Here is a 57,671-nt window from a genome sequence, read left to right as displayed (position 1 = left end):
CACCGTGACGCGCGCGGGCAGCGGCAGAAGAGCGTGCAGCACCACGTCGTGCACCGGCACCGCGCCGCAGACCTCGCGCGCGGCCGCGTGGGCGAGGCGGGCGACCACCGTGACCGGCAGCACCGGGCGGCCGTTGCGATGCCAGGTGCCGGGGTCGAGACGCCACGGCGCGCCGGACAGGTCGTCCAGAGTGGTGCTCCACGCGTGGCCGTCGGGGGTCTCCACGTGCGCGCCCAGCAGCCGGTGCACGCCATCGGCCGGTGTCCCGGCGCGGCGGTGCGGCGGGACCCAGTGGCGCTCGTGCCGCCAGGGCGCGTGCGGGACGTCCACGACCCGCCCGGCCGTCCTCGGCGGTACGGCGGCGGCCACCGTCGCCACCTGGGCGTAGAACTCCTCGTCGGCCTCGCGGCGAAGCGAGTGGGTGACCAGCGCGCCGCCGCCGGTGAGGGTGTCGCGGAGGGCGGAGGTGAGGAGGGGGTGCGGGCTGATCTCGGTGAAGACGGTGAAGCCGTCTTCGGCGGCGGCGCGTACGGCCTGTGCCAGGCGCACCGGGCGGCGTACCCCGGCCGCCCAGTACGCGGCTTCGAAGACCGGCACCTCCCGGGGATCATCCAGGACCGTCGAGTAGTACGGCAGAGCCGGCTTACCCGGATCGATCCCGGCCAGTTCCTCCCTGATCAGCGGGAGCAGCGGCTTGACCTGCGGCGAATGGCCGGCGCCTTCGGCCGTCAGCGTCCTGGCCAGCCGGCCCGAGGCGGCGATCTTCCCGGCGAACTCCGCCACCCGGTCGGGGTCACCGGTGATCACGGTCTGGCGGGGCGAGGTGTGGACGGCGATGTGGAGGGTGTCCGGGATCTCGTCCGCCGCCGCCTCGACGATCGCCATCGCGCCGCCGCCGCCGAGTGTGCCCAGGAGCCGGGCGCGGCGGCAGATCACCCGGACGGCGTCATGCGGGCTCAGCCCTCCGGCCACCACAGCGGCGGCCACCTCGCCCATTGAGTGGCCGATCACGGCGGCGGGGCGGATGCCGTACGCCTGCCAGAGCCGGGCGAGGGCGAGCTGGGTGGCGAAGATCAGGGGCTGGGCCTGGGCGACGCCTTCGGGGGTGATCCACGGGTCTATGCCCGCTTCGGCTTTCAAGAGCGGGGCCAGTTCGTCGAGGGCCGCCCGGTATGTGGGTTCCGTGTCGTAGAGGTGGCGGCCCATGTCGCGCCACTGCCCGCCGTACCCGCTGAAGACCCATACGGGACCCGTGCGGACGGGAGGGAGGGCGGACGGACGGACGGTGCGCAGGCCCTCGGCGAGTTCGGCGGGGGTGGCGGCCACGACGGCCGTGGCGACTCGGCCTCTTCCGGCCCGCCTGGCCAGTGTGTGTGCCACGTCCCGCGACGCCCGGTCCTGGCAGGCCCAGTCGGCCAGCAGTTCGGCGTGGGCCTTCACGCGGTCCGCATCGATGTCGCTGATCGTGAACACGTGCTTCGCCGTGGCGGGCGCGAGGACGGTGGCGGGAGGGGCGGCGGTCAGGGCTATGTGGGCGTTGGTGCCGCCGAAGCCGAACGAGGACACCCCCGCCCGGGGCCGTGGCCAGGGGATGGGCTCGGTGACGACGGACAGGCGGTCCCACGGGATGTGCGGGTTCGGGGTCTCGAAGTGGATGCTGGGTGGAATGACGCCGTGGTGCAGCGCCAGGACGGTCTTGATGAGGCCGGTCACGCCCGCCGCCGCCTCCAGGTGGCCGAGGTTCGACTTGGCCGAGCCCAGCAGCACCCGTCCGTCGGGGAACGCGGCGGCCACGGCTCCGGCCTCGATCGGATCGCCCAGGTACGTGCCGGTTCCGTGGGCCTCGATGTAGGCGGGGTCGGGGAGACCCGCGTGCACCTGTCTGAGCAGCGACTCCTGCGCCTCCGGGTTGGGGGCGACCAGGCCGTTGGAGCGGCCGTCCTGGTTGACGCCGGTGCCGGTGATCACGGCCAGCACGCGGTCGCCGTCGCGCAGCGCGTCGGGGAGCCGTTTGAGCACCACGACGCCGCAGCCCTCCGCGCGTACCATCCCGTCGGCCGAGGCGTCGAAGGCGCGGCACCGGCCGGTGGGCGAGGTGCCTCCGCCCTGGTCGAAGGCCATGGTGATGATCGGTGACAGCAGCAGGTTGACGCCCGCCGCCACCGCCAGGTCGCTCTCGCCGGCGCGCAGGCTGCGTACCGCCAGGTGGGTCGCCACCAGCGAGGACGAGCAGGCGGTGTCCACGGCCAGCGAGGGTCCGCGCAGGTCGAGCAGGTAGGACAGGCGGTTCGCGGCGATGCTCAACGCCGCTCCGGTGGCCGTCCAGGCGTCGACCTTGGCGGGATCGGCGGTGGTCAGGTAGGCATACTCATTTCCGGAAATACCAACAAACGTCCCGGTACGGCTCCCGCGCAGGCTCCGCGGCGCGATCCCGGCGTGCTCCAACGCCTCCCAGGCCGTCTCCAGCAGCAACCGGTGCTGCGGATCCATGACAGCCGCCTCACCAGGCGCGATGCCGAAGAACGCGGCGTCGAACCCGGCCACGTCCGCCAGGAACCCGCCGTGCCGGGTCGTCCTGGCCAGCGCCTCCCCGGCCCCGGCCGAGCCGTCGTCGAACGGCGCCCAGCGCGAGCCTGGCACGGTCCCGACCGCGTCCCGCCCGTCCATGAGCAGCCGCCAGAACTCCTCCGGCCCGTGCGCGCCCGGCACCCGGCACCCGACTCCGACCACCGCGACCGGCTCGTCCGCCGCGCGAACCTGCCGCTCTGGTGAAGGAGGCTCGGACAGGGCGCGTACCAGCTGGTTCACGGTCGGGCTGGCCCAGACGAGGGTGGGGCTCAGGTCCCGGCCGAGCAGCTCCGACAGCTCTCCGGCCACCGCCACGGCGTCCCTGGACGACAGTCCGTACTCCTCCAGCGGCCGGTCCGGATCGACCTCCTCGCCGGCCAGCCGGGCCGCGAGCCGTTCAAGGAGAAAGCCACGGACGTCCACGTGCGCTCCCATGCTGCCGGGGTGATCGGCCAACCTACCCAGGAGGCCGGGGCCGGGGGCAGGCCCGTACCGAACATTCCTCCGGAGCGATTTGTCACGCGGGTGACAACTGGCGGGCCGATTCGTTGCCGCGGGTTCATAGCTGGGCGGCGCGCGGAGCCCTAGCCTCACCGGCGGAGGAACCCACCATGCGATCGCGCGCCCTGCTGGCCCTGGCCATCACGTTCACCCTCGCCGCCGGCGCCACGCCCGCGGTGGCCGATCCCGACTGGTCGATCGTGCCGGAGGGCGGGCCGACGAAGGCGCCGGCCGTACCGGAAGGCACGAAGCAGAGCGTGCCCTGGCAGAAGGCGCTGCCCGGCAGCGCCCGGGTGGTGCGCGAGCGGTGGCTCGGACCGCGCACGCTGGACATCCTCATCTCCTCGCCGTCGATCGGGCGGATGACGCCGGTACGCCTGCTGCTGCCCAAAGGCTGGTCGAAGTCGGCGAAGCGGACCTGGCCGGTGCTGTACCTGCTGCACGGCGGCGCCGACGACTACACCTCCTGGACCCGGATGACCGACGTCGCGGCGTTCACCGAGAACGTGGACGCGATCGTGGTCATGCCGGAGGCGGGACGGGCCGGAAACTACTCGGACTGGCACAACGGCGGCCGCGGCGGCACCCCGAAATGGGCCACCTTCCACACCTACGAGGTGCGCCGCCTGGTGGAGATCGGCTACCGCGGCGGCCCGCGGCGCGCCATCGCCGGCCTGTCCATGGGCGCCTACGGCGCGATGAAGTACGCGGCCCGCTACCCGGGGATGTTCCGCTTCGCCGGCTCCTACAGCGGCATCCTGGCCACCCGGCTCCCCGGCATCCCCGAGATCATCATGAACGCGCAGGCCAGCGAGAAGCAGAACCCGAAGGCCCTGTGGGGCGACCCGGTCAAGGACAAGAAGGTCTGGGCGATGAACGACCCGATCGCGCTGGCGCCGGGCCTGAAGGGCACCAGTCTGTACATCTCCAGCGGCACCACGAGCTTCCTCGGCCCGCTGGACCCGCCCGGCTCGCCCTGGCATCCGGCCCACCTGGGCGAGCCGATCTCGGCGTACACGGCCAAGGCGCTGTCGCGGCGGCTGAACGGGCTCGGCATCCGGCACACGCTCAACCTGTACTCCAACGGGACGCACACGTGGCCGTACTGGACGAGGGAGTTCAAGGCGTCGTTCCCGATGATCCTGGCCGCGCTCGGAATCGGGAAGGGCGGGGTCAAGGACGGCTGGCAGCTCTCCAGCGGTCGTTGACCCCGCCCGACGCCGCCCGGCTCCGGGCCGCGGCCGTACGGCGTCATCCCCTTTCAGGGATCACCCGGGCGGGACCATGCCGTTCTTGGCCACCGGGACGGCCAGCTGGGAGCGGCCGGTCAGCGTCGCCGTCTCGCCGGGCCACTGCCCGAGGACGGGGTTGAGGTGGCGCAGGTTCAACGTCACCGGCGCGGTGGTGGCCGCGTTGAGGTCGTACTTCTCCAGGTCCAGCCAGCGCACGATGTTCAGCGTCGCGTCCGGGATGACGTCGCCGCGCTTCTGCACGGGCACGCAGAGCTGGCGGGCGGCCAGGACCTGCACGTTCGCCGGCGGGATGTTGCTCAGCACCGGGTTGAGCTGCCTGAGGTTCAGCGTCTTGTTCATGACCGGGTTGGGGGTGAAGCCGTAGCACTCGAGGTCGATGTGGCGGATCACCGAAAGGACCTCGGCTGACGGGACCACGCCGTTCTTGGCCACGGGCACGCAGAGCTGTTGCGGCTGGTTCAGCACGACCTGCTTGCGCGGCTGGTCCTGCAGCACCGGGTTGAGGTGGTGGAGGACGATGCTCCTGTTGAGGGACGGGCCGGTGATCCGGTAGCAGGACAGGTCGACGAATCTGACGAAGTCGAGGACGCCGGGCGGCGGAATCACATTGTTTTTCGCGACCGGAACACATAATTGTTCGCGGGCGCCGACGGTGACCGTCTGAATGGGCAGGTCACCTAGTTGCGGATTGAGGTGCCTGAGCGTAAGGGTGGTTGCGGGCGGCTGATATGGGTTTGTTTTGAAGCAGTCCAGATCCAGGTTGGAGACGAAGGCCCGCGGCGTGGGCAGCACCAGCGCCGCGGCCGGCGGCACCACCAGAATCGCCGTCGCGCAGATCGCGAAGGCGACGGATAACCATCGTCGGACCATTGGGGTACCTCCTCGGTCGCGGGCCGTGCATTTGACGCCTTGACTTTCTGTCAGGCAATCGGGGAAGGCAAGGCCATTGTCCGCTCTTTGCCACCGAAAAGGGAAAAGAAAAAGCCCGCGCCGGGGGCGCGGGCTCATTCTGATGCGGTTCAGGCAGCGCGTACGTACACCGTGGAGAAGACCTCGGAGAGCTTCTTCAGGTCGGTGGCCTGGTCGACCTCGGGCGTCGCCGGGTCGTAGATCGTGGCCAGCCTGGCCTTGACCGCGTCGAGCTTCTTGAGCTGCTCCCACGCGGCGTTGTCGGCGAGTTTGTCACCCAGGACCCGGTTGACCGAGCCCTTGGCGTCCTGCCAGCGGGTCCAGAGGATGACGGTCTCGGCGGCGTCGGCCTGCAGCGGGGTGGCGACGCGGTCGGTGATCGTCTGCGTGGCCTGCTCGGTGGTCAGCCGGGAGGCGCCGGGACCGGTGAAGACGGCGTCCTCGGCGGCGATGTGCGCCCAGGAGTCCCAGGCGCGGGCCCGGACCTGGATCCACTGGTTGCGCTGGGCCTCGGCGGCGTCGATCCGCCAGGTGGTGTACTCGGTGGACAGGTGGCCGTTGTCCAGGGCGAGCTGGTCGACCAGGCCCGCCTTCAGCCAGGCGCCGATCTTGTCGGGGTCGAGCAGCGGGTACTTCTTGCCGATCTCCGTCTTGCAGGCCTCGTTCGCGCCGCAGCCCAGGGCCGGGACGACGGTGTGGATGGCCAGCTTCTTGCCGGGCACCGCCTGGCGCAGCGCGTGGGCGGCCTCGGTGACGAACTTGTCCATCTCCTCGGCGGTCTGCAGCGTCTTGTTGTAGCCGATCTGCGAGCTGAACCGCACGCCCACCACGCCGGGCTGGGCGGCCAGGGCGGCGACCTTCTTGGCGGCCTCGGCCAGCTTTCCGGCCTTCCAGTCGTCGGCGAGCTCGGCGTCGATCCACACCCGCATGCCGTCGGTGCGCGCGGTCTTGGCGCTCTGCCCGGCCGCGGTCTTCTCCGCGGCGGCGGCCTCGGTCGCGGAGACCTCGTCGGGGTCGATGTGGCACTTGCCGCCGTCGGGGCAGGCGTCCGGCGTGCCGCCGTCCTCGGCCCCGTCCACGTCGGGCGAGCCGACGTCGTGCATCTCGCCGTCGCCTTCGAGGTTGGGGTCGCAGGCGTTCTCGGCCTCGCTGCAGTCGACGCCGACCTCGCTGTTGGGCCCGGCGTTCTTCATGTTCTCGCCGTCGTTGTCCAGCCAGAACTTCGCGATGTCGGCGGCCTCCTCGGGCGTGGCCAGCCACGTGCACATGACGTAGGCGGGCGTGTCGCTCGACATGAGGTCGTTGCAGCTGCGGGGGTCGTCCGCCGACCAGGCGGGGATCCCGATGCCCAGCATCGACAGTGCGAGTCCGGTGACGATGAGCGGACGAAGTCGCATGGCACCTACTCTGGGAGGATCAAGGGGGCATGAAGCACACTACTGGGACGATCAGCTCTCTTCAATGAGATCCACAGCGTTCTTCACTCCGTCTTCAGTGCGCAGTAACCGCCCGATGTACTGGGATTTTTCCTCATATAGCGGCGCGGCCCGCAGCCGCGCGGCCAGTTCCCCCGCCACCAACCGCGAGATCGGCAACGGCGGCGGACCCGCGCCCAGCGCCGCCACCCGCAGCCCCCAGAACGGCTGATCGGAGAAGAACGGGCACACCACACTCGGCACCCCGGCCCGCAGCGCCGCACCCGTCGTCCCCGCCCCACCGTGGTGCACCACGGCCCGGACCCGCGCGAACAACGCCTCGTGCGCCACCTCCCCCACCGGCAGCACCTCCTCCGTCCGCTCCACCGGCACCCCCTGCACCACAGCCCGAACCCCCGCCAGCCGGAGCGCCACCCGAACCTGCTCGGCCGTCCGCACCGGATCACCCGGCACCATGCTCCCGAACCCCACGTAAACCGGCCGCGGCCCCGCCTCCAGAAACGCGGTCAGCTCATCCCCAAGCTCCCCGCCGCCCCGCGTCCAGTACCCGGTCTGCCGCACATGATCGGGCCAGCCCGCCGGACGCGGCACCACATGCCTGCTGAACCCACACAGAACCGGCACCTGATCCCGCCGATCGGCCGCGAACGGACTCCCCCGCAGCCTGCCCAGCCCGAGCGTTCGCGCCCGTAGCCGGTTCACCATCCCGCCGAGCACCAGCCAGCCGAGCCGCTCGACCAGGGCATAGCTGGCCCTGTTCCCAAGACGGCCCAGGGTCCGTGCGGGGATGAGCGGGTTCGGGAAGGCGGTCGTGGGGTGCCCTGGCTGGAAGTGCAGGATGTGGTACGGCATGCCGTACCGGTCGTGCAGATGCCTGCCGAAAGCGCCGAGGGCCGGAGCGAGCACCAGATCAGCTTTCCGGCAAGCCGCGTCCACCTCAGCCACAAGTGTCTCGGCCAGCGGCTCGACCACCTCCCTGAACCCCCGCACGAACCCCAGCGCCCCACTCTCCAACCAGGCCCGCCCCTCGGCGCTCCCGGCGATCGCCACCGGATCCACACTCAGCCCCGCGAACCCCACCCCGTCCCGGACCAGCGACGCATACCGCCGCGCCGCCACGACCACCACCTCATGCCCCCGCCCGGCCAGCCCATGAGCCAGCGCCACACAGGGCTGCGTGTCCCCCCGCGACCCCAAACCCAGCACCGCCACCCTCACGGCAGGCTCAACACACTGACCAGCGCCCCACCCAGCACCAGAGCGGCGGCGGCGAGCAACCCGACGGTGTACCCGGCGGCGAACGTCCCCACGGCGTGCACCACCCCGCCGACCCCCGCGATCCCGAACAGCCCGGAAACCTCCCGGCTCACACTGAACACCCCGCCCGCCACCCCTGCCCGCTCCTCAGGCACCGCCCCGAGCACCGCCGAACCCAACGGCATCGTCAACGCCGACCCCACCCCGATCGCGCAGACTGCGGGCAGCAGATCCACCCACCCATCCCCCGGCCCCAGAAAAGCCGCCACCACCATCCCGGCCGCCACCAGCACCAGACCCGCCGCGACGGTACGCCCCGCTCCCGCCCACCGCTCCACCCACGGCACCAGCGGCGCGACCGCCACGACCAGCAGGGCCAGCGGCATGAACGCCAGCCCGGAGGCCGACGGCGTGAACCCGAGCACGTCCTGCAGGAAGATCGCGGTGTAGAAGAACACCCCGTTCACCCCGAGCCCCCAGAGCACCTGCGCCACCACGCCGCCGCTGAAGCTCCGGACCCGGAACAGCGCCAGATCCACCATCGGCCGCACCGCCCGCCGCTCCACCACTACAAACGCCACCCCCGCCACCAGGCACGCAACCGCACCGACGACGATGGCCGGCCGGGCCCAGCCGTACTCGACCCCGTGGATCAGCACAAAGGTCCCCGCCCCCAGAAACACCCCCGAACACACCACCCCCGGCACATCCACCCCCACCCAAACCCGCCCCCAACCCCCACCCCCGAACCCACCCCTGACCCTGACGACCCCATCGCGGAGGCCGAAGCCAGAACGGAAGGCGGAATCCGAGCGGTACCCGGCGTGCGAGCGGGACCCGGAGTGCGGGCAGGACCCGGAGCGGGAGGCGGAGGGCGAGCGCGACCCGGAGCGGGGGTGGGAGGCCGAGTGGGAACGGGCTGCGGGTTGAGGGTCCAAGGGCAGAGTCACCAGCGCCAGCCCGATCACCGCAGCCCCCAACGGCACGTTGATCAGGAACACCCACCCCCAGTGCGCGTGCTCGCTCAGATACCCGCCGACCACCGGCCCGAGCGCCAGCGCCGCCGCCCCGGAGGCCATCCACACCGCGATCCCCGCCGACCGCCGCCGCTCCCCGACTCCCGCCAGCACAGCCAACGTGGCGGGCAGCACCATCGCCGCCCCCACCCCCTGCACCACCCGAGCCGCCACCAGCACCTCCACGGCCCCGGCCAACCCCGCGACCAGCGAAGCGGCGCTGAACACCGCCATCCCCGCCACCAGCACCCGTCGCCGCCCCCAGAGGTCCGCCAGCCGTCCCCCGGCAAGCATCAACCCGGCAAACGTGATCACATACCCCGTGGCCACCCACTCCATGGCCGCCAGCCGCGCCCCCAGTTCCCTCTGCATCGTGGGCACCGCGACCGTCACGACCGTGTTGTCCAGCGTCGTCACGAACCCCGCCAGCCCCACCACCCCGAACACCCCGGCCCAGGCCCCCTCCACCCGGGTGGCCGCGACCGTCACGACTCAACCTCCGCCCAAACCCACCCACCCGGCACAGCCCTGACCACCCTGGTACGGCCGGCCGTAACCTTGACCCACCCGATCTCCCCATCCTCGGCAGGCGCCGGAACCTCCCTCCGCGAGTAGGGCAACTTCCGCAACGGCCCACGCCCGGCCACCCGGGGGTTCACCACGTGCTGGGCCGGCGGCTCCGGCTCGTGCTCGGCCGCCACGGGCTCAGGGTCGGTATCGGCCCCGAACACCACCCGCCCACTCACCCCACCCTCGGCAGCCCGTTCACCCGGAGCGCTCTCCCAGTACCACCCGGGCCCGTCGGGATTGGGCCGGATAACCCGAGCCGACGCCGCATCACCCGTATCACCCGTATCACCCGTATCACCCGCGCTGCCCGCCGTACCAGAGTGCCGAACTCCACCACCGTCCCGACCCACCGACCCGGCGCCAAGAGCACGCGGCCGCGCCCCCTCAACCCCCACCACCGCTACGGCAGACCCACCGCTGATCGTGGTGTGGGGGTTGAGGAGGTGGGTGTGGAGGGAGTGGAGCCAGCGGGGCAGCCACCAGTTGGCCCCGCCCATGAGGCGCATCGTCGCCGGCACCAGTAACGCCCGTACCAAGGTGGCATCCACCACGATGGCCGCGAACATCCCCACGCCCAGCAGCTTCACGATCGTGATCCCGGCCGTGGAGAACGCCCCGATCACCACAAGAAGCAGCAGGGCAGCACTGGTGATGATCCCGCCGGTCTTCTCCAGTCCGAGGGCCACAGCGGCAGCGTTGTCCTGAGTGCGCAGCCACTCCGTACGCACTCTGGACAGCAGGAACACCTCGTAATCCATCGACAGCCCGAACACCACCGCCAGGATCAGCACGGTCACGGTCGCCTCGATGGTCCCGGTCGGGGTGAAGCCGAGCGCGCCGGCCAGGTGTCCGTCCTGGAAGGCCCAGACGATGACGCCGAAGGACGCGCCGATGGACAGGACGTTCATGAGCAGAGCTTTCAGGGGCAGCACCACGGAGCCGAACGCCATGAACAGCAGCACGAACGTCACTCCGCCCACGACCAGCGCCATCCACGGCAGGACGGCGGTGAGGCTGGCCATCAGGTCCATCTGCGCGGCGGTGGGTCCGCCCACGACGGCGGCGCGCATGTTGGGCTCGGGGGCCATGGACCTGATCAGGGTGACGATCTGCTGGGCGCGCGCGGACATGGGGTCGGCGTCATAGCGGACCGACAGGCGGACGGCGCCGTTGGCCTGGGAGACTCCGGCCAGGTCGACGCCGGTGACGCCGTCGAGGGCGTCGATGCGGTCGGCGAACGGCTTCGCGTCCAGCGGGCTGACGGGGGTGACGCCGGAGACGGGCGTGTAGCCATGGCCCACGGGTCCGGGGGCGGCGGGCTTTCCGGAGAAGTGGCGTTCGATGAGGACGTGCACGTCGATGGCGGCCATGGAGTTGCGCGCGAAGTCGCGGTCGACGGCCTCGGCGACCTGGCGGGACTCGGCGGCGGCGGGCAGGACGCGGTGGTCGACGTTGCCGAACTTCACGTGGGCGAACGGCAGCGCCAACGCCACCAGCACCGCCATCACCCCAACGAGATAAATACCCGGCTTTTTCATGACACTGGCTGCGATGCCCCGCCAGAAGGTGCCGTTTCCGGTGAAGACCGGGACCACCCGCACCGCGTCCACCCGCCGCCCCAGCACGCCCAGCACCGCGGGCAGCACCACGAGCGCCGACAACATGGCCACGAGCACCACCGCCGCCGCCCCGAGCCCGATCGAACGCAGGAACATCTGCGGGAACAGCAGCAGCCCCAGCAAGGACGTGGCCACGGTGAGCCCGGAGAACGCCACGGTCCGCCCGGCCGTGGCCATCGTTCGCACGACGGCCTGCTCGTTGGTGGCGCCCTGCCGTACCTCCTCCCTGAAGGCGCTCAGCACGAACAGCGAGTAGTCGATCGCCAGCCCCAGCCCGAGCATGGTGACGACGTTGAGCGAGAAGACGGAGACCTCGGTCACCTCGGTCAGCAGCCGCAGCAGAGCCAGCGCGCCGAGCACGGACAGCAGCCCGACCAGCAGCGGCAGCCCCGCGGCGACCAGGCTGCCGAAGACGATCACCAGCAGCACGAGCAGCACCGGCATCGAGATGGCCTCGGCCCTGGCCAGGTCGCGGCCGGTCTGGTCGTTGAGCTCCTTGACCAGGGGCACCGAGCCGCCCACCTTGACCTGGAGGTTCTCGACGGCGAGGCGGTCCTTGACCTCGGCGTAGGCGCGCTGCTTGGTCTGCGGGCCGCCGCGCAGGGTGATCAGCGCGTAGGTGGAATGCTCGTCCTTCGAGACCATCCGGGGGGAGGCGGTGGTCCAGTAGGTGGCGAGCTTGCGCACGTGGGCGGCGGGCAGGCGGCGCAGCGAGTCGTGCACCGCCTTCTTGAACCTCGGGTCGGCGACCTTGACCTTCGGATGCCGATAGAGGACGACCACGTCGGGCGAGTTGCCGCTGTACCAGACGTCGTTCCAGCGCGCGGCCGTGGTCGAGTCGGCCTTGGGGTCGTCGAACCCACCGTCCACCATCCGCCCGAACAGCTCCATGCCGAACGGCGCGGCCAGCACCGCCAGGGCGAGGCTCAGCACCAGCAGCGTCCACCTGCCGCGATAGACGATCCGCCCGGCCGACTCAAACAAAGGCGTCCTCCAGGTAGGCCTGAAGACAGGCCCGCCGCGCGATCTTCCCGCTGGACGTCCTCGGTACGGCTCCCGCCGCCGCCAGCACCACGTCGTGCACGGCCAGATCGTGCGTCCTGGCCACGGCGGCCCGCACGAGCCTGGCCACCTCGGACGGCTCCGCCTCCAGCCCCCGCCGGGACCGCTCGGCCACCACGACCACCCGCTCCCCCAACTCACCCGGCACCGCGAACGCCGCCACGTGGTCGCGCCGCACCGCCTCGCACGCCTCCTGAACGGTGGCCTCGATGTCCTGCGGGTAGTGGTTGCGCCCGTCGACGATGATCAGGTCCTTGATCCGCCCGGTCACGTAGAGCTCACCCTCGTGGATGACCCCGAGGTCGCCGGTGCGCAGCCAGCCCGACCCGAACACCTCGGCGCTGCGTTCGGGGTCGCGCCAGTAGGCACGGGCGACGTTCGGCCCCTGGACGCGGATCTCGCCGACGTGCCCGTCCGGGGCGTCCACGCGGACCCGTTGCCCGGTCGGGCGTCCGCAGGAGACGAGCGTGCTCTTGCCCCCCGACGTGTACGCCACCGCCCGCCCCTCCCCGAGCGCCTCCCGGTCGAACTCGGTGACCTTGGCGACCTCGTCACAGCCGACGGCCGAGACGAACACGGTGGCCTCGGCCAGGCCGTACGCGGGAGTGTGGGCCTGCGGCCGCAGCCCGCAGCGCGCGAACGCGGCGTGGAAGGCGGCGCCGGTGCCTGGCCTGACCGGTTCCGCGCCGTTGAGCATGACCCGCACCCCGGACAGGTCCAGCCCGTCCTTGTCGGCCTCGCTCACCCGCGCGGCGGTGTATTCGTAGGCGAAGTTGGGCCCGCCGGTGTAGACGTCGTGGAACTCGCTGAGCAGCCGCAGCCAGCGCACCGGGTGCATGACGAAGGCCACCGGGTCCATGAACGCCACCTGGTTGCCGCCGACGATGGGCAGCGCGATGGTGGCGATCAGCCCCATGTCGTGGAAGAGCGGCAGCCAGAGCGCGGCGACGGAGGTGCGCGGCGTGGCGTCGAAGGCCTCCCAGAGCTGCAGGGCGTTGGCCTCCACGTTGCCGTGGGTGATCTCCACGCCGGTGGGCTGCCGGGTGGAGCCGGAGGTGTACTGCAGGTAGGCCAGGTCGTCCGGGCCGAGCGCCGCCTCGTCCCACTCGTCGGCGAGCAGGTCGGAGACGGTGTCCACGGCGAGCACGGCCCCGCCGTCCACGAAGGCCCGCACACCGGGCAGCGCGGGCGTGGTCGTGAGCACGAGGGCGGGCTCGGCGTCGGTGTAGGCGCGGGCCAGCCGCTCGGCGTGGCCGGGCAGGTCGGGCGCGAACAACGGCACCGCGACGACCCCGGCGTAGAGAGTCCCGATCATGGCCACGACGTAGTCGAGCCCCTGGGGCGCGAGGATGGCCACCCGGTCACCGGGCCCGGCCAGCTCCCGCACGCGTACGGCCAGCGCGCGGGCCCTGCGGTCCACCTGCCGCCAGGTGAGCGTGTGCCATCCCCCGTCGCCCAGATAGTCGACGAAGGTGTAGGCGGGCGCGTCGGGAATCTCCCTGGCCCACCGGGCGACTCGCTGTATCAGCACGCTCACGATCCAGAAAATTACGGTAGATAGCACCGCGTTTCTTGCCAATCGCCTGCACATTCCAAAGCCGGTCTTGTTACCCGCCGACAGAAATGTCGCAGGCAGGCGGAACAATGGCGCGAGTGCAGAGCTTCCGCCAGGATCTCGGGCTTCTCCGGGATCACCGTTTCACCCTCCTGTTGTCGGCCAGGACCATCTCGGTCCTCGGCAGCGCCTTCGCGCCGGTGGCGCTGGCGTTCGGCGTGCTCGGGCTGCCGGGGGCCGACGCGTCCACGCTGTCGGTGGTGCTGACCGCCCAGTCGCTGCCGATGGTGCTGTTCATGCTGGTCGGCGGGGTGATCGCGGACCGCTTCCCCCGGCAGCTGGTCATGATGACCGGCGAGTGGGTCAATTGCGCCGCCTACGCCGCGCTGGCCGCGATGCTGTTCACCGGCTGGACTCCCCTGCCAGCGCTGGCCACCGCCGCCGCCCTCGGCGGGATCGCGATGGCTGTGCTCTTCCCCGCCCTCACCGGCATCATCCCCGAGGTCGTGCCCGCCGAACGGCTGCAGACCGGCAACGCCCTGCTCGGCCTGGGCGCCAACACCTCCCGCGTGGCCGGGGCGGTGCTCAGCGGCATCACCGTGACGCTGGTCGGCGGCGCCTGGGCGCTGGCGGTGAGCGGGCTGATGTTCGGCGTCTCCGGGCTGCTGATCCAGTTCCTCCGCCTGCCGCCGCACGTGCGTACCGGCGCCGCGCGGCCCTCGGTGCTGCGCGACCTGAAGGACGGGTGGACGGAGTTCAGATCCCGGCAGTGGCTGTGGGTGGTCGTCGCCCAGTTCTCCATCATGATCATGGCCTTGCAGGCGGCCCACGGGGTGCTGGGGCCGCTGCTGGCCAAGGAGCATCTCGGCGGCGCGGGCGCCTGGTCGGCCGTGCTCGCCGGGGAGGCCGTGGGCACGCTGGTCGGTGTGGTGGTGGCGTTGCGGCTGCGGCCCAAGCGGCCCATCCTGATCGCCACGCTGCTGTGCTTCCCTTCGGCGCTGCCGTACCTGCTGCTGGGGGTGGACGCGCCGCTGTGGGTGGTGGTGGCGGGGGCCTTCTTGCTCGGGATCTGCTTCGACGTGTTCGGCGTGCTGTGGCAGACCACGTTGCAGCGGGAGGTGCCGCCCGAGGCGCTGTCGCGGGTGAGTGCCTACGACGCGCTGGGGTCGTTGATGTTCGGGCCGCTCGGCTTGTTGCTGGCGGGCCGCCTGGCGGTCATGGTCGACGCGAGGTCGGCCATGCTGGTCTGCGCGGGCGTGGTCGTGGTGTCGACGGCCGCGGCCCTTCTCTCACCGGGTGTACGCAACCTGCGGGCGCCGGAGTTCCCCGCGAAGTAGTCGTTGGCGCTCCGCTGGAACATCAGCGTCACCGCCCCCAGTACCGCGGCCAGGTGGAGCACCCGGCTCGCGCCCATGGCGAGGCCGGCCGCGTCGGCCGAGTACAGCGCTGCGGACAGGCCGCCACCGGCCATGAAATACCGGATCGGCTCGATGACCAGCGAGATCGTGCCGAACACGCCCAGGGTCGCGGTCAGTGTGAGCCTGGCCCAGTTCTTGCCCCTGCGCAGGGCGAGCGCCAGGTAGATCGCGGCGGCGTAGATCGCCAGGCGCAGGCCTAGGCCCCCGGCGAGCTCGCCCACGCTCGCCTCGCCGCTGATGAGCAGGCCGCTGACGGCGATCGCGGTCTCGACGGCGCCGAGCGCGACCGCGGTGAGCCACAGGCCCGCGGCGGTGCGGACGGAGTGCGGAGCAGACATCTTCGTTCCTTCCCGAGTTCCTCCCCGAAGTGTCCGCCGCGCTCACCGTCCCGATCTGCCCCGCACTCCCCCGAAGCGCTGGTAGGGCTGGCCTTACCTGGACTCTCCGCTGGTCCGCAGGCCTCTGGTCGGCACCCGCTCGCCCAGTCCGAAGCGGGCGTCGGGGGCGTGCTCGCCGTCCAGGACCCCGGCCACGTACGCGGCCAGCGCCGGCGCGTGCTTGAACCCGTGCCCGGAGTCCCCGCCCAGCAGCCACACGCCAGGCGCGGTCTCGGCGATGATCCACTCCGCGTCGGGCGTGAGCGCGTACTGGCAGACCTGGCTGAACAGCACCGGCGCATCGGCCAGCGACGGGAACCTGCGTGCCAGATACGTCCTGGCCCGCTCCACGCCGGCGGCGTCCACGGTGCGCGGGCCGTGCTCCGGCTCGTACGGCTCGCCCTCCACGTCGGAGGTGGCCTTCATCCCCACCCCGTCCACGTCGCCGTGCCCGTAGAAGGAGGCGCTGTAGTCCACGAAGGCCGGCATCCCCGGCACGGTCCACTCGCTCGGCACCGCGAAGTGCAGCGTGTCCTGCTTGGTGACGGTCAGCGGCGCCTCGAACAGCTCCGGCATCCACGCCCCCGTCGCCCAGACCACCCGGTCGGCGGTGAGCGTCCGCCCGTCGATCACCACCCCGCCGTCCGAGGGCAGCGCCCGCGCCCTGACGAGCTCCGCCCCGGCCCGTACGGCCAGCGCCGCCGTCACCTGCGTGGCCCGCCGCGCCCTGACTACCCCGGCCTTCGGCTCCCAGAGCAGGAAGCTGAGCCCGTCGGGCCGGAACTCGGGGAAGAACCTGCTCCCGTCGGAGGGCTCCAGCACCTCGCAGGGGATGTCCAGGTTCTTCAGCACCCGGGCGCTGGCCTGCTCCCATCCGTCGGGATCCTGGGCCAGCCACATCATCCCGGCCTCGTGGTAGAGCTGCTCACCGGCCTTTTCCTCCAGGCGGCGCCATCCGTCGAGCGCCTGCCAGAAGAACCGGGCGTACCATTCGTCGTCGCCGTGCGCGGCGCGCAGCAGCCGGGTCTCGCCCGCGCTGGCCTGCCGTACGTGCCCGGGTTTGTGCTGTTCGATCAGCGTCACCCGCCAGCCCGTTTCGGCCAGCCGCAATGCCAGCGACGCACCCCAAATACCCGCTCCGACCACGATGACCGATTTCATGCCACCACCGTGGCCGTTCGGCACCGCCCGCCGCAAGGCCCTCAGACCACGATCATCTTCACCACGACGCCCGCGCAGTTGCCCGCCACGCAGATGCGCACGGGGATCTCGAAGTGCCCGCTCGCGGCCGGGACGCCGCCGACATGGCCGTCGGGGCCGATGCTCACACCCTCCGGCAGGTTGTCGTAGTCGGTCACGGTGAAGGTGGGCAGGACGCCGGACGGGCCCCCGTTGATCGAGATCTCGCCGTTCATCGGCTCCCCGACCTTGCCGGGGAAGGTGAGGTTGCCCGGCGCCCATGGAACGTTCCGATAGACGATGAGCGTGATCGTGTCCTCGACGCAGGTCCGCCCGCGGCAGAGCTCGATCGGCGAGGAGAAGGTGCCGGGTCGCAGCGGTTTGCCCTGCAGGCTGCCGCCCTCGTCCACCCGGACGCCCGGCGCCACCTCCTTGGGGCGGATCTGGGCCTGCTCGTCGAAGGGCAGGACCCGCTCGCCGACCTCGATGCCCTGGGTGGCGTAGAAGGTGGTCTCGACCAGCAGGCCGGGCTCGGATGTCCGGGGCGGGGCCATTCCGTTACTCCGGATCAGGGAGGAGGCACGCTCCCCGACCGAAGGCAGAGCGGGGATCAACGCACAGATAGCCAGCCCGCCGATCAGGACAAGCCACATTTGCCGCATATTTACCCCCCGGTCCGACTAACCGGGTACGTACCCGCTTCGGTGCGGAGCGTCACACCAGCACCACGCATAATCAACTGCATGGCCGCAGAATCCGCCCAGACCCTGGAGCGCGGGCTCCGCCTGCTCCGGTTGCTCGCCGACGGGCACGGGGGCCGCACACCCACCGAGCTTGCCGCCTCGCTGGAGCTGAGCAGGCCGGTGGTTTACCGGCTGGTCACGACGCTGATGAACGAAGGGTTCGCGCGCCGGGACGCCGAAGGGCGGGTGCACCTCGGCTTCGGGGTGCTGGTGCTGGCGCAGGCCGTACAACCGCTGCTGAGGGCGGCGGCGCTGCCGACGCTGCGGCGGCTGGCCGAGGAGGTGGGAGCCACCGCGCACCTGACCGTGGCCGAGGGCGACGACGGGCTGGCCGTCGCGGTCGTCGAGCCGTCCTGGACCGACCTGCACGTGGCCTACCGCGAGGGCTCGCGGCACCCGCTGGCCAAGGGCGCGGCGGGCCAGGCCATCCTCGCGATGCGCGGCGGCAACACCGGGTATCAGGTGACGGAGGGCCAGCTCCAGGAGGGCGCCCGCGGCGTCGCCGCGCCGGTCACCGGACTGCCGTGGCTGGAGGCGTCCGTGGGGGTGGTGAGCTTCGGCGGACTCGCCGAAAGCACGGGTCCGCGCGTGGTGACGGCCGCCAGGGAACTCGCCGCCGCGCTCGGTTGACAGTACGGCCCGCCATGAAGGACGGTAGTTACACATAGAGGACATAAGTGTCCGATAACCGGACGGAGTTGAGAGAGATGCCGTACTACCGGCTCGTAGGCGAGGTACCCAGGAAGCGCCACGTGCAGTTCCGGCGCCCGGACGGCGGCCTGTACGCCGAGGAGCTCATGGGCGAAGAGGGCTTCTCATCCGACTCCTCCCTGCTCTACCACCGCTACCTGCCCACCGCGATCGTCAAGGCCGAGGCGGTCGAACCGCTCCTGCCCGCCACGACCAGCCCGAACCTGCCGCTCTCCCCCCGCCACTTCCGCACCCAGGACCTCGCCTCAGCCGGAGACCTGGTGACCGGCCGCATGCTGCTGTCGGCCAACGGCGACGTCCGATTGTCGTACGCCACCAGCGACCGCCCCAGCGAGCTCTACCGCAACTCCATGGGCGACGAGTGCGTTTACATCCAGAGCGGCAACGTGCGCTTCGAGTCCACCTACGGCGTCATCGAGGCCGGAGAGGGCGACTACGTCGTCATCCCCACCGGCACCATCCACCGGTGGGTGCCGTCCGGCACCGTGAACGTGCTGGCCATCGAGGCCTCCGGGCACATCAGGCCGCCCAAGCGCTACCTGTCGCAGTACGGCCAGTTCCTGGAGCACGCCCCCTACTGCGAGCGCGACCTGCGCACCCCGCAGGAGCCCTTCACCGCAGAAGGCGAGGAGGTGCCGGTCCTCGTCCGCACCAGGGGCGGGCTGACCAGGCTCGTTTACCGCAACCACCCGTTCGACGTGGTCGGCTGGGACGGCTACCTCTACCCCTACGCGTTCCACATCAACGACTTCGAGCCGATCGTGAAGAAGACGCACGCGCCGCCGCCCGTGCACCAGACGTTCGAGGGCCCCGGCTTCGTGGTCTGCTCGTTCATGCCGAGGCCGCTGGACTTCCACCCCGACGCGGTGCCGATCCCCTACAACCACCACAACGTGGACTCCGACGAGTTCATGTTCTACGTCGGCGGCGACTACTCCGCCCGCGCGGGCTCCGGCATCGACGTCGGCTCGATCTCCCTGCACCCGGCCGGCTTCACCCACGGCCCGCAGCCCGGCGCCGTCGAAGCGGTCATCGAAGCGGGCGCCACCCACACCAGCGAGATGGCCGTCATGGTCGACACCTTCCGCCCGCTCGACCTCGGCCAGGGCGCGCTGTCATGTGAGGACCCCGGCTACGCCTGGACCTGGGCACGATGAACTCCCTGTTCACCGCCCTCGTCGACGACGCCGGCCTGTTCCCGCCGACCTCGCTGCACATGGACGAGGCCCTCGCCCGCCACCAGCGCGACCTCGAAGCGGCCAGCCCCCTGCTCACCCACCGCTTCCTGTGTCCCGCCTCCCGCCTCGACACGCTGCGCCGCGCCGAGCCCCGCCCCAACCGCATGGGCCTGATCCTCGACACCGACGACCTGCCCGCCTTCGCCGACCTCCCCATCGACTTCGTGGAGGTACGGCTGCCGCCCGAGCAGGCCGCCCGCCTGGACCTGCCCGACGGCGTCCGCCTGTTCATCGAGGTGCCGCCCCGATCCCAGGTCACCGGCCTGCCCGAGGGCGCCGGTCTCAAGGTCCGCTGCGGCGGGGCCACGGCCGACGCCTTCCCGCCCGCCGAACACCTGGGCGCCTTCATCGCCCACTGCGTGGACAACGACATCCCGTTCAAGGCCACGGCCGGGCTCCACCACGCCGTACGCCACTTCGACCCCGCGCTCGGCGTCGACCGGCACGGCTTCCTCAACCTGGTGCTCGCCGTCTGCGAGGCGGTGGAGCACCGCGATCCGGTGCCCGTCCTGCGCACGACGGACGTCGGCCACCTGGTACGGCTGGCGCTGGCCGTACCGGAGGAGAGCGCGAAGCGCGCCCGTGAACTACTCGTCAGCTACGGCTCGTGCAGCACCAGCACGCCCATCGACGACCTCAAGACACTAGGAGTGATCAGTGACGGAGCGTAGGTGGGGCGTCGAGAACCTGCCCTATGGGGTGTTCTCCCGCCAGGGCGAGGCCCCGCGCGTGGGGGTGCGCTACGAGGACCGTGTCCTGGACCTGTCCGCTTTTCTGCACGACGAGGTGTTCGCCACCGGCAGCCTCAACGCCTTCATGGCCCGCGGGCGGCACGCCTGGCACGACACCCGCGCGCTCATCCAGACCAAGCTGACCGACGACCTCTCGCTGGCCGAGCCGCACCTGATCCCGCTCGACCAGGTCACGCTCCACCTCCCCATCGAGGTCGCCGACTACGTCGACTTCTACGCCTCGGTCGACCACGCCACCAACATGGGCAAGATGTTCCGGCCGAACGCGGAGGCGCTGCTGCCCAACTGGCGCCACCTGCCCGTCGGCTACCACGGTCGCTCGGGGACCGTGGTGGTCTCGGGCACGCCGGTCACGCGGCCGAGCGGGCAGTTGCGGGCCGGGGTGTTCGGGCCGTGCGCCAAACTCGACATCGAGGCCGAGCTGGGCTTCGTGGTCGGCGTGCCGTCCGCGATGGGGGCGCCGGCCGGGGCGTTCGAGGACCACGTGTTCGGGGTGACGCTGCTCAACGACTGGAGCGCCCGCGACATCCAGGGCTGGGAGGCGCAGCCGCTCGGGCCCTTCCTCGGCAAGTCGTTCGCCACCTCGATCTCGCCGTGGGTGACGCCGCTGGAGGCGCTGCCCCGGGTGCCCGGGCGTTCGCAGGATCCTGCGCCGCTGGATTATCTGCGCAGGCAGGGTGACTGGGGGCTGGACATCGAGCTGGAAGTGCTGCTCAACGGGGTTGTGGTGGCGCGGCCGCCGTACCGGAGCATGTACTGGACGCCGGACCAGATGCTCGCCCACATGACCGTGAACGGCGCGGCGCTGCGGACCGGCGACCTCTACGGCAGCGGCACGATCTCCGGGCCCGAGCCCGGCCAGCGCGGCTCGCTCATGGAGCTGAGCTGGAACGGCACCGAGCCGATCAAGCTGCCCGACGGGTCGGTGCGCACGTTCCTGGAGGACGGCGACACGGTGACGATCACCGCCACCGCCGGTGGGATCGGCCTGGGGGAGGTTTCCGGAACTGTCCGGTAGGTGACTTGACGTGCTCAAACCGTGACTCACCGCTACCCTTGGAGGCCCCCGCCCCCAGGATTCCAGGAGTGAGATGCGGCTTGCCGCGGCGTTCTGTCTCGTCGTCCTGCTCACGGTCGTGGGGTGCTCCTCGGTCACGGCCGACACCCCCGCGGCCGCGCCCCCGGTCATCACCACCTTTCCGGCCTTCGACACCGACCGCGCCCGGCCCGACCGCGGTCTCGTGGTCAAGGCCGGAGGCGGCACGCTGCGCCAGGTCCTCGCGTACGCCGCGGGCCGCCCGGTGCCCGGCGCCTTCGACCCGGGAGGCACCACCTGGCGTTCCAACTGGGCGCTGGAACCCGACACCGAATACGCGGTGACCGCGACCGCAGCCACCGCCTCCGGTCCCTCGTCGATCGCCATGGGCCGCTTCCGCACCCGCGCCGCCGGACGCCCCTTCGGCGTCTCCTCGGTCTCCCCGCTGCCCGGCGAGGAGGTCGGCGTCGGCATGCCGATCATCGTCACCTTCGACGGCCCCGTCCGCGACAAGGCCGCCGTCGAGCGGGCGCTGGAGGTCACCGCCGCCAAGCCGGTCGAGGGCGCCTGGCGCTGGACCGGCGACACCCAGGCCGTCTATCGCACCAGCCACTACTGGCCTGCCCGGCAGAAGGTCACCTTCACCGCCCACCTGACCGGCGTCCGCCCGTCCCCCGGCGTCTTCGGCACCGCCGACCACACGCTCTCCTTCACCGTCGGCCGCAAGCAGACCAGCACCGTCGACACCCGCACCCACCAGATGGTGGTCAGGCGCGACGGCCAGGTCGTCCAGAACATGGCCATCAGCGCCGGCATGGCCACCACCCGCGAATACACCACCACCAGCGGAGTCCATCTCACGATGGACAAGGGAAACCCGGTGCGCATGGTGTCCCCAGGACGGAAAAAAGGCGATCCAGGTTTTTACGACCTGATGATCGACCACGCCGTGCGCATCTCGAATTCCGGCGAATACGTGCACGCGAAGAACAACGTCTGGGCCCAGGGCCGGGCCAATGTCAGCCACGGCTGCATCAATTCCCGCCCTGACCAGGCAGCATGGTTCTTCGCGAACTCCCTGCGCGGCGACCCCGTCAGCATCACCGGCACCGACCGCCCCCTCGAATGGAACAACGGCTGGGGCTTCTGGCAGCTTTCCTGGGAGAAATGGCAGCTGGGCAGCGCACTTCACGATCCGGCATCCGACGGCGGATGGGTGCAACAAGCGCCCGCTCCAGGTTTACGGTAGGAGAGGGAACACGATGCAGACCTAGGCCCGTTTACCTGTCAGGAGGGCCAACGCATGGAAGATTGGGTTATCTGGATAATCCTCGCCGTCGTGCTCGGCGTGGCGGAGATCTTCACCCTCACGGCCGCTCTGGGCATCCTCGGCGTCGCGTCTCTCCTGACCGCCGCCACAGCGGCACTAGGCCTGCCCATTCCGCTTCAACTGCTCGTCTTCACCCTGTCGTCGGCGGCCGGGCTGTTCACGGTCCGGCCCATCGCCATGCGGCATATACGCCAGCCCCAGCTCAAGCGCTTCGGCGTGGAGGCGCTGGTCGGCAAGCCCGCGTACGTGATCTCCGAGGTCACCGGCCGCGACGGCAGAGTGCGCATCGGTGGCGAGGAATGGTCCGCACGCGCCTATGACGAAACGCTGGTCATCCCCACCGGGGCGACCGTCGACGTCATCGAGATCGAGGGCGCCACCGCCCTCGTCTATCCCCGGGAGTGATCATATGGAGCTGCTGATCGTCGGCTTGGTCATCGCCCTCTTCGCGGTGATCACGGTACTCAAAGCGGTACGCATCGTGCCGCAGGCGAGGGCCCGCAACGTCGAGCGGCTCGGCCGGTACCACCGCACCCTCAAACCCGGACTCAACTTCGTCATCCCCTACGTCGACCGCGTCTACACGATGATCGACCTGCGGGAACAAGTCGTCTCCTTCCGTCCCCAGCCGGTCATCACCGAGGACAACCTCGTCGTCGAGATCGACACCGTCCTCTACTTCCAGGTCACCGACCCACGCGCGGCCGCCTACGAGATCGCCAACTACATCCAGGCCGTCGAACAGCTCACCGTCACCACCCTCCGCAACGTCGTCGGCTCCATGGACCTGGAGAAGACCCTCACCTCCCGCGACACCATCAACAGCCAGCTACGCGGCGTCCTCGACGAGGCCACCGGCAAATGGGGCCTGCGCGTCAACCGGGTCGAGATCAAGGCGATCGACCCGCCCAAGACCATCAAGGACGCGATGGAGAAGCAGATGCGGGCCGAACGCGACAAGCGGGCCGCCATCCTCACCGCCGAAGGCCAGCGCCAGTCCCAGATCCTCACCGCAGAAGGCGACAAGCAGGGCCGCATCCTCCGAGCCGAAGGCCAGCGCACCGCCGCCATCCTCGAAGCCGAAGGCCAGTCCCGCGCCATCGACCAGGTCTTCCAGGCCGTCCACCGCAACGACCCCGACCCCAAGCTGCTCGCCTACCAGTACCTCCAGGTGCTGCCGCAGCTCGCGCAGGGCGAGGGCAACACCCTCTGGGTCATCCCCAGCGAGGTGACCTCCGCGCTGCAGGGCGTGTCCAAGGCCTTCACCGAAGCCCTGCCCCGCTCGGCCGCCACCCGAGACGAGATCACGGACGCTTCTGCGGCCGACGAGGAAGTGGCCAAGGCATCAGAAGCGGCAGCCGCAGCCGTGGCCTCCGCCCAGGAAGCCGAGAAGCCCGGCCTGCCCCGGCAGTTGGGCGCGGCCGTACCGGAACCCTCCCCCTTCCCCAACCTCGAAAAAGACCCCCAGCAAGCAGAACGCAACCCCTAAAGGCATCGAGCTCCGCTACGCTCCGCGCGTTCTCCCAGTCGGGCCGGGGGCCCGACCCCTGTCGGACCTCGCTCCGCTCGGACAGCCTTCCTAAGGCCCACCCGTTACCCAGCTAGGTGGCCAGCGAGCTGGACCCCACCCTCATCTGGCCAGCACGGTGGGCCCACCCTGAAAGGTGGCCGAACCCGGGCCAGCCTCGCCGGCTCGACGGTGGTCATGTGAGGAGGGCTGGTCAGCCGGGGCTGGGGCGGCCGTGGCGCCAGTAGCCGATGAAGGCGATGTCCCGTTTCTCGATGTGCCGTTCGTTGACCAGGTGGCGGCGTACGCCGGTGGCCAGTTTCGACTCGCCGGCGATCCAGGCGTAAGAAGGCTTGCCCAGGTCAGGGGCATCCTTGACGGCTTGAAGGGCAAGGGCGCCGGGGACGGTGGCGGCGCCGTCGCGGGACAGCCAGGTCACCTGCACCCCCGCCGGACAAACAATGTCGCCACGGATGTCACCGGCCAGCGGAACTTCCAGGAACACCTGCCCGGTAAGGCCGGCGGAAGCCGTACCCAGGATGGAGAGGATCGCGGGGAGGGCGCTCTCGTCGCCTACCAGCAGTTGCCGGTCGGCGCCGTCGGGTGGGAGGTAGGTGTAGCCCTCGTCCATGATGCCCGCCGGGTCGCCGGGGCGGGCGCGGGCGGCCCAGGCGGAGGCGGGGCCCTCGTCGCCGTGCAGGGCGAACTCGATGTCGAGTTCCTGCTGGTCGGGGCGGTGGTCGCGGATGGTGTAGTTGCGGACCCACGGGCGGCGGGAGGCGGGCTGCAGCAGGGTTTCCGGCATCCAGGCGTCGTTCTTGAAGCTGGGCAGCCACAGGGCGGGCTGGCCTTCGCGTGGGAAGAACAGGCGGACGCCGTGGTCCAGGCCGGGGCTGGTGAAGTCGGCGAGGGCGGGGCCGCCCAGGGTCAGGCGGTTGAAGGATGGGCTCAGCTGGACGTTGGCGCGGACTTTCAAGGGCAGGGGGCGGCGGCCCTTGGCCCGCTTGATCTTGGGGATCATTCCTGGGCCTCGGCCAGCCGCAGGCGTACACCGTCGAGGAAGAGCTCCAGGCCGTAGGCGAAACGTTCTTCGGGGTCGGCGGTGATCAGGGCTTCGACGGCGCGGCGTAGTTCGGGTCCGGCCAGTTCGCTGCCGCGCCGCTCCCAGTCGCCGGCCTCGCGCTGGGCCTGTTCCTCGATGGTGTGGCCGAGCACGTAGTACATGGCGGTGAAGATCACCCAGGCGGCCCGGTCGAGCGGGAAGCCGGCGTCGGTGAGGATGCGCATGGCCTGGTCGCCGCCGCGCACGGTGTTCGGCTCCGTCACGTACGTGCCCGCCACCACGCGGGCGCCGTCGCGGTGGGCGAGCATGGCGCGGCGCAGGCGGTGGGCGATCTCCGCCAGCTGGGCGTCCCAGGGGGCGGGGGTGAGCGGGGTTTCGGTCACCTGGCCGACGATCCGGTCGGCCATGGCGCCGAGCAGGGCCTCTTTGTTGGTGAAGTGCCAGTAGATGCCGCCGGCCTGAACTCCCAGCCGCGCGCCGAGTTTGCGCATGGTCAGGCCGTCCAGGCCGTCGGTGTCGAGCAGGGCCAGCGCCCCGGTCACGACGTCCGCACGCTTCAGTTGCATGTGGGGAGTGTGGCACGGAACTTGAACACCGTTCAATCCTGAACGCCGTTCAAGTGAGCTATGTCACAGGTACGGTCAGTCGACCTCCAGAGGCGCGCCGTCGCTGTCGACCAGTTCGCACGGGGCCACGGGGCCGTTGGAGATGCCGGCCCAGATGCCGGCCACCACGTACCTGTCCTCCTTGCCCACCGCGAACATCAGCACGCCGGTCTGACCAGGACCGATCTTGGCGAGGTCGAGCTGGTAGCCGGGGTCGTCGCTCATGTCCACCGTGGGTGGGAAGACGGTGAGCTTGGACTGCTCCCGCGGCACCCAGCTGTCGCTGCGCTTCCTCGGGCTGCACTGCTTGCCCTGCGGCACGAAGTCGACCACCACGTCGTAGCCCATGCCCCGGAGGTTGGCCTCCAGGCCCTTGGGGTCGTTGGCCTCGTTGATGGTGACGGTGAGGGTGCCGTCGGGGTTCTTCTCCACGGCGTGGGCGGGGGTGCCGCCGCCCAGGACCAGCGGGAGGACCACAGCGGCGGCGGCGGCCACGCCCAGCACCGGGGCCAGGATCATCGGGCGCAACAGGTTACGGCGCGGCCGGGTCTGGATCTCTGCCATCACGAACTCCTTCAGGTCACGGTGACGGCCGCCGGAAAGGTCGCGCTCGTCCGGGAAGACGTTCATCAGGTGCTCTCCTTCACGGGCCGGACCGCGGTGCCGCGGTCACCTCTTACCTGTCGGCGGGTGGCGGCCAGTTCCAACTTCTTGCGGGCTCGGGACAGGCGGCTGCGGACCGTGCCCACGGGGACGCCGAGCGCCTCGGCCGCCTCCGCGTAGTCGAGGCCCGTGCCGACGCACAGGGCGATGACGTCCTGCTCGTGTTCGCGCAGCCGTACGAAGGCTTCGCGCACGTCGTCCAGGTGCTGGGCGTCGGCCACGCGGCCGATCAGCTCGTCGGCGAAGTCGGGGACGGCCTCGGGTCTGGGCATTCTGGCCATCGCGTCGCGGTGTCTTCTGGCGGAACGCCGCAGGTTGCGGGCCACGTTGGTGGCCACGCCCAGGAGCCAGGGGCGCAGGGAACCGCCTTCCGGTTCGATCCGCTCCCGCAGCCGCCAGGCTTCCAGGAACGTCAGCGACACCACGTCCTCGGCGGCCGACCAGTCGCCGGTCAGCCGGTAGGCGTGGTTGTAGACGGCCTTGGCGAACTCGTCGAACAGGTCGCCGAAAGCCTGCTGGTCTCCGTCCCGGATCCGGGCGCGCGTCGTCACATCCACACCTGGTACTGTCCGCGGGCTTGGCGGGGTTCCGAGGTTAGGCGTGAAGGTCGGTGATCAGCGCGGCGTGGTCGGAGTAGAACGGGCCCGGCGGGTGGTGGGGCAGGCGGTCGCTGACTACTTCGGAGTGCCGGACTTCGAGGCCCTTGGCGAAGATGTAGTCGATGCGTTCGGGGATGTTCACGTGGGCGCGGTCGGGCTGGGTGCTCCAGGTGTGGCCGGGGTCCTGGGAGACGGCGCGGAAGGTGTCGGTGTATCCGGCGTCCACCAGGATCTGGGTGGTGCGCAGGTGGGGCCAGTCGGAGGCGGGCAGCACGTTGAGGTCGCCGGCCAGCACCACCGGTGAACGGTCGCCGTCCAGCAGGCGGGGCAGTTCCTCGCCTACGATCCGGCTGAGCTCGGACAGCTGCACCTGCTCCGCCTGCCGGATCGCCTCGGGGGAAGCGCCGGAGGCGATCACGTCACCCAGCCAGGGCTCGGAGAAGTTGAGCCAGGTGATGAAGACATTGACCTCAACCCCGCCAAACAACCCGGAATCCCCAGAAAAGCCAGGATGGCCGGACAAGCCGGAATCCCCGGACAACCCCTGCGGGCCGGACACGCCGGGCAGGGCCACGCGGATGCCGCCGAAGCGGAAGTCGTCGAACGATGGCGGGAACACGTGCGTCACCGGCAACCGGCTGAAGATCCAGAGGTTGTCCCGGTCCCTGGCGGTGATCCGGGTCCCGGTATAGCCAGGCAGGCCGCCCAGGATGGTGTCGGCGGCGCCGTACGTCTCGATGGAGCAGAAGACGTCCGGGGCGACGGCGGCGACCTGCTCCACGATGAGGGGCAGGTCGGCGCGGCCGCCGTCCCAGATGTTCCACGACAGGACCCTCAACGCCACTCCAGCAGCACATACCCCCGGTGCGGAACGTCGGCTTCGACGTGCACGCGGCCCTCCGCGCGGCGCACGGGGACGGGCGCGGGCTCGGCGAGCGGGGTCAGGAGCGTCGCGGTGACGTCCTGGCCGAGGTCGACGACGGGGCGGGCGGGGTCGGCCGAGCCGTTGGCGATCGCCAGGCGCCAGCCCGTGCCGGTCCTGGCCAGGTGCGGCAGCAGGTGCGGGCCACCGGTGACCAGGGGAAACTCCGCGTTCAGGTAGCGGAGTGCGCGGTGGGCGAGTGACTGGCCGTCGTCGCAGCGGCCCAGCGCCTCGGGGGTGCAGGCGGCCAGGGTGACGACGCGGCCGCCGAGGCGGTTGGTGAAGGCGACGCGGCCGTCGCCCCAGTGTTCGCCGCGCGGGGTGAGGATCTCGGTCCAGATCTCGGCTCCGGGCAGGGCCGCGAGCCGGGCGACGGCGGGCTGCACGTTCACGCTGAGCAGCCGCCCGCTCTCCAGAACCCGCTCCATGCTGTACGGCTGCCGCGCCGGCGCGTCCCGCTCGGCCACCTCCTCCACGCGAACCCCGAGCAGTTCCCCGAACCCGCGCTCGGAGAGCACGAGCGCCGCGTGCCCGTCGAGCAGCAGCCCGCCGGACAGCAACCTCTCCACCTCGCCGGCCGGCACACCCCAGGCGACCTTGCCGAACACGGCGTTGACCGTGCCCACCCCGGCCTGGACGGGCACCCCGTAGGGCAGCAGGTACTCGGCCGCCCGCAGCGGGTCGGCCTGCAGGCCGTCGAGGCCGCCGTCGCCCCACACGTGGGCGGCGGTGTCGGGCCACCACGGCACCCCCACCCCATGTACCGAAACATCCGGACTGAACGCCCGGTCCACGGCCGGACGCGACCGCGACAACATCCGGCCCACCCGGGGATAGCGCTGCGGGTCACCGGTCACGAACGGATGCACGTCCAGCAGCAACCCGCCCGCACCGGACAGCCGGGCCGTCACCATCTCCGACCACGTCTGGGTGTCGGACTTGGTCCACTCGGTGTGGGGCCAGTTCTCGATCTCCGGCGCCACCTCCACCCCGGCGGGCCGCAGCCCTCGCTGCAGCTCCAGCATCGCGATCGAATACGAAAGCCGCCGCCCCGGCGCGTCCCCGTACGGCGCGAAGTGCGGCCGGTGTACGTCCACCCGGTCGAAGAACGCCGCCCAGTCCCGGCCCTCGACCGAGGCCACGCCCAGCCCGGAGCTCATCAGCCCGAGCTTGGCCCGGCCGGCCACGGCCTGCCGTACCAGATCGAGGACCTCCAGCTGCGCCTCGCGCCAGGTGCGCTGCAGCAGCGCGCGCCAGGGGTGCGGCGGGCCGGTGGCGGTGATCGCGGCGACCAGCTCCTCGCGGGTCGGCTTGTCACCGGCGAGCAGCGCGAACCGCTCCAGCATCTCGGGCTCGAAGCCGCCGCCCCAGGTCAGCGGGGCGTGGTTGTGGAAGCGGAAGTCGTCCTCCAGCCAGAGCACGCGGAAGCCCAGCCGGGAGAAACGCCCGTAGTGCCCGGCCAGCCAGTCGCGCCAGACCGGGCAGGCGAACGAGGCGGTCGCCGTCGCCGCCTCGCCCAGCGGCGAGATCATGGGCGCGAAGCCGAGGTCCTGCGTACGGCCACGGTCGGCGTGGCCGACGGTGACCCACGGGTTCAGGCTGGCGCCGATCCCGTGCGTGTCCAGCACGTCCTTCACCCCGGCCACGTGCTCGAACCACAGGTCCTCGCCGACGCCGACCGGATGGCCGGCGTGCAGTTCCTCGGAGCCGTAGATGAGCACGACCTCCTCGATCCCGTGCTCGGCGCAGTACTCCGCCAGCCTGGCCGGATCCCGGCCGGGCAGCACCTGGTAGCGGAGGTGGTAGGTCATGACTGCCCGCGGTCGAAGTAGGCCACCAGCTCGGGGTCGAGCGCCGGGATGTCGTACGGCATGCCGCCGTCGCGCAGCGACATCGTGGCCATGTAACCCGCTGCCACGCTCATCCGCGCGGCCACCGGCGAGGTGTCGGTCGCCCCGCCCTCCCGGACGAACCTGCAGAACTCGCCGATGATGCCCGGGTCGGCGCCGCCGTGCGTGCCCTTGGCCTCGGGGATCTTGTAGGTGATGTCGGCGTCGGCCCGGTAGTCGCTCGGGCCGGTGTTCCACACCTTGACCACGTCGCCGGGGTTGTCGCCGAAGTTCTCCAGGCGGCCCTCGGTGCCGATCACCGTGTAGTTGCGGAAGTAGTCGGGCGAGAAGTGGCACTGCTGGTAGGCGGCGATGACGCCGTTGTCCAGGCGCATGTTCATCACGGACACATCTTCCACGTCGACGACGTGGTTGAGATCGCGGCGGCTTGTAGGCGGCCAGTCGAACTCGCGCAGCCACCCCTCCGGCCTGGGCGTGTCCGGGGCGCGGCGAGGCAGGTCGCCGTAGACCATGAGGTCGCCGAAGGCGTTGACGCGGCTGGTGTAGCCGCCGGCCAGCCAGTGGATCACGTCCAGGTCGTGCGCGGCCTTCTGCAGCAGCAGGCCGGTGGTCTGGCGGCGGTCGGCGTGCCAGTCCTTGAAGTAGTAGTCGCCGCCGTAGGAGACGAAGTGCCGCACCCAGACGGCTTTCGGCTCGCCGATCACGCCCTTCTGGATGATCTCCCGCATCAGCCGGACCACGCCCATGTGGCGCATGTTGTGCCCGACATACAGCCGCGTACCGGTCCTGCGGGCCGTCTCCAGGATGTTGTCGCAGCCCTCGACCGTGATGTGCATCGGCTTCTCGAGGTAGACGGCCTTGCCCGCCTCCAGGCAGTCGACCGCCAGCCGCTCGTGCGTGTCGTCCGGGGTCGCCAGGATGATCGCGTCGATGTCGTCGCGTTCCAGCAGGTCACGGTAGTCCTCGGCGAGGAAGTCGGCCTCGAACCGCTTCGACTGGCGCTTGAGGACGGCCGGGTCGATGTCGCACAGCGCGCTCACCACCGACCCCTTGCCCGGCCGGTGCGCGGCCAGGTGCAGACTCGTCCGGAGACCGAGACCAACGGCTCCGATGCGCAGGTCTTCCACTTAGATCCCTTCTCGCGGGTACGGCGAGCCGTTCCACATCTTGCTGGCGAGGATGGCGAACGTCGGCCTGATCAGCCGGTCCACGTCCTGCTCGGTGTAGTCGAGTTCGGTCATGTCGTTCCACACCGCCGACATGGCGCCGCGCAGCAGCGGATGCCGGGGTTCGACGGACTTGCCGCCCGGGAAGACGTGCGGCTGCCACTCGCGGGCCAGGAACTCCGCGTCCAGCCCGTCCGGGTGGTAGTAGCCGGCCTTCGGGACGACGTAGAGCGTCTCGTCGTTGGTGTTGATGAACGGGTAGCCGTCCCTGATCGCCTCGACCGGGTCGTACCAGGAGTTGGCCCAGGTGTTGATCGTCACGTCCCGGTCGTAGCCGTCGGCGTCGCCGGTCATCCGGGTGAAGCTGCCCCAGGCGCGGGCCTGCTTGCCGTACGACCTGATGTGGGTGGCCATGGTGTTGAAGTAGTCGCGGAACAGGCCCGGGTCGGCGAAGTACTCGTCGGCGCCGAAGTGCACCGCAGGACCACGGAACCACGGGACGAACTCGTCGAACAGCTCCAGCATGAACGCGGTCGTCTCCGGCCGCGAGAGGTCCAGGTGGTCGCCTTCGCCCAGTTCGGGACGGTAGCGGGTGAAGGCCAGCGAGTGCGCGGGGCCGTCGATCTCCGGGATCAGCCGCACACCGTTGGCCGCGGCGACGTCCTCGAAGGAGTCCCAGTCGGCCCGCGTGTAGACGCCGTCGGCCGCCGACAGGCCGGGGAAGCGTTCGCTGGCCAGGCGGAAGGCGGCCTGGACGCCGTCCCAGCCGCCGCCGTCCTTCTTGAAGCCGTTGTCGTTGAGGTGGAGCTGCAGCTCGTTGAGCTTGAGCTCGCCCATGTGCCCGATCAGGTCGCGGATGTAGCCGGGAGTGAAGAAGCGGCGGCCGACGTCGAGCATGAAGCCGCGTACCTCGTAGTCGGGCCAGTCCACGGCCACGCCCACGGGCAGCTCGCCGTCGCGGGCCAGCGCCTGTTCGGCGGTGCGGGAGCCGTACAGCAGACCGGTGGGTGAGGGCGCCTCCACGACGGCGGCGTCGCGCGTGATCGTGAGGCGGTAGCCCTCCTCGGCGAAGCGCGGGCCGCCCTCGTCGTCACTCAGGCCGGGGACGAGCACGGTGCGGATCTCCGCGGGCCGGCAGACACCCTCGCCCGCCAGCCAGCGCCGGACGTTCACCGCTCCACCTGGCCGCGGTCGAAGTAGGCAACCAGCTCGGGGTCCAGGGCCGGGATGTCGTACGGCACGCCGCCGTCACGCAGCGACATCGTGGCCATGTAACCCGCGGCCACACTCATCCGCGCGGCCACCGGCGAGGTGTCGGTCACGCCGCCCTCCCGCACGAACCCGCAGAACTCGCTAACGATCCGCTCGTCGGAACCACCGTGTGAGCCCTTGGTCTCGGGCACCTTGTACGTGATGTCACCTTCGGCGCGATACCCGGTGGGACCGTGGTTCCACACCTTGACGTGACCGCCTTCGTTCTCCAGGCGGCCTTCGGTGCCGATGACGGTGTAGCTGCGGTTGTAGTCGGGCGTGAAGTGGCACTGCTGGTAGGCGGCGATGACGCCGTTGTCCAGGCGCATGTTCATGACCGAGAGGTCCTCGACGTCCACGACCGGGTTGAGGTCCTTTCGCGCGGCCGGCGGCCAGTCGAACTCCTTCAGCCACCCCTCCGGCCTGGGCACCCCCGGGGCGCGGCGGGGCAGGTCGCCGTAGACCATGAGGTCGCCGAAGGCGTTGACGCGGCTGGTGTAGCCGCCGGCCAGCCAGTGGATCACGTCCAGGTCGTGCGCGGCCTTCTGCAGCAGCAGGCCGGTGGTCTGGCGGCGGTCGGCGTGCCAGTCCTTGAAGAAGTAGTCGCCGCCGTAGGAGACGAAGTGCCGCACCCAGACGGTCTTGGGGTCGCCGATGTCGCCCCGCTGGATGATCTCCCGCATCAGCCGCACGACGCCCATGTGCCGCATGTTGTGGCCCATGTAGAGCCGCGTACCGGTCCTGCGCGCGGTCTCCAGGATGTTGTCGCACCCTTCGACCGTGATGTGCATCGGCTTCTCGAGGTAGACGGCCTTGCCCGCCCCCAGGCAGTCCACGGCCAGCCGCTCGTGGGTGTCGTCCGGGGTCACGACGAGGACGGCGTCGAGGTCGTCGCGTTCCAGCAGGTCGCGATGGTCTTCAGTGAGGTACGGCGAGCCGAACCGCTCCTCGGCCTTCTTCAGCGCGGCAGGGTCGGAGTCACAGAGGGCGGCGACCACCGAACCACGGCCCGGCCGGTGCGCGGCCACCGCGAGGCTGAGCCGCAGCCCGAGGCCGATGACCCCGATGCGTAGATCTTCCACTTGCCGCCGTCCCTTCAGGCTCCTTGACCAGTCCTGAAGGTTAGCGAGGATTTATGAAAGAATCTATAGAAAATCAGGCAGAAATTCCGGCGTAAGCGACACCAAGGCCGTGAACGACCCTGGAGATAAGCAACCCGGTAGCGTTAAAGCCCTACGGAGAAGAGGGTTCTGTCGGCGTGGTTGAGCGCCAGCCGTACCGCGCCCACCACGATCGACTCGCGGCCCAGCTCGGAGGCGACCACCTTGGGCGGGTAGAGGCAGACCCGGTCGAGATAGGCCTGGATCGGGCCGACCAGCAGCTCGCCGCCACGCGCGAGCGCACCGCCGATCACCACCATCTCGGGGTCGAGCGGGTTGACGATCGTGACCAGCCCCTCGCCCAGCTTCAGCGCGAACTGCTCCACCGCCTCCACCGCCGCCGGCTCCCCCGACCTGGCGCGCTCGAACGCGAACTCCGCCATGTCACTCGGCGCCCTCAGCTCACCCGGCTCGGCCGCCATCGCGTAGGCGATCACGCTCCCGAACGCCGACCAGTTGCCGTTGGGCTGCTCGCCCAGTTCACCCGAGGCCGCGTGGGCGCCCCGATAGGGCACGCCGTCGATGAGCAGCCCGAGCGCCAGCCTGTTGCCCGTGAACAGGTAGACCACGTCCCGGCACTCCTGCGCCACGCCCCGCCAGTGCTCGGCCAGGACGGCCAGGCGCATGTCGTTCTCCACCAGCAGCGGCGCGGAGAGAGCCTTGCGCAGCTCCGCCTGCAGTTCCAGACCCGTCCAGTCGCGCAGCCTGACGCTCTTGACCACGCGGCCCTCGCCGTCCACCACACCCGTGGTCCCGACCCCGACCGCCGCCAGATCCCCCGCCGTCAGCCCGAGATCGGCCGCGCTCTCCTCCACCAGCTTGACCACGGCCGCCATGCGCTCGCCCGCGTCCACCTCACGCGGCACCCCGGCCGAACGCGACCCGACCACGTTCCCCTTCAGATCCGCGGTCATGGCCCGGATCGTGGAGCCGCCGATCCCGATCCCCACCACGTGCCTGGCCGCCGCCCGGAACCGGTAGCGCCGCGCCGGCCGCCCCCGCTGCCGGTCGCCCAGCTCTTCCTCGCACTCCTCCGCCCAGCCCTCGGCCAGGAGTTCCTCCACGATCGCCTCGGCCGTCGGCCTGGACACCTTCGCCGCCTTGGCCAGCTCGGTGAGCGTGACGTCGTCGCCGGCCCGCAGGATCCGCAGGATCGCCGCCGAGTTGAGCCTGCGCAGAAGGGAGGCGTCGCCGCTCTGCTGTACCACCTGACCTCCACCCTCCTGGTTGAACGAACAGTCTACTTAGCCAACCTTGTTACGTAATCACAACCCAACCCCACCACCCCACAGACCCGCCCACCCCCAACCCCGGGATCCGCCGAGCGGGTGAACTCGTGGCGACACCCCCGGAGGCCCCCTCGGGTCGGCGGGGGCCTGGGGTGGGCGGTCTGCCCAAGGACGCGTGGGTGGTGGGGTTGCGGCCGCCGGGAACTCCGCTGGGCGAAGGGACACGGGGTGGTCCGGGAGGTGGGGGCGACACGCGGGGGAGGTCTGGGGAGCCGGGGGTGGGAATGGGGGGTCGGGCAGGGGCGTGAAGGTTCTCTGTGGGGGGAGTTAAGGAAACCTCGATGGACATGCCCGAAGCCCGCCGGGCACAGTGCGTAAGGTTCAGACGAGGGGGTTGGTTGCCATGAAGGCGCTGGTCAAGGAGCGGCCCGAAGAGGGGCTGTGGCTTAAGGACGTGCCGGAGCCGACGGTGGGGCCGGGTGAGGTGCTGATCAAGGTGCTCCGAACCGGCATCTGCGGCACCGACCTGCATATCCGGAAATATGATGACTGGGCGCGGCACACCCTTGATCTGCCGCTCATCGTCGGGCACGAGTTCAGCGGGCACGTCGTCGAGGTCGCGGCCGGGGTCGAGGACATCAAGGTCGGCGATCTGGTCAGCGGCGAGGGCCACCTCGTGTGCGGCAAGTGCCGCAACTGCATGGCCGGGCGCCGCCACCTGTGCCGCAACACGATCGGGCTGGGGGTCAACCGGGACGGCGCCTTCGCCGAGTACGTGTCGATCCCGGCCTCCAACGTCTGGGTGCACCGGGTCCCGGTCGACCCCGACATCGCGGCCATCTTCGATCCGTTCGGCAACGCCGTACACACGGCGCTGTCGTTTCCGCTGGTCGGCGAGGACGTGCTGATCACCGGCGCCGGGCCCATCGGGCTCATGGCCGCCGCGGTCGCGACCCACGTCGGCGCGCGCAACGTCGTGATCACCGATGTGAGCCCCGAGCGGCTGGATCTGGCGGGGAAGCTCGGGGTCACGCTCGCGCTCAACGTCGCGCAGACGCCCATCGCCGACGGGATGAAGCAGCTGGGGATGCGGGAGGGGTTCGACGTCGGGCTGGAGATGTCCGGCAATCCCCGGGCCATGCGCGAGATGATCGCCACGATGACCCACGGCGGGAAGATCGCGATGCTGGGGCTTCCGGCGGAGGAGTTCGCGATCGACTGGTCCACGGTGGTGACGTCGATGATCACCATCAAGGGCATCTACGGCCGTGAGATGTTCGAGACCTGGTACAACATGTCGGTGCTGCTGGAGAAGGGCCTCGACCTCTCCCCCGTGATCACCGACCGCTTCGGCTACCGCGACTTCGACGCCGCCTTCGACACCGCCGCCAGTGGCCGTACCGGCAAGGTCATTCTCGACTGGGAGTGAACGCCGCCCGCCGTACCAGATCTTGGAGGTTTGATGTTTTCCACCGTCCGCGAGCAGCTGCGTGAGACGCTCGACGAGATCACCGAGGCCGGGCTGCACAAGCCCGAGCGGGTGATCAGCACCCCGCAGAACTCCCACGTACGCGTGGGTGACGCCGAGGTCCTGAACTTCTGCGCCAACAACTACCTCGGCCTGGCCGACAATCCCGAGGTCGTCGCGGCGGCGCGGGATGCGCTGGAGCGGTGGGGGTTCGGGATGGCGTCGGTGCGCTTCATCTGCGGGACGCAGGAGGTGCACAAGGAGCTGGAAGCCCGCCTGTCGGACTTCCTGGGCATGGAGGGCACGGTCCTCTACAGCTCGTGTTTCGACGCCAACGGCGGTGTTTTCGAAACGCTGCTCGACGCGCAGGACGCGGTGATCTCCGACGCGCTCAACCACGCGAGCATCATCGACGGCATCCGGCTGTCGAAGGCGAAGCGCTTCCGCTACGCCAACCGGGACATGGGCGAGCTGGAGTCGCGGCTCAAGGAGGCCTCGGACGCGCGGCGGCGGCTGATCGTCACCGACGGCGTGTTCTCCATGGACGGATATCTCGCGCCGTTGCAGGAGATCTGCGATCTGGCCGACCGGTATGACGCGATGGTCATGGTCGACGACTCGCACGCCGTCGGCTTCGTCGGCCCCACCGGCCGTGGCACGCCGGAGCTGCACGGCGTCACCGACCGGATCGACATCATCACCGGCACGCTGGGCAAGGCGCTCGGCGGCGCCAGCGGCGGCTACGTCGCGGCCCGCAAGGAGATCTGCGAGCTGTTGCGGCAGCGGTCGCGGCCCTACCTGTTCTCCAACTCGCTCGCGCCGGTCATCGCCGCCGCGTCCCTGCGCATCCTCGACCTGCTGGAGACCTCCAACGACGCCCGCGACCAGCTACGCGCCAACACCGCGCGTTTCCGTACGCGGATGACCGAGGCCGGGTTCGACATCCTGCCCGGCGACCACCCGATCGCGCCCGTCATGATCGGCGACGCGGCCGAGGCCGGAGCCATGGCGGAGCGGCTGCTGGAGCTGGGCATCTACGTGATCGGCTTCTCCTACCCGGTGGTGCCGCACGGGCAGGCGCGCATCCGCGTCCAGCTCTCGGCCGCCCATTCCACCGAGGACGTCGACCGCGCCGTCGACGCGTTCATCACGGCACGCAACGGATAGACCCTATGCTCGGCCGCGTGATAGAGACGCGGCGCCTGCGCACGCTCCGCGCGGTGGCCGACCACGGTACGGTCACCGCCGCGGCGGCTGCGCTCCACCTCACGCCGTCGGCGGTGTCCCAGCAGCTCGGCGCGCTGGAGCACGAGGTCGGGCACCGGCTGTTCATCCGCGACGGGCGCGGCGTGCGGCTCACCGCGGTCGGCCGCATCATGCTGGCCCACGCCAACGAGGTCCTGGCCCAGCTCGAACGCGCGGAAGCCGAGGTCGCCGCCTACACGACCGGGGCGGCCGGTGAGGTCAGCGTGGCCTCGTTCGCCACCGCGATCGCCGCCCTCCTGGCCCCCGCCGTACGCACGCTGCGCGAGACCTCCCCCGGCCTGGACGTGCGCGTGCGCGACGCGGAGGGCGACCACAGCCTCACCATGCTCCTGGACGGCGAAGCCGACCTGGCCATCGCGGTCGAGTACCGGGGCGCACCGGCCGATCAGCGGCTGACCCGCGTCCCCCTGTACGCCGAGCCGTTCGACCTGGTCCTGCCCACGAGCCACCCCCTGGGACAGGCCGGCAGGGTGGCGCTGGCCGAGCTGGCGGCCGAGAGCTGGATCGGCCCTTACCCGGGCAACCCGGTGCACGACGTCATCGCCGTGGCCTGCGAGCAGGCCGGGTTCACCGCGGACTTCGCCCACTCCTCCGACGACTTCCGCGCGGTGGTGGCGCTGGTGGGGGCGGGTTCCGGGGTGGCGCTGGTGCCCCGGCTGGCGCTGCGGGACCTGGATCTCACCGGCGTGGTGGTGCGGGAGGCGCCGGGCCCGGAGCGCCGCGTGTTCGCCGCGGTCCGCAGGGGCGCCGAGCACCATCCGCTGCTGCGTCCCCTGCTGATCACGCTGGACGCCACGGCCACGGATCTCTTCCCGCACACCTGAAACAAGCCCACCAAGGCGGACATCTACCGATACGTAAGCTCCCCTATCGGAAGGACCCGCTCTGTGGGACCACCCGAGCCTCGCCGCCGCTTCGAGGCGCTCTATCTCACGCATTACCCCGCCGTGGCCGCCTATGTGACCCGGCGCACCACGTCTCCCGACGATGCCGCCGACGTGATCTCCGAGACGTTCACGACGGCCTGGCGCCGCATCGACGACATCCCCTCCGGCGACGAGGCCCGATGGTGGCTGTACGGCACCGCCCGCCGCATCCTCGCCAACCACCACCGCGCCGAGTCCCGCCGCGAAGCCCTCGGCCTGCGCCTGCGCGCCGAGCTGGCGATCTGGGCCGAATCCCGCCCCGACCAGGCGCCCGACGTGGCCCGCGAGGCGTTCACCCAGTTGTCGGAGCCGGACAGGGAACTGCTCTCGCTGGTCGGCTGGGAGGGCCTGGGCATCGCCGAGATCGCCAAGGTCGTCGGCGCCTCGCGCGGAGCCGTACGTCTGCGTCTGCATCGCGCCCGCAAGCGCCTGGCCGCCGCACTCGCGCAGGCCGACCTCGACCTCACCCGGTACGGCCCGCGCGCCGTAGCACTCGCGAAGGAGAGCCAGTGAGCACCGACATCGACCAGATCGTCACCCGGCTCGCCCCACCGGCCGGACCGGGCCTGAGCGAGGGCGCGCACGACCTGATGAACGAGATCATGACCCTGTCCGCCGCCCCGGAGCAGTCCCGTGTGAGCAGGGTCCGTGCGGCGCTGGGCAGGAAGCGGATCACGCTGCCCGGGATCGCCACGGTGGCGGCCGCCGCGCTGGCCGCGGCCTGGTTCCTGGGCCCGGCGGCCCAGCCCGCAGCCGCCCTCGACATCCGGCGCGAAGGCGACCACTACGTGATCGAGGTCAAGGACCTCTACGCCGATCCCGGCAAGTACCAGGAGCAGTTGCGCGCGGCCGGGCTGAACATCTCGCTCCGGGTCATCCCGTCCTCCCCGGGCAGCGTCGGCCAGATCTTCCCCACCACGGAGGACGGCCCCGAGCCGAGGTACCTGACCGAGTTCGAGCAGATCCAGGGCACCGGCACGTGCCGCAAGGTCGACGGCTGCCCGATCGGCATCAAGATCCCGGCGAGCTTCCGCGGCACGGCCGACATCACCCTGGGCCGCGAGGCGCGTCCCGGTGAGGAGGTCCAGAGCGGCGGCCCCTTCGACGCGCCGGACGAGCCGATGAACTGCGTGCCGTACCTCAACAAGAGCGTGGCCGAGGTACGCGGCCTGCTCGCCCAGCGCGGCTGGGCCATCAACGAGTACGTGATCGAGACCGGGCAGGAGGAGCCGGAGGTGCGTGCTTCGGTGCCTGACGGCTGGTACGTCACCGGCGGCTACGTCAGCCACGGCGGCAAGGTGGGCCTCTTCACGGACTCCGAGCCGATGCCACAGGAAGAGGCGGACGCCAGGTTGGCACGACAGAACTGCTGACCGCCTTCACCGCAAACCCTTGACCAACCCGACAAGTCATGAAATATAGGTAAGGAGATATATATCGGAGCCCCGATATACCGGAGGTGTCAGTGGCGACCCAGGATCAGCGACGGGCCGAAACCCGTACCCGGCTGATCGACGCCGCCGCCGACCTCTTCGCCAGAAAGGGGTTCCACGCCGTCTCCGCCGAAGCGGTGGCCGAGGCCGCCGACCGCACCACAGGCGCCCTCTACAACCACTTCGGCGGCAAGGAAGGCCTCCTGCTCGCCCTGCTGGAGGTCTGGAAGGACCAGACCGCGGCCGACCTGCTCGCCGGGTTCGAGGAGATCACCGAACTCGACGACCGGCTGGCCGCCCTCTTCGACGTCCTCACCCGTGACGAACCGGATCGCGGTGCGGCATGGCTCCTGCTCGAACTGGAGCTGTGGCTGCACGGCGCGCGCGATCCCCACATCGGCGAACCGCTGGCCAGGCGCTACGCCGACATCCGTGCCCGACTAGCCGAGGGGTTGTCCGACTGGGCGGCGGCCGCGGGCGTACCGCTCAGGCGATCCCCCGAGCAGACCGCCGTGGCCGTGCTCGGGTTACTCATCGGTTGCGCGGTACAGCACCGCCTCGACCCGCCCGCCGTGGAGCGGGCGGCCGTGGTGCTCGCCCTGCGCGACCTGCTCGGCTTCTGACCCCCTCATCCGGTACGGCTCCGCCGTACCGGAAACCAGGCCCCGAACCCCGCGCCAAAGGGAGCCCGATGCGCATCGACCTGCTCGAGAACACCTGGGAACGGCACGTCCCCCACGACCAGTTCGCCTACCTGCGCCGCAACGCGCCCGTCTACTGGCACGACGTCCCCGACGACACCGGCTTCTGGGCCGTCACCCGCTACGACGACGTGAAGGCCATCAGCCGCGACGCCAAGACGTGGTCCACCGAACTGGGCACCACGTTCATCAGGACGCAGTCGCCCGAGTTCATCGAGATCGCCAAGCTGACCCTGCTCAACATGGACCCGCCGAAGCAGACCCGCTACCGGCGGCTGGTCAGCGCCGGGTTCACGCCGAAGATGATCGGCAAGCTGGCCGCGACCGTACAGGCCAGGGCCGAGCGGATCGCCGACGACGTGCTCGAACGCGGCGGCGAAGTCGAGTTCGTGACAGACGTCGCCGAGTACCTGCCGCTGCAGATGATCTGCGACCTCATCGGCGTCCCCGAGAGCGACCACCACCTGATCTTCGACTGGTCGAACCGCATGGTCGGCTTCCAGGACCCCGACTTCCGCACCAGCCCGGAGGACGGCGAGATCGCGGCAGCCGAGATCTTCGCCTACTGCGACGCCCTCGTGGACGAGCGCCGCACCCGGCCGCGCGAGGACATCCTGACCGCGCTGGTCCAGGCCGAGGTGGACGGCGACCGGCTGACCAGGGAGGAGATCGACTCCTTCTTCGTCATCCTCTGCGTCGCCGGAAACGAGACCACCCGCAACCTCATCTCCCACGCCATGAAGGCCCTCATCGACCACCCCGCCGCCTACCGCGAACTCTCCGCCGGGCTGGGCGACGACGCGTTGTGGCGCAGCGCGACCGAGGAGTTCCTGCGCTGGGGCTCGTCCATCCACAACTTCCGCCGCACCGCCACCACCGACACCTCGATCTCCGGCCAGCCGATCCGCGAAGGCGAAAAGGTCGTCACCTTCTACGCCTCCGCCAACCACGACGAGGCCGTCTTCCCCGACGCCCACCTCCTCGACCTGCGCCGCACCCCGAACGACCACGTGACGTTCGGCGGCGGCGGCCCCCACTTCTGCCTCGGCGCCAACCTGGCCAGACTGCAGATCACCTGCATGATCCGCGAACTCGTCCGCCGCTTCCCCTCCGCCACCCACACCGCTCCGGTACGGCGCATGCGCTCGGACTTCATCAACGGCATCAAACACATGCCCATCGCCTTCACCCCGCACTAACCCCGCGACAGACCGCCGCGCCCCACCCCGTCGGGCGACCCAGCCAGCGCCCCGCCACAGCCCGTCGCGCGGCCCGGGCGACGCCCCCCTCACAGCCGGTCGTGATCCGGCCCCGGTCCCGGAAGGGGCCAAGCCCAGCGCTCGCAGAGCCCCCGCACACCCACCGCCGGGCGAGCTCGGGTCTCGGGGCAGCGGGCCGAGGCGAGCCGCCTGACACGACGCCGTGCCACACCCCGCGGCGCGACCCGGGCAGGATCACGGCCCCCGGCCCGGGCACGTGGTCCGGGTAGGTGTGGTGCCGTGTGTCGAGTGGGTGGGGTGTCGTGGTCCGTCCGGGTGGGGTGTCGTGGTCCGGGTGAGGTGTTGGGTGGCGGGTGGGGTGTTGGGGTGGGTGGGGTGTTGGGGTGGGTGGGGTGTTGGGGTGGGTGGGGGTTATTGGCGGGCTTGGGTTAGGGCGGTGGTGAAGGCGGTGTAGCGGTCGAGTTCGGCGGTTACCGGGTCGAGGACGTCGGTCCTGGCCACTTCGCCCACGGCGGCGCGCAGGGCCTTGGCGGTTCCGCGGGCTCGCCGCCGACCGCCGATCCACGCCGCCACCCGGGACAACAACGCCACCAGCACCCCGGCCAACGCACCCAACACCAGAAGCACCGTAGGCCACGGCACCTCCAGCAAAGTGGGCGTAGGCAGCTCAGGCAGCCGCAGGTAGTCGAGCCCGAAGAGAACGCCCAGCCACAGCGCCCCGGCCGCCATGGCCGCGAACACCACCCACTGCACCAAGCCAACCGCCCGCCACCACCGAGGCCGCCGGGCGGCACTCAGCGACGTGGTGGAGACCGCCTTGTCCAGAGCGTCGGCCAGTTCCCCCGCCCGCGACCGCGCCGCCCGCCGCACCGAAGCGGCCCAAACCCCGGGCAACCCCTCGGCCGCGGCCTCGCCGACGTCCCTGATCGCCGTCTCCACCTGCGCCTTCTGCACGCCAGAAGCCTCAGGCAACGAAGTCTTCCCCACGATCTCCCCGGCAGCGGCGGAAGACCCCCCGATCCGCAACCGCCGCAACGGATCCGGCCGGAACCGCCGGACCCACCGGGTAACCGGCCACCCGGTCGCCACCACGGCCCGATGCCGATGCGCCTTCCCCACGGCGTCGACCACCAGCGGCACTCCGGCCGCCGTACTCAGCGCGCCGGTGAGCGCCTTGGACAAACCACTAGAAACCCCCACGACACCGCCACCGGACCCGCCGGCCGCGGCCAGCGCGTCGGCGGCGGTGGCGACGTCGGCCGACAGGCGACCGGCCCAGGAAAGACGGGCAGCCACCTTCTCCCCAAGTAGCGAACGAAGCTCGGGCAGCCCGGCACCGGTACGGGCGGACACGCCCAGCACCGGCACCCCGTCCAGACCATCATCGGCGAGCAGCCGCCGCAGGTCGGCCAGGCAGCGCGAGACGGCTGCGGCAGGCAGGCGGTCGATCTGGTTCAGGACCACGACCATCACCTCCCGGTGCCTGGCCAGCGGCCTGAGATAGCGCTCATGCACAGCCGCGTCCGCGTACTTCTGCGGATCCAGCACCCACACCAGCAGGTCGACCACCTCGACCAGCCGGTCCACCTCCAGCCGGTGACCGAGCTCGATGGAGTCGTGGTCGGGCAGATCGAGCAGGACGAGCCCGGCGAGGCCGGTGTCGGCGGCGACGGCGTGGCGGCGCGGGATCTCCAGCCAGTCGAGCAGCGGCCCGGCCCCGTCGCCGTCCCACAACGCGGCCTGGGCGGTGGAGGTGGTGGGGCGGGTGACGCCGACGGTGGCGAGTTCGGCGCCGGTCAGCTCGTTGAACAGCGACGACTTGCCGCTTCCGGTGGCTCCGGCGAGGGCGGCGACGGTGTGGTCGACGGACAGGCTCCGCCGTACACCGGCCCGGTCCGCGACCTCCCGGGCGGCGGCGACGACGTCGGCGGGCAGTCGTCCCCCGGCCAGGTCGGCCGCCTCCAGCAGGGCGTTGAGCCGATCGTCCAGGGACGGTCCGCGGCGCAGCAGTTTCACTCCTCCTCACCTCCGGCGGCGGGCAGGTCGTGGCGGTGGGCGGTGATGTCGGCGGCGGCGGTTCTGAGGGCGGCGGGCGTGTCGGGAGGGGGTTCGGCGTCGGCCAGGAGGTCGGTGAAGCGCGCGGACTCGGCGTCGAGCAGGGCCTGAACGCGCTCGCGGAGGTCTTCCCTGGCCTTGGTGGTCAGGGTACGGACCGCCTGGTCACCGAAGATGGCCTCCAGCAGTTTCTGCGACAGGACGCTCGTCCCTCCGGCGATCCCCACCTCGATCCCGGTCAGCCCTCCGGTGGAGGCGAACACCGCCAGCATCAGCAGCACCCCAGCCCCGTTGACGCCGAAGGAGGCGACCCGCGCGGTGGTCCGCTTGGCCGCGCCTTCCTGCCGCACCAGGTCGAGGACGTAGTCCTGCCAGCCGCGCACCGCCTTCTCCGCGGCGGCGCCCAGCGCGGACGAGGCCCGTCCCAGCCGGGCGGCCTCGACCGCGCCGACCCGGTCGAGCAGGCCGGGGCCGCCGGGCGCCGCCGACCAGCCTTCGAGCGCCCGTTCCGCCGACCCGTCGGCGGCGCCCCTGATCAGCGCCTCGACGCCGCTCTCCAGCGCGTCGCGGAGCTGGATCGTGTGGGCCTTGCCGGTGAAGAAGCCGACGATCCGGTCGCGCAGCCGGCCCACCCGGCTCTCCAGGGAGCGCATCAGGTCGCCGGTGCCGATGAAGTCCTGCCAGCGGGCCATCACCTCGCCGCGCAGCAGCGACCCGTCCCGCATGCCGGCGTCGAAGTCGGCCATGCCGCCCGCGTAGGCGGCGGCGACGATGGAACGCAGGGCGGTGAAGCCCTCCTGCTGGCGTTCGACGGCGTCGGCGAGGGCCGGCACGCGGGCGGCCAGGCTGTCGAGCGCGCCGGAGAGCGTCTGGCGCACGATGCGGGAGCGCTCGGCGGCGTCGGCGGCCAGTTCGGTGAGCCAGAAGACGATCGGGCGCACCGCCTCCTGCGGCAGCCGGGCCTTCTCGTCGGGCAGGACGGCCTCCGGCACGGTGAAGAGCTTGGCGCCGGCCAGCCCGTTGACGTCGAGCAGGCGGGTCAGGTCGGCGGAGACCGCGGCCATGGCCTCGGGCGGGACCCGGTCGAGGACGACGGCGAGAGCAGTACTCCGGTCGCGGGCCGAGCGCAGGAAGCTCCAGGGCACCTCGTCGGCGTAGCGGGCGGCGGTCGTGACGAAGAGCCAGAGGTCGGCGGCGGCGAGGAGCTGGGCGGCGAGCTGCCGGTTGGCGGTGACCACGGAGTCGATGTCGGGCGCGTCGAGCAGCGCGAGGCCGGGGACCAGCGTGTCCACCGTCACCACGCGCAGCGCGCCGGGGCTGTCGCCGGTGGCGCGGGAGAGTCCGGGCAGCACGTTCTGGCCCATGAACCAGGCGTGGTCGGCGGGGCTGACCGCGAGCGTGGGCACGAGCGTGGTGGGCCGCAGCACGCCGGGCTCGGCGACGTCGGCGCCGGCCAGGGAGTTGACCAGCGTGGACTTGCCCGCGCCCGTGGAGCCGCCGACGACGGTCAGCAGCGGCGCGTCGATCGAACGCAGCCGCGGCAGCAGATAGTCGTCGAGCTGGCCGGTCAGCTCCTTGAGCGCGAGCCGGTCGGCCGCCGCCTGCCCGATCGCGAGCGGGAAGAGCTCGCGGTCGAGGCGGCGGCGCAGTGACTCTAACGCGCTCACCAGTTCCATGAGGACACGCTAACCGGCCGACGGCTCCCTCAGCACGTAACCGACGCTGCGCAGCGTGTGGATGAGTCGCGGCTCGGTGTCATCCATCTTCCGCCGCAAGTAGGACACATAGGACTCGACGACGCCGGTGTCGCCGCCGAAGTCGTAGCTCCACACGTGGTCGAGGATCTGCGCCTTGGACACGACCCGCCCGGCGTTGGACATGAAGTAGTGCAGCAGCTTGAACTCCGTCGGCGACAGGTGCACGCTCTGCCCGCCCCGCCACACCTCGCGGGTCTCCTCGTCGAGTTCGAGGTCGCCGACCTGCAGCCGCTTGGGCGGCGTGATCTCTCCCCTGGTACGGCGCAGCACCGCCCGGATCCTGGCCTGGACCTCTTCCAGCGAGAACGGCTTGGTCACGTAGTCGTCGCCCACGGCCAGCCCGGTGATCTTGTCGTCGGTGGCGTCCCTGGCGGTCAGGAACAGCACGGGCGCCTCGATCCGCCGCGCCACCTCGAACCCGTCGAGGTCGGGCAGCATCACGTCCAGCACGACGAGGTCGGGTGAGGAGCGCTCGGCGATCTCGACGGCTTCCCTGCCGTCGGCGGCGGTCAGCACCTCGAACCCGGCGTAGCGCAGGCTCTCGGAGAGCAGATCCCTGATGCTGGGCTCGTCGTCCACCACCATGATCAGGGCCTCTGGGGTACTCACAGCCACAGGGTGCCCGAGCGACCTTAGGGAAAGCTGAAGGGTCACTCCAAGTCGAGTGGGAGTTCCACCCTGAAGACCGATCCGGCGCCGGGCGTGCTGCTCACCAGCACGGTGCCGCCGTGCGCGTGCACGAGCGCGCGGACGATGGCCAGGCCGAGCCCGCTGCCCCGGTCCTCGCCGGAGCGGCGGGAGCGGGCGGAGTCGGCCCGGTAGAAACGTTCGAAGACCCGCTCGACCTGCTCGGGCGTGAGACCGGGGCCCTGGTCGGCCACCTCGACGAACGCCGTGCTCCGGCCGGCTCCCACTCTGACGACGATCGGGGTGCCGGGTTCGGTGTGGTGCAGGGCGTTGGACATGAGGTTGGCGACGACCTGGCGCAGCCGTACCTCGTCGCCGGAGACGATCAGCGCGGCGTCGCCGACGACGTCGAGCTTGACGTTGCGGTCGGGCGCCAGGATGCGGGCGTCGTGGGCGGCGTCGGCGGCCAGCGCGAGCATGTCCACGGGCCGCATCTGCAGCGGCCGCTGCTGGTCGACGCGGGCCAGCAGCAGGAGGTCGTCGACGAGCAGGCTCATGCGGCCCGCCGCCTTCTCCACGCGCCGCATCATCTCGGCCGGGTCGGCGCCGGGGTTCTGCCTGGAGTACTCGGCGTAGCCGAGGATGGAGGTCAGCGGGGTACGCAGTTCGTGGGAGGCGTCGCCGACGAACTGCCGCATGCGGTCCTCCGAGCGCCGGGCGGCGGCCTCGGAGGCGGAGCGGGCGGTGAAGGCGGACTCGATCTGGGTCAGCATGCCGTTGATCGCGGTGGCGAGCCTGCCCACCTCGGTGCGCGGGTCGCCGTCGGGCACCCGGCGGCTCAGCTCGCCTGCCGCGATGGCGCCGGCCGTACGCTCGATGACGATGAGCGGGCGCAGGCTGCGGCGCACGAGCGCGACGCCGACGACGGCGAGGATCAGCAGGATGCCGCCGCCGCCGAGCGACTCGATCAGCACCAGTCGGCGGGTGATGTCGCGGACCTCGGCCAGGTCGACGGCGACGGTCGCCTCGCCGTAGGGGCTTCTGGTGCGCAGCACCCGCCACTCGCCGTCGCCACTGATCGCCCGCACGGTGACCGCAGCGCCCATGACCTCGGTCGGCGCCGGCTTGGACTTGAGGTCGACTTCCCTGACATTGGTGTACGGCGGCGCCAGCCGCCCGTCCGGCCGCCGGACCATGACGATCGTGTCGGACTCGATGAGCAGGCCCTTGCGCGCCTTGTCCAGTTGGTCGTGCCGGAGCTTGTTCTGGACCCGCTGGCTGAGCAGGATGATCTGCCCGTCGACCCGGTCGATGAGGTAGCGGTGCAGAATCGAGACGCTGATCACGCCGATGAACGTCAGCCCGAGCCCGAGCAGCGCGAGCATCGCGGCGATCAGCTTTATCCTCAGGGGCAGCCCGCGCATCAGGGCCCCGGTGGCAGGCGCAGGACGTATCCGACTCCGCGCAGGGTGTGGATGAGCCTCGGGTTGCCCTTGTCGATCTTGCGCCGGAGCACCGACACGTACGACTCCACGATGCCGACCTCGCCCCTGAAGTCGTAGTCCCAGACGTGGTCGAGTATCTGCGGCTTGGACAGCACCCGTCCGGCGTTGGTCATGAAGTAGTGCAGCAGCTTGAACTCGGTCGGCGACAGCGGCACCAGCCGCCCGCCGCGCCAGACCTCGTGGCTCTCCTCGTCGAGTTCGATGTCGGCGAAGGTGAGCCGGGGCGGCGGCGACTGCGCGCTGGTACGGCGGAGCACCGCGTGGATGCGCGCGATCACCTCTTCGAGGCTGAACGGCTTGGTCACGTAGTCGTCGCCGCCGAGGGTCAGCCCGCGGATCTTGTCCTCGGTGCCGTCACGCGCCGTCAGGAAGACGACCGGAGTGGCGGCGCCGCCGCTCCGCAGCCGTCTCACCACGTCGAACCCATCCATGTCGGGCAGCATGACGTCGAGCACGATGAGGTCGGGCCGGTGCCGTTGCACGGCGGCGACCGCCTCGTGCCCGCCTTTGGCGGTGAAGACGTCGAAGCCGGCGAACTTCAGGCTCGCGGCGAGGAGGTCGAGGATGTTGGGGTCGTCCTCGACGATCAGCAGGCGTGATTCCATCACTCCTAAGGATGCACTCAGCTGATGGGTGCTGGAACAACTCCCGCGATATGCCGCGCAATGGCCAGACTCGACGTGGCCGCAGGAGACGGGGCGTTACGCACCAGAACCACCCTTCCATGGACATCGACCACGAAGTCATCGACCAGCGCGCCATCCCTGGCGACGGCCTGGGCGCGGACGCCGCCGTGCGTACGCTCCAGGTCGGCGGCGGTCAGCGCGGGGACGTACCGGCGGGCGGCGTCCAGGAACGCCTGCTTGACCAGCGAGCCGTAGACCTCCTTGACGCCGGTGCGCCAGTGTTTCCTGGCCATGCGCAGGGTGCCGGGCCAGGTGAGGATGCGCCGGGCGTCACGCACGTCGCGCCACGTGTAGCCCTCGTAGGCCAGGGCCAGCACGGCGTTCGGGCCGACGAGGACCTCGCCGTCGATGTGCCGGGTCAGGTGGACGCCGAGGAACGGGTACCTGGGGTCGGGAACCGGGTATATCAGGCCTCTGACCAGGTCCTTGGCCGATCCGGCCAGCGTGTAGTACTCGCCGCGGAAGGGGACGATGCGCACGTCGCCCCTCTGCCCGGCCATGGCGGCCACCGCGTCGGTGCCGAGCCCGGCGCACACCACCAGGCGGTCGAAGGCGAAGACCCGCCTGGCGGCCAGGACCTCGACCTTTCCTGCCCGTTCCCTGATGGCTCTGACGGGGTGCGCGAGCCGTACCGAACCTCCTTGTTCTCCCACGTCCTGGGCGAGGCGGCGCGCGACCGCGGGGAAGTCGGCGATCGCGGTGTGCGGCGAGTGGATCGCGGCCACCCCGACCGCGTGCGGCTCGATCTCGCGCAGCGCGAGCGCGTCGAGCTCGGCGATGCCCGGCACGCCGTTCTCCCTGGCGCGTGCCGCCAGCGCGGCCAGTCCCGCCCGCTCGTGCCGGCCCGCCGCCACGACAAGCTTCCCGACCTCCTCGTACGGCAGGCCGTGCTCGACGCAGTAGGCCCGGAGCATGGCCACGCCCTCGCGGCAGAGCCGGGCCTTGAGCGAACCCGGCGGGTAGTAGATGCCCGCGTGCACGACGCCGCTGTTGTGGCCGGTCTGATGGACGCCCACCTGGTGCTCCTTGTCGAGCACGGTGACCTCGGCCCCCCTGACCAGGGCGAGCTCTCGGGCCACCGCCAGGCCCAGGATGCCGGCGCCGACGACCCCAATCTTCTCCGTCACGGGGCCAGTCTGCCGATTCTTCGGACGTTCAGGTGGCCTTCGGCCGACAGCCAGCGCAATGTATCCGAAACGGTGTCTTCCACCGGGCGGAGGGTGACGCCGAGTTCCTTCAGCGTGGTGCGGTCGTCGGTCGGGACCAGCGTGAGCATGAAGTCGGCGGCGTCGCGGGTGAGCGGGTAGGAGATGTGCTTGACGCGTTTGACGACGTCGAGGGCGGAGCCGAAGCTACGCAGGAGGGCGGCCGGGATCGGGAGCCGCCGCGCTCTGCGGCCGGTGAGCTGCTCACACAGGTCGGCCAGCTGACGCCAGGTCCGGAAATTTCCGCCGATCATGTAGCGTCGCGGGCCTTGTCCGGGTGTGATGCAGCGGGCGAGTACGAGCGCCAGATCGCGTACGTCCAGGACGCTCACCCCGCCCGGCACCATCGGCCAGCCCATGGCCACGCCGGCGCGGAACCCCTCGTTGAGCGCGTCGACCGTCGGCTGATGCGGGCCCACGACACCACCCGGGTAGACGATCGTGACGCCGTCGAGGCCGCGGGCGTAGAGCTCGCCGGTCACCTTGGAACGGCCGTAGCCGTTGCGCGGGCCCGCCAGCGGGGTGTCCGCGGTGATGACGGGACCGGCGGGCGGGACGAAGACGGCGACCGTGGAGACGTGCACGACCGGGTCCAGGCCCAGCTCCACGGCCTGGCCCAGGACGTTCTTCAGGCCGATGACGTTGGCGCCTTCGAGGTCGGCGGCGTGGCCGGTGACGCCCATGTCGGCGGCCGCGTGCAGGACGGCCTCGCAGGCGGACAGGGCGGCGCGGACGGCTCCGGCGTCGCGGATGTCGCCGACGTGGACGGGGAGGCCGGGGGTGACGTTGAGACGGTGGAGGACACGAGCCGCCTTTTCCGGATTTCTCACGAAAATGTGGGGTTCGTGGCCTTCGTTGACAAGCGCGGCGACCGCGTACGAGCCGACGAACCCTGAGGCGCCGGTCACCAAGACACGCATGCATCGCAAGCTAGCGCTTACTTGGTTTCGCGTACAGGCCCTGCTTCCATGGACGGGCACTCGAACATGAGTACGATGGCGGTATGTATGTCCCGCCCGAGTGGCCGGCCGAGGTCCGACCGCCCAGCGTGCCCGACTGGGAGACCTCGGCCGTGGCCTGGTTGCTCGACGCCGTCCCGCCCGACTACCGGTCGTACGAGGTGCTGCGCCGCCACCCGATCGCGCTGGCCAGGATGGCGACCTACCACGTCAACTCGGCCATCGAGGCGGCCCGCGCCGGTTACCGTGGCGCCGCCGTCGACCTGAAGGGCCACCTGCCGCCGCACGTGGTGGAGGCCGTCCTCGACGTTTATCGCGAGGAGGGTCCCCGGCTGGTCCGCCTGTCCCGCGCGATCGACGCGGTCGAACGTGCCCTGCGCGGCGAAACCTTCACCGCCACCCTCCGCCGCCCCCGCTGAGCGCGGGTCAGGAAACGAAGGAGTTCAGGGCGGACACGACCTCCGTCTGCATGGTCGGGCTGCCGGTGTGGCCGGAGTCCTCCACCACGACCACCCGGGCATCCGTCCACACCTGGGCGAGCTGCCAGGCGTTCTCCAGCGGCGACCCCAGGTCGAAGCGCCCGTGGATCAGCACGCCCGGGATCCCGGCCAGCTTGGGCGCGTCCCTGAGCAGGGCGCCCTCCTCCAGCCAGGCGCCGTTGGAGAAGTAGTGGGCGCAGATCCGGGCGAAGGTCAGCAGCGCCTCGGACGGGCGGTTGGAGTAGGCGTTCGGCTTGCCGTTCGACTCCAGGGAGATGACCGAGTCCTCCCACGTCGTCCAGTCGATCGCGGCCTTGGCCCGCACGTCGGGGTCGGGGTCGGCCATGAGCCGTCCGTAGGCGGCCAGCAGTTCGGGCACGGTGCCGGTGGCGCCTTCCGGCGCGCCCGCGCGGAAGAGGGCCCGCTGCGCGGGGAAGAAGCGGCCGACGCCGTCGTACAGCCAGTCGACCTCGTAGCGGCGGGTCATGGTGACGCTCACGATGACGATCGCCGATACCCGCTCGGGATGTGCCTGCGCGTAGGCGAGGATCAGCGTGGATCCCCAGGAACCGCCATAGAGGAGCCACTTGTCCACGCCGAGGTGCTCGCGCAGCCGTTCCATGTCCGCGATGAGGTTCTGGGTGGTGTTGGCGGTCAGGTCCGTCGCGGGGTCGGCGGCGAGGGGACGGCTGCGCCCGCAGTTGCGCTGGTCGAACAGGATGACGTTGTAGCGCTCCGGGTCGAACCCGCGGCGCTGGCCCGTGGAGCATCCCGACCCGGGGCCGCCGTGCACGACCAGCGCGGGCTTGCCGTCGGGGTTTCCGCAGGCCTCCCAGTAGACGAGGTTGCCGTCGCCGGTGTCGAGATGTCCGTGGTCGTAGGGCTCGATCTCAGGAAACATCACCCCAAGATACAACAGCACTGTTATATATCAGGACTCGGTGATCTTCTCGACCACCTCGGTGAGGCTGAGCTGGACCTCGGCGGGAAGCTGGGCGACGAGGTCGTTGAGCCGCCTGGTGACCTCGCAGTGGGTGCTCGTCGCCACCTGGCGCCCCTCTTCGGTGAGCTCGACGTAGGTCACGCGCCGGTCCTCCGGATCGCGCCTGCGCATGATCAGGCCCCGCTTCTCCGTACGGTCGACCAGCCCGCTCAGGTTGGACTTCTCCAGGTGCATCACCTTGCCCAGGTCGCTCATCCGCACCCGGTCCCGGACGATCACGGCGCACACCAGCTCGGTCTGCTGCGCGGTGAGGTCGTGACCTCGCCCGATGTCGTTGAACATGTGCAGCACGTGGTGCGACAGACCCACCAGGGCCTTGGCCAGCTCCCTGGTCCCGGTCGTGTCGATCTCCGTCATCTCGCCTCCAGGCCCAGGCTAGCCCACTTGCCAACACCTCTATGGTTCATGATAAGAACTGTTCATAATCTGAACCATTCTGGAGGACGCCATGACAGCGACCGTTACCGTGATCGGCGGCGGGTACGCGGGCATCACCGTCGCGAAGGCCCTGGACGACGTGGCAGACGTCACCCTGGTCGAACCCCGCGACACCTTCGTCCACAACGTCGCGGCACTGCGCGCGGTGACCGACCCGGTGTGGGTCGAGCGGCTTTTCATCCCGTACGAGGGCCTGCTGACCCGGGGCCGGATCCGGCACGACCGGGCGGTCAGGATGTTCGGCTCGGCCGTGGAGCTCGGCTCGGGTGACCGGGTCACCTCCGACTTCGTGGTCCTGGCCACCGGCTCGCGCCACACCTACCCGGCCAAGCTCGACGTGGACGACAGCGTGGACGCCCGCGCCAAGCTCTGGGCCACGCACGAGGCGCTCTCCCGGGCCCCGCGCGTGCTGCTGCTCGGCGCCGGGCCCGTGGGGCTGGAGTTCGCCGGGGAGATCAAGGCCGCCTGGCCGGACAAGCACGTCACCGTCGTGGATCCGGCCCCGGAGCTGATGCCAGGAGGATTCCCCGCCGAGTTCCGCGCCGAAGTGCACGCCCAGCTGGCCGCGCTCGGCGTCGAACTGCTGCTCGGCACCGCACTGACCGCGCCGCCGCCAACCGCGCCCGGTCACACCGCCCCGTTCACCACGACCACGAGCGCGGGCGCCGAACTGAGCGCCGACATCTGGTTCGCCTGCTACGGCGCCGCCCCCAACATCGGCTACCTCGTCCCCGGCCGGCGGCTCGACGTCACCCCCGAGCTGCGCCTGCCCGGCAGCGACACGATCTTCGCGCTCGGCGACATCACCAGCGTGCCCGAGATGAAGATGGCCCGCGCCGCCCAGCGGCACGCCGAGGTGGCCGCCGCCAACATCCGCGCCCTGATCGACGGACAGACCAACCTCACCGCCTACGAACCCGCCCACGACGCCATCGTGCTCCCGCTCGGCCCGCACGGCGGCGTCTCCTACGCGCCCGAGGCGGGCGTGCTCGGCCCCGAGGCCACGGTGGGCATCAAGGGCGGACTCTTCCTGGACGCCTACCTCGACCTGCTCGGAGCGGAGGCGGCACGATGAAGACCCTGTTCGGTTTCGGCCTGGCCGACGACCAGCTGCTCAGCCAGGCCGTACAGGCTGATCGGGAGGACCTCGACCTGGTCACCGTCTCCGACCACCCGTACCTCCACGACCGCCTGGACGCCTACGCCGCCCTCGGCCTCGTCCTCGGCCGCACAGACAAGATCACCGCAGCCGTCAACGTCACCAACCTCCCGAGCCGCCCCGCCCCCATGCTGGCCAGGACCGTCACCAGCCTGTCCAAACTGTCCGGCGGGCGGGTCGCCCTGGGCATCGGCGCCGGTGGCCTCTGGCGGGAGATCACGAAACTGGGCGTCGAGCCGCTGTCCCCTGCGCAGGCCGTAAAGGCCCTGGAAGAAGCCATCACCCTGATACGCGCACTGTCGGGCGGCGGCGGCCCGGTCACCTTCGACGGCGAGTTCTACCAGGTGAACGACCTGATCCCGGCAACCGTCCCGGCCCCGCCCATCTGGACGGGCTCGGTGGGGCCCAAGTCGCTGGCCGTCACCGGCCGGGTGGCCGACGGGTGGATCCCCGGCCACGCCTCCGACTGGCGCAGCGACCTCGTGTCCACCTCCCGCCCGCTGATCGACGAGGCCGCCGAGAAGGCGGGACGCGACCCCCGCGACATCGCCACGATCTACAACCTGACCGGCCACATCACCACCGCCCCCCTCCCGGCCACCCGCGACGCGAGCGGCCGCTGGCGGGGCGGCTCGGTCGCCCAGTGGGTGGAGGAGCTCACAAGCGCCGTCCTGGAGTACGGCGCGGCAGGCTTCACCTACTTCCCCACCGCCGACGGAACCCCAGCGACCACGTCCCTGAGCCGCTGGGCCACCGAAATAGCCCCCGCCGTCCGAGAAGCCACCCGCACCTGAACCGCTTACTTGAGCTTGACCACGGCGTCCTTCAGCCGGACGAGGTCGCGCTTGCGTGCCTCGTACGTGGCGCCGACGACCAGCAACAGCATGCCGCCCACCGCGATGGGCACCCACCGGGGCAGCGCCGTGACCAGCCCGGCGACCCACGGCGCCAGCTCCCGGACAGCCACCGCCCCCAACGTCAGCGCACCGAGCACGGCCGGAGCCTGCAGCCGGTGGCGAGCTCCGGCCACGGTGACCGCGAGCGCCGCCACCCCCAGCAGCAACGACCGCAAGGCTGTCGGCTCGGCCAGCAGACTAGGCCCGAACGTGAACACCAGCCCCGCCCCGTAGGCCTTCCACGACGACCCCCGCCGCCCCCGCAACCAGCCGATCCCCAGCAGCACCAGCGAGAACGGCAGCGTGTAGGCCTCAATGACCGTCACTTCCTCCGCCCACAACCGCATCCAGGAGGACGCCAGCAGGAACCCGGTCCCCAGATACCCAAGGACCGGCACCCTCTTCCACGCCGCCCCCGCCACGGCGACGACCCCCGCCCCGGCGCAGACAAGGCTGGCCGTACGCAGTCCATAGGCGGCAGCAACCGCACCCACCTCGGCAACGGCCAGCAGGCCGGCCAGCACCACACCGGCCACCCCGCCACGCCCCCAAGCACTGGCGCCGGCCGCCACCCCAGCCAGGACGGCCAGCGTCACCATCGTCCCGGTCTGAGTGGCCGCCGCCCCCGCGATGGACAGCACCCCCAACCACACCGCCACCCCGATCGCCAGGTCACCGCCCCGCGCCCACTCCCCACCCGCCGTGAACCGCCAGGCAGCGAGCACCGCCGCCACCACCGTGGCCAGCACAAGCAACCCCAAGCTCACCTGGTACGGCAGGCGAACCGTCACCGGCACCACCGCCACCAGCACCCCAGCCACGACCACCGCAGCCGCCGGCCGAGTCGCCACGACAAGCACCGCCCCGGCCACCACAAGCGCGAACAGCGCAGCCAGCCGAGCCTCCGTCATCGAAGGCGCCCCACCCCAGGGATCGAGCACCCCGGAGAGGTTCGCCACCCCCCGAACCACCACGTCAACCACCGGCAGCACCGCCACCGCAGCCAGCACCACGGCCACAACCCGCCCAAACGCCCAGCCCACCGGCACTCCCCCGACCTGCCGCACGCCCAGACCCGGCTTCGCGTCCCCGGAAGGCTGCGCCTCCGCAGCCTCCTTCGCGCCATCGGCCTGGTGGAGGTCTGAGACCGGCTTCGGCGTGGCGTACCAGCCGATGAGGGCGAGCACCGCACCCGAGGCGAACCCGAGCGCGGCCGAGTCCAGCACCGCGACCCCCAGCCCGTAGAGGACCGCCCACACCAGCCCCGAACCGCTCAGCGCGGCACCGGCCAGCGCGGCCGGACGCCGGTACAGCACCGCCCAGGTCACCAGGAGCACGCCGAGCACCGTGTAGGTCGCCGCCTCCGCCGCCAGCCCCTCGGTCAGCGCGAGCACGGCCGCCGTCCCGGCACCCCAGGCAACGGCGGGATACCTGGTCGCGGCCACGCTGAGCGCTACCGCGACCAGCAAGGGCGCCCCGACCGAGGCCGCGTACACGAGCCCGAAGGCCCCCGGCACCACCAGCAACGCCAGCAGCGCGAGCACGAGCCCGCTCCCGAACACCAGCGCCGAGAGGTCAGAAGCCGAGACCCGAGGCGCGAGCACACTCCACCGGCGAGCGGCCACCACGCACACCACGGCCAGCACAGCCAGGAACACGACACCCGGCCGCGCGAGTGCGACCTGCTCGACCTCCCACCGGGTACCCGCCCAAACCGCCGACACGTTGCGGAACGGCATGAGCAGCGCGTTCAGCACGATCGGCACCAACGGCAGCCCACCCAGCACGACCATGACCCCACCGGCCACGACCCCGGCCCGCCGGATCACCACCGGCAGCCACAGCGCCGCGACCATGACGAGAATCGCCGCGAGCGGGTACGGCAGCAGTTGCCACGAGGAGTTCAGCAACGGCCGCACCGGCGAGCCCAGCGCGAACATCAGGGCCAGCCCCGCCACCCCCAGCGGCAGCCAGCGCATCAGCGGAACAACCCGCATCCCGACGAACACCCCCGCCGCCGCCAGCACCACCAGCAGCCCGGCCGGAGCCCACACCAGATCCCCCACCACTGACTCCACGGCAGCCACGAACAGCGCCCCGAACCCACTGATCCCCAGGCAGATCGCAGCCGTCACCCGAATCTCGGCCCGCTTGGCACGACTCCAGACGGCGGCGTCGAGCAGCGCGGCGGCGGTGAACGCGGCGGCCGTCCCGGTAGCGGTCGAACCGAGCCACATGACCATCGGCACCTGGGCCAGCAGGATCGCGATGATCGGCGCCACCCGGAGCGGCAGCACCCTCCCATACACGGCCGCCCCCGCCGCGACGACAGCGATCACCCCCGCGCCGTAGTCGACCCAGGACAGCCCCCCGAGCAGCCCGACCCGATGCGCCGCGTACCCGTCCAGCGCCATCAGCGCCAAGGCCAGCACCCCGACGGTCTCGGCCGTGGCCGTCAGCCCCCGCTTGAGCAGCAGCGCCGGTACGGCCAGCGCCACCCCGGTCACCCCGACCAGAATCGCCCCCCGCCCGGCGATGCCCAGATACCCCCAGCTCACCACCGTGAACACCACAGCCGCCACGGTCAGCAGAAGCCCGCCGAGGATCAGCAACAGATTCTGCGCAGTCCGCCGAGAAACCTCCGCCGACCCCGCCACCCCCACCGGCACGCCCGGAACACCCGGAGCGCTCGCCACGCCCGGAGCGGCGGCCGCGCCCGGCATGCCTGGCGCACCCGCCACGCCCGGAGCGGCCGCCGCGCCCGGCATACCCGGAACGACGGGCATCCCCGGGACAGCCGTAGATGCTCGCCGTCTCCTGGCCCTTTCCTCCCGGAGCAGCCCGAGGAGGTGCCCGCGGCGCCGGTGCAGTTCGGCCTCTCGCATCCTGAGGTCGGCGAGCGCGGAGTCCACCTGCCACAGCTCAGCCGCCGCAGGCCCGGCCAGGGGCAGCGCGCAGCGCGGGCAGGCGCTCGGGGTGCCGGGCAGCGGAGCCCCGCAGTCAGGGCACGCCATCACCCGGAATTTCCCACTATCAGGATGCATAGTGAGAATGATGCCGCTGCAAGTCAACCCCGCACCTGGGCGAACGTACTCAGACGTACCTGGGTGGTCCTGCTCAGATCAGCGACTACGGCGCGCGATCACCGCGATGACCGCGGTGGCCCCGAGCGCCGCCGCCAGCCAGATCAGGATGTCCTGGCCGCTCAGCCCGCGTTCGTCCTGGGCGGCGGTCTCGGCCGCCGCCACCGACGGCTTCGCGGACGGCGACGGCGTGGGCTTGGAGCCGGCCGAGGCCAGCGCCCGCTCCGGCAACGGCACCCGGTAAAGCGGGCTGCGCACCC

49 protein-coding genes (2 of these 49 only partly in view) are annotated in these 57,671 nt (G+C 70.9%); 19 read left to right on the top strand and 30 right to left on the bottom strand.

The features are described 5' to 3' along the window. On the bottom strand, nt 1-2,991 hold the 5' portion of the coding sequence (locus tag HNR40_RS43165) for a polyketide synthase (protein ID WP_312896747.1). Its footprint begins 2,634 nt before the window's first position; the window shows 2,991 of its 5,625 coding nt (coding positions 1-2,991); its start codon is at nt 2,989-2,991; the stop codon falls past the left edge of the window. A 188-nt stretch (nt 2,992-3,179) separates the two neighbouring features. On the opposite strand from HNR40_RS43165, the gene HNR40_RS43160 reads away from it, so the two are divergent. Further along, nucleotides 3,180-4,277 (top strand): alpha/beta hydrolase, encoded by a 1,098-nt coding sequence (locus HNR40_RS43160; RefSeq protein ID WP_184972161.1) that lies wholly within the window; start codon nt 3,180-3,182, stop codon nt 4,275-4,277. Nucleotides 4,278-4,337: 60 nt separating this feature from the next. Here the strand turns inward: HNR40_RS43160 and HNR40_RS43155 are convergent, their stop codons facing one another. From HNR40_RS43155 to HNR40_RS43130, 6 genes are all read right to left on the bottom strand, one after another. Then, the gene (locus tag HNR40_RS43155; RefSeq protein ID WP_184972159.1) at nt 4,338-5,192 is read right to left on the bottom strand and encodes a hypothetical protein; all 855 of its coding nucleotides are present in this window, start codon (nt 5,190-5,192) and stop codon (nt 4,338-4,340) included. 149 nt (nt 5,193-5,341) lie between these two features. Continuing rightward, nucleotides 5,342-6,628, bottom strand: coding sequence for a hypothetical protein (locus tag HNR40_RS43150; RefSeq protein ID WP_184972157.1), 1,287 nt, complete (start codon nt 6,626-6,628; stop codon nt 5,342-5,344). Nucleotides 6,629-6,679: 51 nt separating this feature from the next. Next, nucleotides 6,680-7,873 (bottom strand): glycosyltransferase, encoded by a 1,194-nt coding sequence (locus HNR40_RS56825; protein WP_312896753.1) that lies wholly within the window; start codon nt 7,871-7,873, stop codon nt 6,680-6,682. A gap of 8 nt (nt 7,874-7,881) precedes the next feature. Then, nucleotides 7,882-9,429, bottom strand: a complete 1,548-nt coding sequence (locus HNR40_RS43140) for an MFS transporter (protein WP_184972153.1) — start codon at nt 9,427-9,429, stop codon at nt 7,882-7,884. Further along, the gene (locus tag HNR40_RS43135; protein WP_246510299.1) at nt 9,426-12,113 is read right to left on the bottom strand and encodes an MMPL family transporter; all 2,688 of its coding nucleotides are present in this window, start codon (nt 12,111-12,113) and stop codon (nt 9,426-9,428) included. The genes HNR40_RS43140 and HNR40_RS43135 overlap by 4 nt, the downstream gene beginning before the upstream one ends. Then, on the bottom strand, nt 12,106-13,728 hold the full coding sequence (locus HNR40_RS43130; RefSeq protein ID WP_312896746.1) for a fatty acyl-AMP ligase: 1,623 nt from the start codon (nt 13,726-13,728) through the stop codon (nt 12,106-12,108). The genes HNR40_RS43135 and HNR40_RS43130 overlap by 8 nt, the downstream gene beginning before the upstream one ends. 107 nt (nt 13,729-13,835) lie before the next feature. On the opposite strand from HNR40_RS43130, the gene HNR40_RS43125 reads away from it, so the two are divergent. Next, complete coding sequence (locus HNR40_RS43125) at nt 13,836-15,083, top strand: MFS transporter (RefSeq protein ID WP_184972149.1); 1,248 nt, start codon at nt 13,836-13,838, stop codon at nt 15,081-15,083. Between the two features lie 512 nt (nt 15,084-15,595). Here the strand turns inward: HNR40_RS43125 and HNR40_RS43120 are convergent. Both HNR40_RS43120 and HNR40_RS43115 read right to left on the bottom strand, forming a co-directional pair. After that, nucleotides 15,596-16,702, bottom strand: coding sequence for an NAD(P)/FAD-dependent oxidoreductase (locus HNR40_RS43120; RefSeq protein ID WP_184972147.1), 1,107 nt, complete (start codon nt 16,700-16,702; stop codon nt 15,596-15,598). A 41-nt stretch (nt 16,703-16,743) separates the two neighbouring features. Continuing rightward, a complete protein-coding gene (locus HNR40_RS43115) occupies nt 16,744-17,274 on the bottom strand; it encodes a hypothetical protein (protein WP_184972145.1) in 531 nt (176 codons plus the stop codon). 189 nt (nt 17,275-17,463) lie between these two features. Between HNR40_RS43115 and HNR40_RS43110 the strand changes: the two genes are divergently transcribed. From HNR40_RS43110 to HNR40_RS43080, 7 genes are all read left to right on the top strand, one after another. Further along, the gene (locus HNR40_RS43110) at nt 17,464-18,093 is read left to right on the top strand and encodes an IclR family transcriptional regulator (protein ID WP_184972143.1); all 630 of its coding nucleotides are present in this window, start codon (nt 17,464-17,466) and stop codon (nt 18,091-18,093) included. 77 nt (nt 18,094-18,170) lie between these two features. Next, nucleotides 18,171-19,331, top strand: coding sequence for a homogentisate 1,2-dioxygenase (locus tag HNR40_RS43105; RefSeq protein WP_184972141.1), 1,161 nt, complete (start codon nt 18,171-18,173; stop codon nt 19,329-19,331). After that, the gene (locus tag HNR40_RS43100; RefSeq protein ID WP_246510297.1) at nt 19,328-20,083 is read left to right on the top strand and encodes a hypothetical protein; all 756 of its coding nucleotides are present in this window, start codon (nt 19,328-19,330) and stop codon (nt 20,081-20,083) included. The genes HNR40_RS43105 and HNR40_RS43100 overlap by 4 nt, the downstream gene beginning before the upstream one ends. Then, nucleotides 20,070-21,182: a fumarylacetoacetase gene (gene fahA / locus HNR40_RS43095; RefSeq protein ID WP_184972139.1), complete on the top strand. Its 1,113-nt coding sequence runs from the start codon at nt 20,070-20,072 to the stop codon at nt 21,180-21,182. Before HNR40_RS43100 ends, fahA begins: the two co-directional genes overlap by 14 nt. A gap of 73 nt (nt 21,183-21,255) precedes the next feature. Further along, nucleotides 21,256-22,449, top strand: a complete 1,194-nt coding sequence (locus tag HNR40_RS43090; RefSeq protein WP_184972136.1) for a L,D-transpeptidase — start codon at nt 21,256-21,258, stop codon at nt 22,447-22,449. A gap of 54 nt (nt 22,450-22,503) precedes the next feature. Further along, nucleotides 22,504-22,935 carry an NfeD family protein gene (locus HNR40_RS43085; RefSeq protein ID WP_184972134.1) on the top strand — a complete coding sequence of 144 codons (432 nt, stop codon included), beginning with the start codon at nt 22,504-22,506 and terminating at the stop codon, nt 22,933-22,935. A 4-nt stretch (nt 22,936-22,939) separates the two neighbouring features. After that, nucleotides 22,940-24,019, top strand: a complete 1,080-nt coding sequence (locus HNR40_RS43080; RefSeq protein ID WP_184972132.1) for an SPFH domain-containing protein — start codon at nt 22,940-22,942, stop codon at nt 24,017-24,019. Between the two features lie 232 nt (nt 24,020-24,251). Here the strand turns inward: HNR40_RS43080 and HNR40_RS43075 are convergent, their stop codons facing one another. The 10 genes from HNR40_RS43075 to HNR40_RS43030 all read right to left on the bottom strand — a co-directional run bounded on the left by HNR40_RS43075 (nt 24,252) and on the right by HNR40_RS43030 (nt 34,524). Continuing rightward, nucleotides 24,252-25,058: a siderophore-interacting protein gene (locus HNR40_RS43075; RefSeq protein WP_184972131.1), complete on the bottom strand. Its 807-nt coding sequence runs from the start codon at nt 25,056-25,058 to the stop codon at nt 24,252-24,254. Next, nucleotides 25,055-25,666, bottom strand: coding sequence for a TetR/AcrR family transcriptional regulator C-terminal domain-containing protein (locus HNR40_RS43070; protein ID WP_184972129.1), 612 nt, complete (start codon nt 25,664-25,666; stop codon nt 25,055-25,057). The genes HNR40_RS43075 and HNR40_RS43070 overlap by 4 nt, the downstream gene beginning before the upstream one ends. A gap of 75 nt (nt 25,667-25,741) precedes the next feature. Beyond that, the gene (locus tag HNR40_RS43065) at nt 25,742-26,335 is read right to left on the bottom strand and encodes a hypothetical protein (RefSeq protein ID WP_184972127.1); all 594 of its coding nucleotides are present in this window, start codon (nt 26,333-26,335) and stop codon (nt 25,742-25,744) included. Then, nucleotides 26,335-26,919, bottom strand: a complete 585-nt coding sequence (locus HNR40_RS43060; RefSeq protein ID WP_184972124.1) for an RNA polymerase sigma factor — start codon at nt 26,917-26,919, stop codon at nt 26,335-26,337. Before HNR40_RS43060 ends, HNR40_RS43065 begins: the two co-directional genes overlap by 1 nt. Nucleotides 26,920-26,962: 43 nt before the next feature. Further along, complete coding sequence (locus HNR40_RS43055) at nt 26,963-27,811, bottom strand: endonuclease/exonuclease/phosphatase family protein (protein WP_184972123.1); 849 nt, start codon at nt 27,809-27,811, stop codon at nt 26,963-26,965. Further along, nucleotides 27,802-29,700: a hypothetical protein gene (locus HNR40_RS43050; protein ID WP_184972121.1), complete on the bottom strand. Its 1,899-nt coding sequence runs from the start codon at nt 29,698-29,700 to the stop codon at nt 27,802-27,804. Before HNR40_RS43050 ends, HNR40_RS43055 begins: the two co-directional genes overlap by 10 nt. After that, nucleotides 29,697-30,866 (bottom strand): Gfo/Idh/MocA family protein, encoded by a 1,170-nt coding sequence (locus HNR40_RS43045; RefSeq protein WP_184972119.1) that lies wholly within the window; start codon nt 30,864-30,866, stop codon nt 29,697-29,699. The genes HNR40_RS43050 and HNR40_RS43045 overlap by 4 nt, the downstream gene beginning before the upstream one ends. Then, nucleotides 30,867-32,078 (bottom strand): beta-N-acetylhexosaminidase, encoded by a 1,212-nt coding sequence (locus HNR40_RS43040; protein WP_184972117.1) that lies wholly within the window; start codon nt 32,076-32,078, stop codon nt 30,867-30,869. Further along, nucleotides 32,075-33,238 carry a Gfo/Idh/MocA family protein gene (locus HNR40_RS43035; protein WP_184972115.1) on the bottom strand — a complete coding sequence of 388 codons (1,164 nt, stop codon included), beginning with the start codon at nt 33,236-33,238 and terminating at the stop codon, nt 32,075-32,077. The genes HNR40_RS43040 and HNR40_RS43035 overlap by 4 nt, the downstream gene beginning before the upstream one ends. 143 nt (nt 33,239-33,381) lie before the next feature. Further along, a complete protein-coding gene (locus HNR40_RS43030; protein WP_184972113.1) occupies nt 33,382-34,524 on the bottom strand; it encodes an ROK family transcriptional regulator in 1,143 nt (380 codons plus the stop codon). A 424-nt stretch (nt 34,525-34,948) separates the two neighbouring features. Between HNR40_RS43030 and tdh the strand changes: the two genes are divergently transcribed. From tdh to HNR40_RS42995, 7 genes are all read left to right on the top strand, one after another. Next, a complete protein-coding gene (gene tdh / locus HNR40_RS43025) occupies nt 34,949-35,974 on the top strand; it encodes an L-threonine 3-dehydrogenase (RefSeq protein ID WP_184972111.1) in 1,026 nt (341 codons plus the stop codon). A 33-nt stretch (nt 35,975-36,007) separates the two neighbouring features. After that, nucleotides 36,008-37,180 carry a glycine C-acetyltransferase gene (locus HNR40_RS43020; RefSeq protein WP_184972109.1) on the top strand — a complete coding sequence of 391 codons (1,173 nt, stop codon included), beginning with the start codon at nt 36,008-36,010 and terminating at the stop codon, nt 37,178-37,180. Between the two features lie 17 nt (nt 37,181-37,197). Continuing rightward, complete coding sequence (locus tag HNR40_RS43015; protein ID WP_184972107.1) at nt 37,198-38,103, top strand: LysR family transcriptional regulator; 906 nt, start codon at nt 37,198-37,200, stop codon at nt 38,101-38,103. A gap of 63 nt (nt 38,104-38,166) precedes the next feature. Then, nucleotides 38,167-38,718: an RNA polymerase sigma factor gene (locus HNR40_RS43010; RefSeq protein ID WP_184972105.1), complete on the top strand. Its 552-nt coding sequence runs from the start codon at nt 38,167-38,169 to the stop codon at nt 38,716-38,718. Continuing rightward, nucleotides 38,715-39,578: a hypothetical protein gene (locus tag HNR40_RS43005; protein ID WP_184972104.1), complete on the top strand. Its 864-nt coding sequence runs from the start codon at nt 38,715-38,717 to the stop codon at nt 39,576-39,578. Before HNR40_RS43010 ends, HNR40_RS43005 begins: the two co-directional genes overlap by 4 nt. Before the next feature lie 92 nt (nt 39,579-39,670). Then, nucleotides 39,671-40,261: a TetR/AcrR family transcriptional regulator gene (locus HNR40_RS43000; RefSeq protein ID WP_184972101.1), complete on the top strand. Its 591-nt coding sequence runs from the start codon at nt 39,671-39,673 to the stop codon at nt 40,259-40,261. Between the two features lie 68 nt (nt 40,262-40,329). Continuing rightward, the gene (locus HNR40_RS42995; RefSeq protein WP_184972099.1) at nt 40,330-41,538 is read left to right on the top strand and encodes a cytochrome P450; all 1,209 of its coding nucleotides are present in this window, start codon (nt 40,330-40,332) and stop codon (nt 41,536-41,538) included. 432 nt (nt 41,539-41,970) lie between these two features. On the opposite strand, the gene HNR40_RS42990 is transcribed toward HNR40_RS42995, so the two are convergent. From HNR40_RS42990 to HNR40_RS42960, 7 genes are all read right to left on the bottom strand, one after another. After that, nucleotides 41,971-43,575: a GTPase gene (locus HNR40_RS42990; protein WP_184972097.1), complete on the bottom strand. Its 1,605-nt coding sequence runs from the start codon at nt 43,573-43,575 to the stop codon at nt 41,971-41,973. Beyond that, complete coding sequence (locus HNR40_RS42985; RefSeq protein WP_184972095.1) at nt 43,572-45,290, bottom strand: ABC transporter; 1,719 nt, start codon at nt 45,288-45,290, stop codon at nt 43,572-43,574. Before HNR40_RS42985 ends, HNR40_RS42990 begins: the two co-directional genes overlap by 4 nt. A 9-nt stretch (nt 45,291-45,299) precedes the next feature. After that, entirely contained in the window at nt 45,300-45,956 is a 657-nt protein-coding gene (locus tag HNR40_RS42980; RefSeq protein WP_184972393.1) for a response regulator transcription factor, read from the bottom strand. Nucleotides 45,957-46,021: 65 nt separating this feature from the next. Then, entirely contained in the window at nt 46,022-47,422 is a 1,401-nt protein-coding gene (locus HNR40_RS42975; protein WP_184972093.1) for a sensor histidine kinase, read from the bottom strand. Then, the gene (locus HNR40_RS42970; protein WP_184972091.1) at nt 47,422-48,108 is read right to left on the bottom strand and encodes a response regulator transcription factor; all 687 of its coding nucleotides are present in this window, start codon (nt 48,106-48,108) and stop codon (nt 47,422-47,424) included. Before HNR40_RS42970 ends, HNR40_RS42975 begins: the two co-directional genes overlap by 1 nt. A gap of 17 nt (nt 48,109-48,125) precedes the next feature. Next, nucleotides 48,126-49,316 (bottom strand): L-2-hydroxyglutarate dehydrogenase, encoded by a 1,191-nt coding sequence (lhgD, locus tag HNR40_RS42965; RefSeq protein ID WP_184972089.1) that lies wholly within the window; start codon nt 49,314-49,316, stop codon nt 48,126-48,128. Next, nucleotides 49,313-50,314 (bottom strand): NAD-dependent epimerase/dehydratase family protein, encoded by a 1,002-nt coding sequence (locus HNR40_RS42960; protein ID WP_184972087.1) that lies wholly within the window; start codon nt 50,312-50,314, stop codon nt 49,313-49,315. Before HNR40_RS42960 ends, lhgD begins: the two co-directional genes overlap by 4 nt. Nucleotides 50,315-50,397: 83 nt before the next feature. Here HNR40_RS42960 and HNR40_RS42955 point away from each other — a divergent pair, with 83 nt between their 5' ends. Next, nucleotides 50,398-50,772 (top strand): hypothetical protein, encoded by a 375-nt coding sequence (locus HNR40_RS42955; protein WP_184972085.1) that lies wholly within the window; start codon nt 50,398-50,400, stop codon nt 50,770-50,772. 7 nt (nt 50,773-50,779) lie between these two features. Here HNR40_RS42955 and pip read toward each other — a convergent pair whose 3' ends face one another. Together pip and HNR40_RS42945 are read right to left on the bottom strand one after the other, a co-directional pair. Next, nucleotides 50,780-51,733 (bottom strand): prolyl aminopeptidase, encoded by a 954-nt coding sequence (gene pip, locus HNR40_RS42950; RefSeq protein ID WP_184972083.1) that lies wholly within the window; start codon nt 51,731-51,733, stop codon nt 50,780-50,782. Nucleotides 51,734-51,763: 30 nt separating this feature from the next. Beyond that, nucleotides 51,764-52,192: a MarR family winged helix-turn-helix transcriptional regulator gene (locus HNR40_RS42945; RefSeq protein ID WP_184972081.1), complete on the bottom strand. Its 429-nt coding sequence runs from the start codon at nt 52,190-52,192 to the stop codon at nt 51,764-51,766. A gap of 91 nt (nt 52,193-52,283) precedes the next feature. On the opposite strand from HNR40_RS42945, the gene HNR40_RS42940 reads away from it, so the two are divergent. Both HNR40_RS42940 and HNR40_RS42935 read left to right on the top strand, forming a co-directional pair. Continuing rightward, the gene (locus tag HNR40_RS42940) at nt 52,284-53,348 is read left to right on the top strand and encodes an NAD(P)/FAD-dependent oxidoreductase (RefSeq protein ID WP_184972079.1); all 1,065 of its coding nucleotides are present in this window, start codon (nt 52,284-52,286) and stop codon (nt 53,346-53,348) included. Beyond that, nucleotides 53,345-54,226, top strand: coding sequence for an LLM class flavin-dependent oxidoreductase (locus HNR40_RS42935; protein ID WP_184972077.1), 882 nt, complete (start codon nt 53,345-53,347; stop codon nt 54,224-54,226). The genes HNR40_RS42940 and HNR40_RS42935 overlap by 4 nt, the downstream gene beginning before the upstream one ends. A 5-nt stretch (nt 54,227-54,231) precedes the next feature. On the opposite strand, the gene HNR40_RS56820 is transcribed toward HNR40_RS42935, so the two are convergent. Both HNR40_RS56820 and HNR40_RS42925 read right to left on the bottom strand, forming a co-directional pair. Next, complete coding sequence (locus HNR40_RS56820; protein ID WP_184972075.1) at nt 54,232-57,342, bottom strand: SCO7613 C-terminal domain-containing membrane protein; 3,111 nt, start codon at nt 57,340-57,342, stop codon at nt 54,232-54,234. Nucleotides 57,343-57,450: 108 nt separating this feature from the next. Continuing rightward, nucleotides 57,451-57,671: the end of a hypothetical protein gene (locus tag HNR40_RS42925; protein WP_312896745.1), read on the bottom strand. Its footprint extends 760 nt past the window's final position; only the last 221 of its 981 coding nucleotides appear in the window; its start codon lies beyond the right edge, outside the window — the gene reads right to left on this strand; its stop codon occupies nt 57,451-57,453.

Origin of the sequence: Nonomuraea endophytica, from assembly GCF_014203235.1 — a bacterium.
GTDB classification, from domain to species: Bacteria; Actinomycetota; Actinomycetes; order Streptosporangiales; family Streptosporangiaceae; genus Nonomuraea; species Nonomuraea endophytica.
This window is presented reverse-complemented; position numbering and strand designations above follow the sequence as displayed.

Bases quoted from the DNA above. Each gene is read 5' to 3' on its own strand.
- HNR40_RS43085 (WP_184972134.1), top strand. From the start codon at position 22,504: ATGGAAGATTGGGTTATCTGGATAATCCTCGCCGTCGTGCTCGGCGTG.
- HNR40_RS42995 (WP_184972099.1), top strand. From the start codon at position 40,330: ATGCGCATCGACCTGCTCGAGAACACCTGGGAACGGCACGTCCCCCAC.
- HNR40_RS42975 (WP_184972093.1), bottom strand. From the start codon at position 47,422: ATGCGCGGGCTGCCCCTGAGGATAAAGCTGATCGCCGCGATGCTCGCG.
- HNR40_RS43080 (WP_184972132.1), top strand. From the start codon at position 22,940: ATGGAGCTGCTGATCGTCGGCTTGGTCATCGCCCTCTTCGCGGTGATC.
- HNR40_RS42960 (WP_184972087.1), bottom strand. From the start codon at position 50,314: ATGCGTGTCTTGGTGACCGGCGCCTCAGGGTTCGTCGGCTCGTACGCG.
- HNR40_RS43110 (WP_184972143.1), top strand. From the start codon at position 17,464: ATGGCCGCAGAATCCGCCCAGACCCTGGAGCGCGGGCTCCGCCTGCTC.
- HNR40_RS43090 (WP_184972136.1), top strand. From the start codon at position 21,256: ATGCGGCTTGCCGCGGCGTTCTGTCTCGTCGTCCTGCTCACGGTCGTG.
- HNR40_RS43115 (WP_184972145.1), bottom strand. From the start codon at position 17,274: ATGGCCCCGCCCCGGACATCCGAGCCCGGCCTGCTGGTCGAGACCACC.
- HNR40_RS42935 (WP_184972077.1), top strand. From the start codon at position 53,345: ATGAAGACCCTGTTCGGTTTCGGCCTGGCCGACGACCAGCTGCTCAGC.
- pip (WP_184972083.1), bottom strand. From the start codon at position 51,733: ATGTTTCCTGAGATCGAGCCCTACGACCACGGACATCTCGACACCGGC.
- HNR40_RS43065 (WP_184972127.1), bottom strand. From the start codon at position 26,335: ATGAACGTCTTCCCGGACGAGCGCGACCTTTCCGGCGGCCGTCACCGT.
- HNR40_RS43155 (WP_184972159.1), bottom strand. From the start codon at position 5,192: ATGGTCCGACGATGGTTATCCGTCGCCTTCGCGATCTGCGCGACGGCG.
- HNR40_RS42985 (WP_184972095.1), bottom strand. From the start codon at position 45,290: ATGGAACTGGTGAGCGCGTTAGAGTCACTGCGCCGCCGCCTCGACCGC.
- HNR40_RS43120 (WP_184972147.1), bottom strand. From the start codon at position 16,702: ATGAAATCGGTCATCGTGGTCGGAGCGGGTATTTGGGGTGCGTCGCTG.
- HNR40_RS43160 (WP_184972161.1), top strand. From the start codon at position 3,180: ATGCGATCGCGCGCCCTGCTGGCCCTGGCCATCACGTTCACCCTCGCC.
- HNR40_RS42945 (WP_184972081.1), bottom strand. From the start codon at position 52,192: ATGACGGAGATCGACACGACCGGGACCAGGGAGCTGGCCAAGGCCCTG.
- HNR40_RS43070 (WP_184972129.1), bottom strand. From the start codon at position 25,666: ATGCAACTGAAGCGTGCGGACGTCGTGACCGGGGCGCTGGCCCTGCTC.
- HNR40_RS43150 (WP_184972157.1), bottom strand. From the start codon at position 6,628: ATGCGACTTCGTCCGCTCATCGTCACCGGACTCGCACTGTCGATGCTG.
- HNR40_RS43105 (WP_184972141.1), top strand. From the start codon at position 18,171: ATGCCGTACTACCGGCTCGTAGGCGAGGTACCCAGGAAGCGCCACGTG.
- HNR40_RS43125 (WP_184972149.1), top strand. From the start codon at position 13,836: ATGGCGCGAGTGCAGAGCTTCCGCCAGGATCTCGGGCTTCTCCGGGAT.
- HNR40_RS42940 (WP_184972079.1), top strand. From the start codon at position 52,284: ATGACAGCGACCGTTACCGTGATCGGCGGCGGGTACGCGGGCATCACC.
- HNR40_RS56820 (WP_184972075.1), bottom strand. From the start codon at position 57,342: ATGGCGTGCCCTGACTGCGGGGCTCCGCTGCCCGGCACCCCGAGCGCC.
- HNR40_RS42970 (WP_184972091.1), bottom strand. From the start codon at position 48,108: ATGGAATCACGCCTGCTGATCGTCGAGGACGACCCCAACATCCTCGAC.
- HNR40_RS42980 (WP_184972393.1), bottom strand. From the start codon at position 45,956: ATGGTGGTGGACGACGAGCCCAGCATCAGGGATCTGCTCTCCGAGAGC.
- HNR40_RS43075 (WP_184972131.1), bottom strand. From the start codon at position 25,058: ATGATCCCCAAGATCAAGCGGGCCAAGGGCCGCCGCCCCCTGCCCTTG.
- HNR40_RS43020 (WP_184972109.1), top strand. From the start codon at position 36,008: ATGTTTTCCACCGTCCGCGAGCAGCTGCGTGAGACGCTCGACGAGATC.
- HNR40_RS42955 (WP_184972085.1), top strand. From the start codon at position 50,398: ATGTATGTCCCGCCCGAGTGGCCGGCCGAGGTCCGACCGCCCAGCGTG.
- tdh (WP_184972111.1), top strand. From the start codon at position 34,949: ATGAAGGCGCTGGTCAAGGAGCGGCCCGAAGAGGGGCTGTGGCTTAAG.
- HNR40_RS43050 (WP_184972121.1), bottom strand. From the start codon at position 29,700: ATGACCTACCACCTCCGCTACCAGGTGCTGCCCGGCCGGGATCCGGCC.
- HNR40_RS43100 (WP_246510297.1), top strand. From the start codon at position 19,328: ATGAACTCCCTGTTCACCGCCCTCGTCGACGACGCCGGCCTGTTCCCG.